The 57,139-nt window shown below is 63.6% G+C and carries 56 protein-coding genes and 1 riboswitch (2 of these 57 cut by a window edge); of the genes, 46 read left to right on the top strand and 10 right to left on the bottom strand.

Going from position 1 to position 57,139, the window contains the following annotated elements; all coding sequences use genetic code 11:
• Both BUS12_RS32965 and BUS12_RS32970 read right to left on the bottom strand, forming a co-directional pair.
• Positions 1-595, bottom strand: partial view of an ATP-binding protein gene (locus tag BUS12_RS32965; protein ID WP_074301449.1) — the 5' end (the start) only. It extends 719 nt beyond the left edge of the window; the window shows 595 of its 1,314 coding nt (coding positions 1-595); its start codon is at positions 593-595; its stop codon lies off the left edge, out of view.
• Entirely contained in the window at positions 592-1,332 is a 741-nt protein-coding gene (locus BUS12_RS32970; protein ID WP_074301450.1) for a response regulator, read from the bottom strand. The genes BUS12_RS32965 and BUS12_RS32970 overlap by 4 nt, the downstream gene beginning before the upstream one ends.
• Positions 1,333-1,759: 427 nt before the next feature.
• Here BUS12_RS32970 and BUS12_RS39030 point away from each other — a divergent pair, with 427 nt between their 5' ends.
• From BUS12_RS39030 to BUS12_RS32985, 4 genes are all read left to right on the top strand, one after another.
• Positions 1,760-1,927 carry a hypothetical protein gene (locus BUS12_RS39030; protein ID WP_171991745.1) on the top strand — a complete coding sequence of 56 codons (168 nt, stop codon included), beginning with the start codon at positions 1,760-1,762 and terminating at the stop codon, positions 1,925-1,927.
• 70 nt (positions 1,928-1,997) lie between these two features.
• Positions 1,998-2,141, top strand: coding sequence for a DUF6726 family protein (locus tag BUS12_RS38530; RefSeq protein WP_367117691.1), 144 nt, complete (start codon positions 1,998-2,000; stop codon positions 2,139-2,141).
• 3 nt (positions 2,142-2,144) lie between these two features.
• Positions 2,145-2,876 carry a hypothetical protein gene (locus tag BUS12_RS32980; protein ID WP_143788520.1) on the top strand — a complete coding sequence of 244 codons (732 nt, stop codon included), beginning with the start codon at positions 2,145-2,147 and terminating at the stop codon, positions 2,874-2,876.
• A 59-nt stretch (positions 2,877-2,935) separates the two neighbouring features.
• Entirely contained in the window at positions 2,936-3,604 is a 669-nt protein-coding gene (locus BUS12_RS32985) for a flagellar basal body L-ring protein FlgH (protein WP_074301452.1), read from the top strand.
• A gap of 17 nt (positions 3,605-3,621) precedes the next feature.
• Here BUS12_RS32985 and BUS12_RS32990 read toward each other — a convergent pair whose 3' ends face one another.
• The 4 genes from BUS12_RS32990 to BUS12_RS33005 all read right to left on the bottom strand — a co-directional run bounded on the left by BUS12_RS32990 (position 3,622) and on the right by BUS12_RS33005 (position 7,876).
• Entirely contained in the window at positions 3,622-4,368 is a 747-nt protein-coding gene (locus BUS12_RS32990) for a response regulator (RefSeq protein ID WP_074301453.1), read from the bottom strand.
• Positions 4,369-4,565: 197 nt separating this feature from the next.
• The gene (locus tag BUS12_RS32995; protein ID WP_253190243.1) at positions 4,566-5,198 is read right to left on the bottom strand and encodes a hypothetical protein; all 633 of its coding nucleotides are present in this window, start codon (positions 5,196-5,198) and stop codon (positions 4,566-4,568) included.
• Positions 5,199-5,250: 52 nt separating this feature from the next.
• Complete coding sequence (locus BUS12_RS33000; RefSeq protein WP_074301454.1) at positions 5,251-5,748, bottom strand: hypothetical protein; 498 nt, start codon at positions 5,746-5,748, stop codon at positions 5,251-5,253.
• 376 nt (positions 5,749-6,124) lie between these two features.
• Positions 6,125-7,876: an ABC transporter ATP-binding protein/permease gene (locus BUS12_RS33005; RefSeq protein WP_074301831.1), complete on the bottom strand. Its 1,752-nt coding sequence runs from the start codon at positions 7,874-7,876 to the stop codon at positions 6,125-6,127.
• A gap of 329 nt (positions 7,877-8,205) precedes the next feature.
• Positions 8,206-8,317: riboswitch (TPP riboswitch) on the top strand.
• 209 nt (positions 8,318-8,526) lie between these two features.
• Here BUS12_RS33005 and BUS12_RS33010 point away from each other — a divergent pair.
• From BUS12_RS33010 to tatC, 29 genes are all read left to right on the top strand, one after another.
• Entirely contained in the window at positions 8,527-9,675 is a 1,149-nt protein-coding gene (locus BUS12_RS33010; protein ID WP_074301455.1) for an FAD-dependent oxidoreductase, read from the top strand.
• Between the two features lie 72 nt (positions 9,676-9,747).
• The gene (gene thiS, locus BUS12_RS33015) at positions 9,748-9,945 is read left to right on the top strand and encodes a sulfur carrier protein ThiS (protein ID WP_074301456.1); all 198 of its coding nucleotides are present in this window, start codon (positions 9,748-9,750) and stop codon (positions 9,943-9,945) included.
• Between the two features lie 75 nt (positions 9,946-10,020).
• Positions 10,021-10,836, top strand: coding sequence for a thiazole synthase (locus BUS12_RS33020; protein WP_074301457.1), 816 nt, complete (start codon positions 10,021-10,023; stop codon positions 10,834-10,836).
• Positions 10,833-11,945: a thiamine phosphate synthase gene (gene thiE / locus BUS12_RS33025; RefSeq protein ID WP_074301458.1), complete on the top strand. Its 1,113-nt coding sequence runs from the start codon at positions 10,833-10,835 to the stop codon at positions 11,943-11,945. The genes BUS12_RS33020 and thiE overlap by 4 nt, the downstream gene beginning before the upstream one ends.
• A gap of 97 nt (positions 11,946-12,042) precedes the next feature.
• The gene (locus BUS12_RS33030; RefSeq protein ID WP_074301459.1) at positions 12,043-12,864 is read left to right on the top strand and encodes an ABC transporter ATP-binding protein; all 822 of its coding nucleotides are present in this window, start codon (positions 12,043-12,045) and stop codon (positions 12,862-12,864) included.
• Positions 12,861-13,628 (top strand): lipid asymmetry maintenance ABC transporter permease subunit MlaE, encoded by a 768-nt coding sequence (mlaE, locus tag BUS12_RS33035; RefSeq protein WP_074301460.1) that lies wholly within the window; start codon positions 12,861-12,863, stop codon positions 13,626-13,628. The genes BUS12_RS33030 and mlaE overlap by 4 nt, the downstream gene beginning before the upstream one ends.
• Positions 13,629-13,721: 93 nt before the next feature.
• Entirely contained in the window at positions 13,722-14,267 is a 546-nt protein-coding gene (gene mlaD, locus BUS12_RS33040) for an outer membrane lipid asymmetry maintenance protein MlaD (RefSeq protein ID WP_074301832.1), read from the top strand.
• Between the two features lie 11 nt (positions 14,268-14,278).
• On the top strand, positions 14,279-15,280 hold the full coding sequence (locus BUS12_RS33045) for an MlaA family lipoprotein (RefSeq protein WP_074301461.1): 1,002 nt from the start codon (positions 14,279-14,281) through the stop codon (positions 15,278-15,280).
• 120 nt (positions 15,281-15,400) lie between these two features.
• The gene (locus BUS12_RS33050; RefSeq protein ID WP_074301462.1) at positions 15,401-16,030 is read left to right on the top strand and encodes an MlaC/ttg2D family ABC transporter substrate-binding protein; all 630 of its coding nucleotides are present in this window, start codon (positions 15,401-15,403) and stop codon (positions 16,028-16,030) included.
• Entirely contained in the window at positions 16,027-16,332 is a 306-nt protein-coding gene (locus tag BUS12_RS33055) for an STAS domain-containing protein (RefSeq protein WP_253190245.1), read from the top strand. The genes BUS12_RS33050 and BUS12_RS33055 overlap by 4 nt, the downstream gene beginning before the upstream one ends.
• A 180-nt stretch (positions 16,333-16,512) precedes the next feature.
• The gene (locus tag BUS12_RS33060; RefSeq protein WP_074301463.1) at positions 16,513-17,445 is read left to right on the top strand and encodes an ABC transporter ATP-binding protein; all 933 of its coding nucleotides are present in this window, start codon (positions 16,513-16,515) and stop codon (positions 17,443-17,445) included.
• Positions 17,442-18,206, top strand: a complete 765-nt coding sequence (locus BUS12_RS33065) for an ABC transporter permease (protein ID WP_074301464.1) — start codon at positions 17,442-17,444, stop codon at positions 18,204-18,206. The genes BUS12_RS33060 and BUS12_RS33065 overlap by 4 nt, the downstream gene beginning before the upstream one ends.
• Before the next feature lie 14 nt (positions 18,207-18,220).
• A complete protein-coding gene (locus tag BUS12_RS33070; RefSeq protein ID WP_074262648.1) occupies positions 18,221-18,460 on the top strand; it encodes a BolA family protein in 240 nt (79 codons plus the stop codon).
• A gap of 111 nt (positions 18,461-18,571) precedes the next feature.
• A complete protein-coding gene (gene murA / locus BUS12_RS33075; protein WP_074301465.1) occupies positions 18,572-19,834 on the top strand; it encodes a UDP-N-acetylglucosamine 1-carboxyvinyltransferase in 1,263 nt (420 codons plus the stop codon).
• Positions 19,831-20,529, top strand: a complete 699-nt coding sequence (hisG, locus tag BUS12_RS33080; RefSeq protein WP_074301466.1) for an ATP phosphoribosyltransferase — start codon at positions 19,831-19,833, stop codon at positions 20,527-20,529. Before murA ends, hisG begins: the two co-directional genes overlap by 4 nt.
• Positions 20,530-20,625: 96 nt before the next feature.
• Complete coding sequence (gene hisD / locus BUS12_RS33085) at positions 20,626-21,948, top strand: histidinol dehydrogenase (protein ID WP_074301467.1); 1,323 nt, start codon at positions 20,626-20,628, stop codon at positions 21,946-21,948.
• 112 nt (positions 21,949-22,060) lie between these two features.
• The gene (gene hisC, locus BUS12_RS33090) at positions 22,061-23,131 is read left to right on the top strand and encodes a histidinol-phosphate transaminase (protein ID WP_074301468.1); all 1,071 of its coding nucleotides are present in this window, start codon (positions 22,061-22,063) and stop codon (positions 23,129-23,131) included.
• A 95-nt stretch (positions 23,132-23,226) separates the two neighbouring features.
• Entirely contained in the window at positions 23,227-23,814 is a 588-nt protein-coding gene (gene hisB / locus BUS12_RS33095) for an imidazoleglycerol-phosphate dehydratase HisB (RefSeq protein WP_074262644.1), read from the top strand.
• Between the two features lie 147 nt (positions 23,815-23,961).
• Positions 23,962-24,582, top strand: coding sequence for a MarC family protein (locus BUS12_RS33100; protein ID WP_074301469.1), 621 nt, complete (start codon positions 23,962-23,964; stop codon positions 24,580-24,582).
• Complete coding sequence (gene hisH / locus BUS12_RS33105; protein ID WP_074301470.1) at positions 24,579-25,220, top strand: imidazole glycerol phosphate synthase subunit HisH; 642 nt, start codon at positions 24,579-24,581, stop codon at positions 25,218-25,220. Before BUS12_RS33100 ends, hisH begins: the two co-directional genes overlap by 4 nt.
• Before the next feature lie 207 nt (positions 25,221-25,427).
• Complete coding sequence (hisA, locus tag BUS12_RS33110; RefSeq protein WP_074301471.1) at positions 25,428-26,180, top strand: 1-(5-phosphoribosyl)-5-[(5-phosphoribosylamino)methylideneamino]imidazole-4-carboxamide isomerase; 753 nt, start codon at positions 25,428-25,430, stop codon at positions 26,178-26,180.
• Positions 26,181-26,371: 191 nt separating this feature from the next.
• Complete coding sequence (gene hisF, locus BUS12_RS33115) at positions 26,372-27,145, top strand: imidazole glycerol phosphate synthase subunit HisF (RefSeq protein ID WP_074301472.1); 774 nt, start codon at positions 26,372-26,374, stop codon at positions 27,143-27,145.
• A 1-nt stretch (position 27,146) separates the two neighbouring features.
• The gene (gene hisI, locus BUS12_RS33120) at positions 27,147-27,557 is read left to right on the top strand and encodes a phosphoribosyl-AMP cyclohydrolase (RefSeq protein ID WP_171991746.1); all 411 of its coding nucleotides are present in this window, start codon (positions 27,147-27,149) and stop codon (positions 27,555-27,557) included.
• A complete protein-coding gene (locus BUS12_RS33125) occupies positions 27,554-27,928 on the top strand; it encodes a phosphoribosyl-ATP diphosphatase (RefSeq protein WP_074301473.1) in 375 nt (124 codons plus the stop codon). The genes hisI and BUS12_RS33125 overlap by 4 nt, the downstream gene beginning before the upstream one ends.
• Before the next feature lie 46 nt (positions 27,929-27,974).
• Positions 27,975-28,382, top strand: coding sequence for a DUF4870 family protein (locus BUS12_RS33130; protein ID WP_074301474.1), 408 nt, complete (start codon positions 27,975-27,977; stop codon positions 28,380-28,382).
• A gap of 42 nt (positions 28,383-28,424) precedes the next feature.
• Complete coding sequence (locus BUS12_RS33135; RefSeq protein WP_074301475.1) at positions 28,425-28,790, top strand: histidine triad nucleotide-binding protein; 366 nt, start codon at positions 28,425-28,427, stop codon at positions 28,788-28,790.
• Between the two features lie 270 nt (positions 28,791-29,060).
• Entirely contained in the window at positions 29,061-29,300 is a 240-nt protein-coding gene (tatA, locus tag BUS12_RS33140; RefSeq protein WP_074301476.1) for a Sec-independent protein translocase subunit TatA, read from the top strand.
• A gap of 38 nt (positions 29,301-29,338) precedes the next feature.
• A complete protein-coding gene (gene tatB, locus BUS12_RS33145) occupies positions 29,339-29,875 on the top strand; it encodes a Sec-independent protein translocase protein TatB (RefSeq protein ID WP_074301477.1) in 537 nt (178 codons plus the stop codon).
• A gap of 34 nt (positions 29,876-29,909) precedes the next feature.
• Positions 29,910-30,692: a twin-arginine translocase subunit TatC gene (gene tatC, locus BUS12_RS33150; protein WP_074301478.1), complete on the top strand. Its 783-nt coding sequence runs from the start codon at positions 29,910-29,912 to the stop codon at positions 30,690-30,692.
• A gap of 114 nt (positions 30,693-30,806) precedes the next feature.
• Here tatC and BUS12_RS33155 read toward each other — a convergent pair whose 3' ends face one another.
• The gene (locus BUS12_RS33155; protein ID WP_074301479.1) at positions 30,807-32,021 is read right to left on the bottom strand and encodes a Do family serine endopeptidase; all 1,215 of its coding nucleotides are present in this window, start codon (positions 32,019-32,021) and stop codon (positions 30,807-30,809) included.
• A 19-nt stretch (positions 32,022-32,040) separates the two neighbouring features.
• Here BUS12_RS33155 and BUS12_RS33160 point away from each other — a divergent pair, with 19 nt between their 5' ends.
• The 6 genes from BUS12_RS33160 (at position 32,041) to BUS12_RS33185 (ending at position 37,126) form a co-directional block, all read left to right on the top strand.
• Positions 32,041-32,787: a Nif3-like dinuclear metal center hexameric protein gene (locus tag BUS12_RS33160; RefSeq protein ID WP_074301480.1), complete on the top strand. Its 747-nt coding sequence runs from the start codon at positions 32,041-32,043 to the stop codon at positions 32,785-32,787.
• A gap of 218 nt (positions 32,788-33,005) precedes the next feature.
• Entirely contained in the window at positions 33,006-33,626 is a 621-nt protein-coding gene (gene petA, locus BUS12_RS33165; RefSeq protein WP_074301481.1) for a ubiquinol-cytochrome c reductase iron-sulfur subunit, read from the top strand.
• Complete coding sequence (locus BUS12_RS33170) at positions 33,627-35,006, top strand: cytochrome b (protein WP_074301482.1); 1,380 nt, start codon at positions 33,627-33,629, stop codon at positions 35,004-35,006. It abuts the gene before it with no gap.
• A 23-nt stretch (positions 35,007-35,029) separates the two neighbouring features.
• Positions 35,030-35,797 (top strand): cytochrome c1, encoded by a 768-nt coding sequence (locus tag BUS12_RS33175; protein ID WP_074301834.1) that lies wholly within the window; start codon positions 35,030-35,032, stop codon positions 35,795-35,797.
• A 94-nt stretch (positions 35,798-35,891) separates the two neighbouring features.
• The gene (locus BUS12_RS33180) at positions 35,892-36,503 is read left to right on the top strand and encodes a glutathione S-transferase N-terminal domain-containing protein (RefSeq protein ID WP_006052302.1); all 612 of its coding nucleotides are present in this window, start codon (positions 35,892-35,894) and stop codon (positions 36,501-36,503) included.
• A gap of 89 nt (positions 36,504-36,592) precedes the next feature.
• Positions 36,593-37,126: a ClpXP protease specificity-enhancing factor gene (locus BUS12_RS33185; protein ID WP_074301483.1), complete on the top strand. Its 534-nt coding sequence runs from the start codon at positions 36,593-36,595 to the stop codon at positions 37,124-37,126.
• A gap of 80 nt (positions 37,127-37,206) precedes the next feature.
• Here BUS12_RS33185 and BUS12_RS33190 read toward each other — a convergent pair whose 3' ends face one another.
• Together BUS12_RS33190 and BUS12_RS33195 are read right to left on the bottom strand one after the other, a co-directional pair.
• Positions 37,207-38,499, bottom strand: coding sequence for an MFS transporter (locus BUS12_RS33190; protein WP_074301484.1), 1,293 nt, complete (start codon positions 38,497-38,499; stop codon positions 37,207-37,209).
• Between the two features lie 92 nt (positions 38,500-38,591).
• Positions 38,592-39,782, bottom strand: a complete 1,191-nt coding sequence (locus BUS12_RS33195) for a M20 aminoacylase family protein (protein ID WP_074301485.1) — start codon at positions 39,780-39,782, stop codon at positions 38,592-38,594.
• Positions 39,783-39,893: 111 nt separating this feature from the next.
• Between BUS12_RS33195 and BUS12_RS33200 the strand changes: the two genes are divergently transcribed.
• From BUS12_RS33200 to BUS12_RS38540, 5 genes are all read left to right on the top strand, one after another.
• The gene (locus tag BUS12_RS33200) at positions 39,894-40,850 is read left to right on the top strand and encodes a LysR family transcriptional regulator (protein ID WP_074301486.1); all 957 of its coding nucleotides are present in this window, start codon (positions 39,894-39,896) and stop codon (positions 40,848-40,850) included.
• Between the two features lie 325 nt (positions 40,851-41,175).
• The gene (locus BUS12_RS38535) at positions 41,176-41,472 is read left to right on the top strand and encodes a hypothetical protein (RefSeq protein ID WP_143788521.1); all 297 of its coding nucleotides are present in this window, start codon (positions 41,176-41,178) and stop codon (positions 41,470-41,472) included.
• On the top strand, positions 41,469-43,301 hold the full coding sequence (locus BUS12_RS33205) for a ShlB/FhaC/HecB family hemolysin secretion/activation protein (RefSeq protein WP_083640704.1): 1,833 nt from the start codon (positions 41,469-41,471) through the stop codon (positions 43,299-43,301). Before BUS12_RS38535 ends, BUS12_RS33205 begins: the two co-directional genes overlap by 4 nt.
• Entirely contained in the window at positions 43,298-54,832 is an 11,535-nt protein-coding gene (locus BUS12_RS33210) for a hemagglutinin repeat-containing protein (RefSeq protein ID WP_074301487.1), read from the top strand. Before BUS12_RS33205 ends, BUS12_RS33210 begins: the two co-directional genes overlap by 4 nt.
• Positions 54,833-54,843: 11 nt before the next feature.
• Positions 54,844-55,131: a hypothetical protein gene (locus tag BUS12_RS38540; RefSeq protein WP_143788522.1), complete on the top strand. Its 288-nt coding sequence runs from the start codon at positions 54,844-54,846 to the stop codon at positions 55,129-55,131.
• Positions 55,132-55,149: 18 nt separating this feature from the next.
• Here BUS12_RS38540 and BUS12_RS39035 read toward each other — a convergent pair whose 3' ends face one another.
• Complete coding sequence (locus tag BUS12_RS39035; protein ID WP_171991747.1) at positions 55,150-55,326, bottom strand: hypothetical protein; 177 nt, start codon at positions 55,324-55,326, stop codon at positions 55,150-55,152.
• Here BUS12_RS39035 and BUS12_RS38545 point away from each other — a divergent pair.
• Positions 55,325-55,639 (top strand): hypothetical protein, encoded by a 315-nt coding sequence (locus tag BUS12_RS38545; RefSeq protein ID WP_143788523.1) that lies wholly within the window; start codon positions 55,325-55,327, stop codon positions 55,637-55,639. The two genes, BUS12_RS39035 and BUS12_RS38545, sit on opposite strands and share 2 nt — an antisense overlap.
• A gap of 1,006 nt (positions 55,640-56,645) precedes the next feature.
• Positions 56,646-57,139 carry the 5' portion of a hypothetical protein gene (locus BUS12_RS33220; protein ID WP_143788524.1) on the top strand. 478 nt of this gene lie beyond the right edge of the window, so the window shows 494 of its 972 coding nt (coding positions 1-494); it begins with the start codon at positions 56,646-56,648; its stop codon lies off the right edge, out of view.

Genomic DNA, 57,139 nt, shown 5'->3' on the forward strand with positions numbered 1-57,139 from the left:
TCAGGTCGCGCAGCTCGCGCGGCCCCTGCACGTTCACCGGCTCGGGTCGCCCGCCGGCGCCGAACGAGCGCGCAGCGTGCGCCACGCGCGAGAGCGGCCGCTGCATCTGCCAGACCGCCAGCAGCGAGAGGATCAGTGCGGCCACCAGCATCGACACGGTTTCGACGATAAAGCGTGGACGCGGCGGTATATCGACCGGCACCACCACCCACATCGACTTGCCCGGATAGCGGATCCATAGGCGCGGCGGCCGCGCATCGTCGACTTCGATCTGGGTGCCCGGCGGCATGCGGCCACGCAAATGCTGGCTCAGTTCGACGAACTGCCGTTCGGTCGGCGGATGCAAATGGATCGTGGAGGGCATGTTCCAGGTCGGCACCAGATGCACGCGCATCGCGGGCGCGAGGTCGGCGCCTTGCACCGGTTCGCCGTTGGCCGCCTGCAGCATCAGCAGAATGCCGCGCGCGAAACCGTCCACCTCGTGGTGAGGCGGTTGCATCACGATCAGTACGAACCAGCCGGCCTGAATTGCCAACAATACCGCCGTCGAGAGCAACGCCATTCTGCCGAATAGCGTGTTCAACGGGTTTTTCATGAGTCTGCCGCGCCCTCGATCGAGAACGGCGTGCCGTCGGCGTCCGGCACGAAGACGTAACCCTTGCCGCGCACGGTCTGCACATAGCACGGGCTCGACGGATCGTCCTCGATGACGCGGCGCAGCCGCCAGATCGGCACATCGAGGCTGCGGTCGCGAAAGGCGAGGTTGTCGCGGTGGACCAGATCGTGGATCAACACGCGCGAAAGCACCTTGTACGGATTGTTGACGAAGATCTTCAGCAGCGCGAATTCACTGTCGCGCAGGGCCAGTCGCGTGTTGTCGCGCGACAGCGTGCGCGTCGCGAAGTCGAGTTCGAACGGCCCGAAATGATACGGCTTGCGTGCTTCGGGCGCACTGGTGGTCGACGGCCCGCGCCGGCGCAGCACCGTCTGGATGCGGGCGAGCAACTCGCGCGGATCGAACGGTTTCGTCAGATAGTCGTCGGCGCCGAGCGACAGACCGACAATGCGGTCCGCCACCGTGCCGCGCGCTGTGACGAAGATCACCGGAATGTCGTCGCCGGCGGCCCGCAGCGCGGTGAGCGCGCGCAGGCCGTCGGTGTTCGGCATCATGATGTCGAGCACAACGACCGACGGCCGCTCTCTTTCGAGGCGGCGTTGCAAATGCGTGCCGTCGTGGAGCACGGAAGCGTCGAACCCGTTCGATTGCAGAAAGCGGCAAAGCAGATCGCGTACGACCGGGTCGTCGTCGACGATAAGGACCTGTGGATTCATCTTGAAATTTTAGACTGGCGCGCATGGCGAGCGGCCGATTGTTTTCTTACCAACACTTACCTGTTGCCGTCCAGCCGGGCGGCAGTCCCTCCACCTCGCGCTGGAAGCCTTGCTGCATAAGGCTAACCGGCCAATTTTCGACGCTAAAGTTGGCAATATAAATTGCACATTGGGGGACGTATCGCACTGCAATCGCTTACCGGAATTGCTGCGAGGAAAGAAATGGCGCCCAATCGAAACCCCTCGTAAGAACCGTGGAAAAGCGCGCGTTCCTTCGTGCATTGTGACGGAGCGCGCGGCGGGATGATTCGACCTGTAGTCCATCGCCGCCGCATTTCGTTGACCTGAAGGGTGCGTTTCTGTCCTCCCAGTGTCGGCGCAGATGCGGCAATCGAATCCGCACCCCAAGCGTCACGCGAGGCAGACCATGACCGTCACCAACAATCTCCGTCCCACTACTTTCCCGCCCGTGCAGCGCGAGCGGCCGTCGCCCACGCCGGACAACACGGCGAAGCCGGACGCGCTGCCGAGCGAACCCGCCACGCCGGTGTCGCCCGGCGGCCTCGTCGGCAATCACGTCAACACGACAGCCTGACCTGACGAGAGCGCCTGTGTCCACTCTGACTGTTTTCAAGCGCTGTGTGCGGGCCGCGAGCTGGCTGGCGATGGGCGCGATGCTGCTACCCCTCGACGGCTGCGGGGTCGCCGCATTGCCCTGCCGCCTGACGGCGGCGACGCTCGACATCCTGCCGGTTGTCGGGCACGCCGCCGCTACGCCCTTCAACGCGTGTGCATCAGCGATCGACTGAGCCATGATCTCCCGACCGTCCGCCCGTCAGTGTCTCGGCGCGTTGGCGTCGCTGCTGCTCTCCGTCTGTCTGGGCATGGCGGCGCCCGCCGTGCACGCGGACTCTGCTGCAGGTGCGGCGTCCTCGCCAAAGCGTAGTACTGCAGACGAGCGCAAGCGTCCCTCGGATGCGCCGTTCGAGTTTCGCGGCATTCCGCTTGGCATCACGCTCGACGAATTCCGCGCCGGCTCGACCGTGCGGGCGACGCCGGTGGGCAGCGTGCCGGTCTGCGAGACGGACATGCTGGCGGGCGCGCTTGGCATGAGCCTGAAGACGAGCGAGAGCCTGACGGTGGCGTGCCGCTGGGCGCACCGGGCGGCCGACCGCTGGCAGCTCTCGCAGGCGGTAGTGGACGGTGCGCTGGCGCAGGACCATGTGCTGCGCTTTGCGCGGGTTGCCGGCGAGACGGCGTTGCGGCTCTACGAGATTTCCTTCGTGATCGACGAGGTCACCGCCGCGGACCTGCGAAACGCGCTGGCGGGCCGCTATGGCGTGCCGCGGCTCGTCACGCAGAGCACTTCGGCGGCGGGCAGCGCGGTTCCCATGTACGTCTGGGAAAACGCCGTCAGCTCGATCACCTTGTGCCTGTTGCCGTCCACCCACAACGGCACGCTGACCTATCTGCTGAAGGACCCGGACGCGTGGGTGAAGTCGCTGGTGCGCCAATGGCAGGCGAGTAGTCCCGAGGCGGGTTGAGGCAACGAATGCGCGCCGCCACCCATTTGTCCCATCTTCACTCCGGCAGAGGAATTTCCATGACCACGCTACGCCTCACGGCCGCGCTGACCGCGGCGCTGGGTCTCGCTGCCTGCGCGAGCCACCCGGATTCGATCGTCGACACGCCGATGTTGCCGCCGCTCGTGAGCCAGCCGCTCAATATCAACACGCAGGGCGCGATCTATCAGGCCGGCGCGTCGGTGCTGCTTTATGAAACGCCGCGTGCGCAGCATGTGGGCGACGTGCTGACCATTCGCTTGTCCGAGTCATACAGCGGCAACAGCAGCGCGAATACGACGGCGAGCCGCGCGAGCGACATTAGCGCCACCGCCGCGGATCAATCGACCGGCGCCGCCGCGCGGCTGGCACGACTGTTCAACATCGGTTCCGCGAACACGGACTTCAAGGGCGCGGGCGCGATGACCGACACCAACGGGATGAGCGGCACGCTGGCTGTTACCGTGATCGGTACGATGCCGACCGGCAATCTGATGGTGGCGGGCGAGAAGCTGATTGCGATGAACGGCAATCACGATCGTTTAAGACTGTCCGGAATCGTCAATCCTAAGGATATCGAAGCAGGCAACTATGTGTCGTCGAGCAAGGTGGCGAATGCGCGGATCGAGCAGGCCGGACAGGGCATCGTGAGCGATGCGACCACGGTGGGCTGGCTGCAGCACCTGTTCCTGAGCGTGCTGACGTTCTGAGCGTTCGCGAGCGGGGGCTAGGCGTCGGCGAAAGGCGGTGCGACCCGCTCTGCCGCGCCGATTTCTCCATCGGGCACGAACACGTAGCCGCGGCCCCAGACCGTTTGCACATAGCGCGGTTCGGACGGGTCGACTTCGATCAGACGCCGCAGGCGCCAGATCGAAACGTCGAGGCTGCGGTTGCGGTGCGCCTCGGTATTGCCGTGCAGTTTCTCGAGCAGTTGCGCGCGGGTGAGGACGGTCATCGCGTGCGTGACGAACACCTTGAGCATGGCGAATTCGCTCGAGCGCAGCGGAATGCGTTCACCGTCGCGGCGCAATTCGCGCGCCGGAAAATTCACCTCGAAACGGCCGAAGCGATAAGGCGCGCGATTCTCCGGCGCTCCAGGCGCGATCGCGCCGCGCCGGCGCAACACGGTGCGGATGCGCGCAACCAGTTCGCTCGGCTCGAACGGCTTGCCGAGGTAGTCGTCGGCACCGAGTTCGAGACCGATCACGCGATCGATCACATCAGCACGCGCCGTCAGCAGGATCACCGGAATGTCGTCGCCGGCCAGACGCAGCGCCCGTAACGCACTGATGCCGTCCAGCTCCGGCATCATGATGTCGAGCACCACCAGTGCGGGGCGCTCGTGTTGCAGCGCGCGCTGCAACGCCATGCCGTGCTCGAGCACGGATACCGAGAAGCCGCGTCCGTGCAGGTATTCGCGTACGAGGTCGCGCACGACGGGATCGTCGTCGACGACGAGAATGGATTGGTTCATTCCGGCAATCTTAGGAGATACGCCGGAGCGCTGATAGCGCGCAATGCTTTCTAAACCTTTCCGGGGTAACTGGAAGCAAGCGGCTGCGAACGGTTTGCCGGCATGTTGGCGGGCAGCGCGTCCGCACGTTGAAGCCCTCTTGAACGCAGGTAAGTTTAGATAATCTGCTTCAGCTAATCTGCGTCAGATGAGCTGCGTCAGTTGACCTGCGAAGTCTGAATGGTCTGTGGGCGCAACTCGAGGCGGTTGACCACCATCTTGTCGATCATGCCGTTGAGTTTGACGGACGCATTCGAGAAACGATCGAGGCCGAGGTCGCCCGTCTGATAGCGCGCGGTGACGAGAATATGGCCCTGCTGGAGGAGCGTCAGATCGATCACCGACAGGTACTGGACCGGATTGTCGTTGAACTCGCGCCGGCCGTAATCGACCGCCGCGTTGTAGATCAGACGCGACTCGCAACTCGCAGGGGCGGTGCCCGGGTTGTAGACGTCCGAACGGATGCCGCGCCGGTTGAGCGCGAGTTGCAACGAGGGGACGAAATCGCCAACGGACACCGTCTGGTTCACTTCGATGCACACCGCGCTGATGGACGCGGGCCGGCCGTTGACGAAGGTCGGCGACGAGTAGTTCGACGCGATGGCATAGCCTGCCTGAATCACCGAGCCGGTAGCGTCGGCCGCTGTGATCAGCGTCCACGCGCAACCGTTCAGTCCGACGCAGAGGATGGCAGCGGTCGCGGCCCATACGCAGGTCCGCCGCCCCGTGGACCACGGAAAGCGCAGGGTGCACAGAACGGCCGGAAAGAGCGGTGAGCGCAAGGCGGTCATGATGCAGTACCTCGGCGTGTCGGATCGGGAGTGAATCGCAGGGCCGGCACGCTTAGCGTGCGACGCGCAGATGCAGTTCGCTGGATCCCTGCACGCTTGCCGTGACGCTGATGCGACGCTCGCCCGAAGTCACGATGAAATGCTGGCGCGTCGGCGTGTTGAGGTCGTGCACGACGTTCGGGAAACAGGCGGCGATGTCTGCGCCGAGCTCTTCGAGCGGGTCCGTGACCACGCCGTCGGCTTGCCAGTGAGCGCGCCAATGGCAGTCGTAGGCGTTCGATCCGGCGTGGCAATCGTCGGCGCTGGCGAGGCCCGGCAACTGCGCGGCCGGTTCATTGCGCAGTTGCTTGAAGTCGTGGGCGGCGACGATGTGCGTCAGCGCGGGGCAGACGTCGGCGGGCTCGGCAGCCTGCGTCATCTGCGCGGCGTGCGCGCCGACCGACAGCAGCAACGCGGTCATGCCGACGGTGGCGCCGGCGGCGGTGAACAGGGAACGGCTCATCCGCGTGAGTCGTTGGGTCAAAGGATGGAAGCTGCGATCGAATGACATGAGCGGGAAGTCCGGTAGCGGTGGATGGCGTACGGGCCGCAAGATAGTGTTTGGCCCGCACGTCAATCGTCGCCGCAGCACGGTACTTTCAAAGCACGGAACAACCTGAACGGTCCGCAAATGCTTTCGAACTGTTCTCGCGTATTTCAGGATGTTGCAAGGGGCTCGCCGGCGCCTGTCTGGCGGCCGATTGGAAGGTGCCTGGAGATTGGCTGAAGTTTGTCCGGCGTTTGCCTGGGACTGCAGTAGATTTGTGCCGTGCCGTGCCGTGCCGTGCCGTGCCGTGCCGTGCCGTGCTGCGCCAGCGCCGGAGCCGGCATCGGCACCAGCACCGGCTCCGGTGATCAGCCCCCCGCGCTATCTACACGCTCGCTGCTCATGCGGCGACCGGTTCGCCCGAGCGTTCGACGTCGAGCGTTTCCTCATGGAACGCCGCGAGCGATTCGCGGTGCGCGACACTGACGATCGCGGCCTTGGGCAGGCGCTCGGTGAAGAGGTGATAGAGCAGCGCCTCGTTAGTCGCATCGAGCGCGCTGGTGGCTTCGTCGAGGAACAGGTAGTCGGGCTTGTGCAGCAGCACGCGGGCGGCGGCGAGGCGCTGCTGTTCGCCGGGCGACAGCGTCCGCGCCCAGTGTCCCGATTCCGCCAGACGCTCGGCATAGGCGTCAAGGTGACAGACGCGCAGCGCTTCGCGGCATTCGTCGTCGGTGTAGGTGTCGGCGGAGGACGGGTAGGTGAGCGCCGCTTTCAACGTGCCGATCGGCATGTAGCTCTGCTGCGGAATGAACATCATGCGGGCATTGACCGGCGCGTCGATCGAGCCATCGCCGAACGGCCACAGTCCGGCGAGCGCGCGCATCAAGGTGCTCTTGCCCGATCCGGACGGGCCGCGTACCAGCCAGCGCGAACCCGGCTGGATCGTGATGTCGCGGATCTGCGACAGGGCGGTGCCGTTCGGCAGGGCGAGCGACAGGCCTTCCGTGGTGAGCCTGTCCTCGTCGACGTAGTGCAGGTTGATGCCGCCATGCACGGTGGCGGGCGAGGTGGCCTCTTTCATGTGCGACGAACGCATGACGCGTTTGAATTCGCGCAGACGATTCACGGTAGCGCGCCAGTCGACCAGGCTGCCGTAACTGTTGATGAACCAGGAGAACGAATCGCTCACCGTGCCGAACGAGTTCTGGATCTGCATCAACACGCCCATGGTGAAGGCGCCGGTGAAGTACTTGGGCGCCGCGACAATGAGCGGAAAAATTAACGCGATGTTGCCGTAGAAGCTCAGCACGAAGCTCAGCCGCTTGGTGTACTTCATCACGCGCCACCAGTTGTCGCGAATGCGCTGGAAGAAGTTTTGCGCGTTGGCCCGTTCGGTCTGCTCACCATCGTAAAACGCGATCTGTTCCGAGTTCTCGCGAATGCGGATCAGGCCGAAGCGAAAGTCCGCCTCGACCTTCTGTTGCTGGTACGTAATCGAAACGAGCGGACGGCCGAGTTTGTACATCATGTACGAGCCGCCCAGCGCATAGAGCGCGGCGACCCACACCATGTACCCCGGAATGACGATCGGCATGCCGCCGAGCGTGACGGTCAAGGCGCCGGCGAGCGACCAGAGAATGGTGACGAACGTAACGAGCGTGACCACCGTCGAGAGCAGGTCGAGCGTCAGCGAGAGGGTGCTGGTCGCAAAGGACTGCAGGTCGTCGGTGATCCGCTGGTCGGGGTTGTCCGTGAGGCGGTCGCGCTCGATCCGGTAGAAGGCGCTGTCGCCGAGCCATTCCTCGAGGTAGCGGGTGGTGAGCCACTGGCGCCAGCGGAAGCCGAGCATCTGGCGCAGATAGCGGCCGTAGACGAAAAGGACGATCAGCGCCGCCACGAGGACGGCCCAAACCGTCATCAGGTGGGGGAAGTCCTTCACGCTCTTGTTCTGCAGCATGTTGAAGAAATCGCCGTTCCAGCTATTGAACTTGACGCTGATCCAGACGTTGGTGAGGTTGATCGCAATGATTGCAATCAGGAGTCCCCAGGCGATCTTCCATTCTTCAGAGACCCAGTAGGGCTTGATCAGACTCCACGCGGAGACTTTATCGTCCGGTTCTAGCGTGCCGGCAGGGGAAGTATTGGGTGTCATGACCATCCTGAAGAAATGCTGGCTCATCTTGGGCCGCTTCGCCATGGCTGGGCTCGGATGGCTCAGCCTATGACGAGTCGGCGCTACGGCGGTATTGCGATTGCGGCTTGCGTCTCGACCCCGTCGCCGGATTCTGGCCCGAGCGCCTTAAGCGAAAATTAATCGCGGCAGACGCAGCGAGGCGCTTGTCTTGTCGCGCGTGAAGCGGGAAGCTGTGCGCTCGTTGCATTGTGCCAGAGGGCCGCGCGCGGCTGCACCAATCGACGGTGGCGGCTGCCGCACAGCCGCGCCGGTTTGCGGCCCGCGCGCCTTTTATGGTCTAATGACTCTCGACGAAACAGGGGTGCTTTGCGCGCGGGCCACACGCCGCGGCGAGGCTGAGAGAGACCCTTTGCACCCGATCCGGGTAATACCGGCGCGGGAAGTTTCCGGAAGTCAGCGTTTCTTCCAGCTTTTCTTCCATTCCCCGCCGGGCGGCGTCCGTCACTGGATGCGCCTTTTGCCCGGCCGGCCTCGCAAGCCGGTTTCGTCCTTGGGTACGTGCGCCTGTTGCCGTACGGAAAGGATACGATGACCGCTCAATCTTCAGTTTATTGCCTCGTTTGTCCCCTCATGGCGCAAACCGCTCTGCGCATGCCGGCGGGACGGCGATGAGCACGCACGCCCAGGCGGATTTCGCCGTCATCGGCGGTGGTCTGTGCGGCCGGCTGGTTGCATGGCGGCTCGCCGGCGCGGGGCACCGCGTCGCCCTGTACGAGCGCGGCGATGCCGCCGGCTCGCGGGCTGCAGCGTGGGTGGCGGCGGCGATGCTCGCCCCGCTCGCCGAAGCGGCCAGCGCCGAATTGCTGATCACGCGCCTCGGCGCCGCCTCGCTCGACACCTGGCCGAGCGTGCTGGCCGAATTGCCCGAACCGGTATTCTTTCAACGCAATGGCACGCTGGTCGTCTGGCATCACGCCGATCGCACCGAAGCGCCGTTGTTCGAGCGCCGCGTGCGCTCAAATGCGCCGGCGGATCTGCTCGAGGGCGGCTTTGTCGCGCTGGCGGGCGCCCAGCTCGGGGCGACCGAGCCCGCGCTCGCCGGCCGTTTCACGCAAGGCTGGCTGTTGCCGCACGAAGGGCAGCTCGACAATCGCCAGGTGCTCAGCGCGCTTGCCGCGGGTCTGGCCGAACGCGGTGTCGAGACGCACTGGAATACGCCGGTCGCCGATCACGCCCTGCCGCCGGCCCGCGTGACGATCGATTGCCGCGGACTCGGCGCCAAGGCGGTGTTGCCCACCTTGCGCGGCATCCGCGGTGAAGTTGCCCGCGTGCATGCGCCCGGTATCGGCCTCACGCGTCCGGTGCGCCTGCTGCATCCGCGCTACCCGCTGTATATCGCGCCGAAGCAGGACGATCTCTACGTGATCGGCGCCACCGAAGTGGAAGGCGAAGACATGTCGCCGGTCAGCGTGCGCTCCGCGCTGGAATTGCTGAGCGCGGCGTTCTCGGTGCATCCGGGCTTCGGCGAGGCGCGCATTCTCGAATTGAACTCGCAGTGCCGCCCGACCTTGCCGGACCACCGTCCGGCGCTGGTGTGGGATGGCGCGCAGACCTTGCGCGTGAACGGCCTGTACCGGCATGGCTACATGATCGTGCCGGAAGTCGCGGACGAAGCCGCCCGCTTTGCCGCCGCGCTGCTCGAAGGACGCATCGGCGACGCCGACGCCTTCGCCGGCTGGCGGCGCGATGCCCGCTGGAGCGAGCTGTTTCAGCTCGCCCGGCTCGACCCACAGAATTGCGCGCAGGTGCCGGCATGAGCGTTGCGAAGATGGCTGCATCGGCCGTCGTGCCCATCACCTGCGTGATCGATTGAACCGTATCTGAACACCATGGACATTCATATCAATCAGAAGCCGTTGTCGCTCCCCGACGGGGCGACCGTCGCCGATGCGCTGGTTGCCTTCGGCGCGCGTCCGCCGTTCGCCGTCGCGCTGAACGGCGATTTTGTTGCCCGCACCCAGCACACCGCGCGCGCGCTGCAGGCGGGCGACAAGCTCGACGTCGTGCAACCCGTCGCCGGCGGCTAAACGGCGCTCGCCTGCGGGCCAAACGTGGTCGCCTGCGGCCAGGGCCCGCGCATTGCCAGAGACAAGGATTTTCAGATGACTGCTCCCACTCCCGCCGACGCCCTCACGCTGTACGGCCAAACCTTTGCGAGCCGGGTGCTGCTCGGCACCTCGCGCTATCCGTCGCTGCAGTCGCTGTCCGACTCGATCGATGCCGCGAAGCCCGGCATGATCACGGTCGCGCTGCGCCGCCAGATGAACGACGGCGGCGCCGAAGCCGGCTTTTTCGACCTGCTCAAACGCCACGGCGTGCCGGTGCTGCCGAACACGGCTGGCTGCCAGAGCGTCGGTGAGGCGGTCACGACCGCCCATATGGCGCGCGAAGTCTTCGAGACCGACTGGATCAAGCTCGAACTGATCGGCGACGACTACACGCTGCAACCCGACCCGGTCGGCCTGATCGAAGCGGCCGCTCGGCTGGTGAAGGACGGCTTCAAGGTGCTGCCGTACTGTACTGAAGATCTGGTGATCGGCCGGCGCCTGCTCGACGCCGGCTGCGAGGCGCTGATGCCGTGGGGTGCGCCGATCGGCACCGGCAAGGGCGTGATCAATCCGTACGGCCTGCGGGTGCTGCGCGAGCGGCTGCCGGACGTGCCGCTGATCGTCGACGCGGGACTGGGCGTGCCGTCGCATGCGGCGCAGGTGATGGAATGGGGCTTCGACGGCGTGCTGCTGAACACCGCGGTGTCGCAGGCGACTCACCCCGAGGCGATGGCCCGTGCCTTCGCGCTGGGCGTCGAAGCGGGCCGCGAGGCCTATCTCGCGGGGCCGATGGCCGAACGTGAAACCGCCCACGCGAGCACGCCGGTGGTCGGCATGCCGTTCTGGCATCAGGACGGGAGCGCAGCATGAACGCGACCTCGACGCAGACTTCGCCGCTCGGCGGCCGCGACCTGTTCTGGCCGCCCGCCGACGAGCTGACCGAAGCCGCCGAGCGCATCCGCGCGCGGCTGGGCGACTGGCCGCCGACCCACGCGCCGTGGCGCATCTGCCTGACCGCGCCGGACGACGCCAACGGCGGCGATCTGATCATCGTCGCCGACGCCCAGCAGCACGGCGAACCGGTGGCGCGCTGGCAGGTGCAGGGCGCGGGCGTGATCGTCGCGGCTGCAGGCCGTGCGACGCTGCATCTGGGCGGCGAGCGCTATTCGCTGGAAGGCCATCTGGCCGAAGACTGGATCCCCGCGCTTGCCGCGTTTCTCGATTGTGGCTTTGCGCCGCACGACGCGCTGGTGCTGGCGCTCGCCTGGCGCGACGGCGACGAAACACGCGGCGCTGATGCCTGGCCCTCGGACCTGGCACGTTTTCCGCAGGTGACGGGCTTGCCGGCAGCGCCGCAGCAGGCGTTCGCGCGCTGCCCCGAACGCCTCGGGCTGTACCCGGTGCTGCCGACCGCCGAATGGGTCGAGCGGGTGGTTGGGTTGGGCGTGAAGACGGTTCAACTGCGTCGCAAGACGGCCGCCCCGGGCGAACTGGCGCGGGAGATCGCCCGCTGCGTCGCCGCAGGCCGCGCGCACGACGCCCAGGTGTTCATCAACGACCATTGGCAACTGGCGCTCGAAGCCGGCGCATACGGCGTCCACCTCGGCCAGGAAGACCTGCACAAGGCCGACCTCGCGAAGCTCGCCGCGGCCGGTGTGCGGCTCGGTCTGTCCACGCACGGCTACTATGAGATCCTCACCGCGCTGCACTTCCGGCCCAGCTACGTCGCGCTCGGCGCGGTGTTCCCGACCACCACCAAGGTGATGCCCACGGCGCCGCAAGGACTCGCGCGTCTCGCCCGCTACGTGCGCCTGCTCGACGGCGTCGTGCCGCTGGTGGCGATCGGCGGCATCGACCAGCAGGTGCTGCCGCAGGTGCTGGCGACGGGCGTCGGCTGTGCCGCCGTCGTGCGTGCCGTCACCGAGGCCGCCGATCCGGCCGACGCCATTTCTGCGATGCAGCGAGGGTTTACGCCATAATCGCGGCGTCCCTGTCTACGGGGACGGGGCGCGTCACGGCATCATTCGCATGATGGCCCTATAATTCGGCCTTCTGTGTAAAAGGATCGTCAGCTTCGTGCCCTCCTCCTCCGAGACCCTTCTCGAGCTTCGCGACGTCGACTTCGGTTACGGCGACCGGCTCGTCCTGTCGAACCTGAATCTGCGCTTCCAGCGCGGCCAGGTCGTCGCGGTCATGGGCGGCTCGGGGTGCGGCAAGACCACCGTGCTGCGGCTGATCGGCGGCCTCGTGCGCGCCCAGCGCGGCCAGATCCTGTTCCAGGGGCAGGACATCGGCGCGCAGACGCGCGACGGCCTGTACGCCCTGCGCCGCAAGATGGGCATGCTGTTCCAGTTCGGCGCCCTGTTTACCGACATGTCGGTGTTCGAAAATGTGGCTTTTACGCTACGCGAGCACACCGATCTGCCCGAAGAACTGATCCGCGACCTGGTGTTGATGAAGCTCAACGCGGTCGGCCTGCGTGGCGCGCGCGACCTGTCCCCGGCGGAGATTTCCGGCGGCATGGCGCGCCGGGTGGCGCTCGCCCGGGCCATCGCGCTCGACCCCGAACTGATGATGTACGACGAACCGTTCGCCGGTCTCGATCCCATTTCGCTCGGCATCACCGCCAACCTGATCCGCGCGCTGAATCAGGCGCTCGGCGCCACCTCGATTCTGGTGACGCACGACGTGCCGGAGTCGTTCGCGATCGCCGACTACGTCTATTTCCTCGCCAACGGCGGTGTGCACGCCGAAGGCACACCTGCCCAGTTGCGGGCCTCGACCGATCCCACCGTGCGCCAGTTCATCGACGGCGCGCCGGACGGTCCGTTCAAGTTCCACTATCCCAGCAACACGCCGCTTGCGGCAGACTTCGGCATCGGCGGGGGACAGGCATGATCAGTTCGATCGGACGTTCGGTCATCGGCGGCCTTGAAACCGCCGGCTATGCCACGCGGCTCTTCTTCCGCCTGGTGCTCGAATTCTTCCCGTTGCTGCGCCGTCCGCGTCTTGTCACGAAGCAGATCCACTTCGTGGGTAATTATTCGCTCGTGATCATCGCGGTGTCGGGGCTGTTCGTCGGCTTCGTGCTCGGGCTGCAGGGCTACAACACGCTGAACCGCTACGGTTCCGAGCAGGCGCTCGGGCTGCTGGTGGCGCTGTCGCTCGTGCGCGAGCTCGGGCCGGTCGTCACCGCGCTGCTGTTCGCGGGCCGCGCCGGCACCTCGCTTACCGCTGAAATCGGTCTGATGAAGGCCGGCGAGCAACTGACAGCCATGGAAATGATGGCGGTCGACCCGATCAAGATCGTGGTCGCGCCGCGCCTGTGGGCGGGCATCATCTCCATGCCGATCCTCGCGGCGATTTTCAGCGCGGTCGGGATCGGCGGCGGCTATGTCGTGGGCGTTCTGATGATCGGCGTGGATGCCGGCTCGTTCTGGTCGCAGATGCAGGGCGGCGTCGACGTGTGGGCTGACGTCGGCAACGGGGTGATCAAGAGTATCGTGTTCGGCTTTGCGGTGACGTTCATCGCGCTCTTCCAGGGCTACGAAGCCAAACCGACCCCGGAAGGTGTTTCACGGGCGACGACCAAGACGGTGGTGTACGGCTCGCTGGCCGTGCTCGGCCTCGATTTCCTGCTGACCGCATTGATGTTCAGCTAAAAAACCGCGCGACGCGCCTTCCGCCGCGGGCATTGACTTGCCTGCGCCGCGCGGAAGGGGTGGCCGGCGCGACGGATTCTCTTTGGGATGACGATGAAAAAGACTGCTCTCGACTTCTGGGTCGGCCTGTTTGTGGTGCTGGGTTTCGTGGCGCTGCTGTTCCTGGCGCTGAAGGCCGGCAACATGAGCTCCTTGTCGTTTCAGGCAACCTATCCGGTCAAACTGAAGTTCGACAATATCGGAGGCCTGAAGGCGCGCGCGCCGGTGAAGAGCGCGGGCGTGACGGTCGGCCGGGTCGATTCGATCGGTTTCGACAGCAATTCGTACCAGGCCGTGGTGACGATCGATCTGGACAAGCAATACCCGTTTCCGAAGGACACCTCCGCCAAGATCCTGACCTCGGGCCTGCTCGGTGAGCAGTACATCGGTCTGGAACCGGGCGGCGATAGCGAAATGCTGAAAGCAGGCGACACGATCTCGATGACGCAGTCGGCCATCGTGCTCGAAAACCTGATCGGCCAATTCCTCTATAGCAAGGCGGCAGATTCGGGTGCCGCCAAGTCGGGCGCGTCCGCTGCGGCCCCCGCGCCGGCGGCACCGGCACCGGCCGTGCCCGCCTCGGGCGCGTCGGGTCAATAAGGAGAACAAGAATGCAGACCATGCGCGTCCGTTTCACGGCGCTCGCGTTCGGCGCGGCGATGCTGGCCGGCTGTGCGACCGTCCAGACCCCCACCAAAGGTGACCCCTTGGAAGGGTTGAACCGCACCGTCTTCAAGTTCAACGACAAGGTCGACCAGTACGCGTTGAAGCCGGTCGCCAAAGGCTACGTGTACATCACGCCGCAGCCGATACGCGACAGCGTGACGAACTTCTTCTCGAATATCGGCGACGTCTACGTTGCGGCGAACAACCTGCTGCAATTGAAGATTACCGATGGCGTCGAAGACATCATGCGGATCGTCATCAACACCACCTTCGGCGTGGGCGGCCTGTTCGACGTGGCCACGCTCGCGAAGCTGCCCAAGCACGACAACGACCTCGGCCTCACTCTCGGCCACTATGGCGTGCCGGCGGGTCCGTACCTCGTGCTGCCGCTGTTCGGGCCGAGCACGGTGCGCGACGCGGTGGGCTCGATTGGCGCTTACTATGTCAATCCGCTGTCGTACATTCATCCGGATGGCCTGAGCTGGGCGCTGTACGGCGTGAACATCGTCAACACGCGGGCCAACCTGCTGGGCGCGAGCGACGTGCTGGAAGGCGCGGCGCTCGACAAATACTCGTTCGTGCGTAACGCCTATCTGCAGCGCCGCAACTATCTGCTGTCGCAAGGCAAGGGCGGCGGCAACGCGTCGTTGCCGGATTACGGCGACAATGCACCGCTGCCCAAGTACGACGATGTGGATGGCAGCGCTGCGGCGCCGGCTGCCGCAGCGCCTGCAACGGCGGCCTCTGCTCCGGGTGCGGCTTCTGCGCCGGCGAGCGCAGCGGCTCCGCAAAGCGCGTCGGGCGCCACCGCCGCCGCTGCGGCGCCTGCCTCCGGTGTGTCGACGTCGCCGCCGCTGGATATGAACGGCGGTCCGGAGAACGATCAGGTGCCGGCCGACCAGATCGTCCCGCCGCGGCTTGATTTCCCATCGTTCAAATTGCGTTGAGGGGGCAGTCGTAACACCTGGAAACGACTCTCGCAGTTTGCGCGTGGATCGCGGATGAACTCGCGTGCTATTGTCGGTTCCAAGGTTTGCGCTGCACTATTTCATTCTGTCAGGCTCAATATGAAAAAATTCTTCCTCATTTCGGTTTTTGCTGCGTTCTTTTCGTTCGGTGGCACGGCGTTCGCGCAAGCGGTGGATAGCAGCGCGCCCGACGCCCTGATCAAGACGGTCACCCAGCAGGTGGTCGACGCGGTCCGTAACGACAAGTCGATCCAGCAGGGCGATATTTCCCACATCACCCAGCTCGTCAACGAGAAAATCCTGCCGTACACGGACTTCCGCCGCACGACGCAACTGGCGATGGGCCGCAACTGGCGCGCCGCGACGCCCGACCAGCAAAACGCGGTGGTCGAGCAGTTCAAGATGCTGCTGATCCGCACGTATTCGGGCGCGCTGGCGCAGGTCAAGGACCAGCAGATCCAGTACAAGCCGTTCCGCATGAACCCGGACGACACCGACACGGTGGTGCGCTCGGTGGTCATGAACAACGGTTCGCCGGTGGAACTGGACTACCGTCTGTACAAGACGGCGCAAGGCTGGCGCGTGTATGACATCAACGTGCTCGGCGCATGGCTGATCCAGGCGTATCAGCAACAGTTCAACGAGCAGATCCAGCAGCACGGCGTGGATGGGCTGATCCAGTTCCTCACGCAGCGTAACCAGCAACTCGCCGCAGGCAAGCAGTCGTGAGCACAGCGGTGAACGCCGAGGTCCGCTCCGTAGCGGGCCGTTTCGAAACCGGTACGACGCTGACCCACGCGAGCGCCAAAACCGCGCTCGCGGCGGGGCTACAGCGTATCGCGGCGGGCGCGACCGGTGTCGATTGCGCGCCGCTCGCGCAGTTCGATTCGTCGGCGCTCGCCGTGCTGATTGCGTGGCAGCGTGCCGCCCAGGCACGCGGCGCCGCGCTCGACATCGTCAATCTGCCGGCTGGCCTCGCCAGCCTGGCGCACGCCTACGGCGTCGACGTCCTCCTCTCCTCGCGACATTGACGCTCTACTGACGCTTCCGGCGTCGCCTCCCAATCCCCCGGGCCAGGTCGGGACTCCCGACTTTGCCCTATAATCAAACGTTTTTTGCGGCTCGGGTTGTACTTGAAACGAGCCCCAATTTCGTCCCCTCCAGCACTTTGCGCACCTATCAGGCGCCGTGATCCAAAGCGGCGCACAGTCATGCCAGCCATAGAAATTCGTAACGTCAAGAAGCGCTACAAAGATCTTCAGGCGCTCAAGGGCGTCAGCCTCACGGTGGAAGAAGGCGAGTTTTTCGGACTGCTCGGTCCGAACGGCGCGGGCAAAACGACGCTTATCAGCATACTCGCCGGTCTCGCGCGCGCCGATGAAGGCAGCATCGCGGTGCGCGGCCACGACGTCGTCACTGATTTCCGCGACGCGCGCCGGGCGCTGGGCGTCGTGCCGCAGGAACTCGTGTTCGACCCGTTCTTCACGGTGCGCGAGACCTTGCGCATCCAGTCCGGCTACTACGGCCTGCGCAACAACGACGCGTGGATCGACGAGGTGATGGCCAACCTCGATCTCACCGAAAAGGCCGACGCCAACATGCGCGCGCTGTCGGGCGGGATGAAGCGCCGCGTGCTGGTCGCGCAGGCGCTGGTGCACCGGCCGCCGGTGATCGTGCTCGACGAGCCCACCGCTGGCGTCGACGTGGAGCTGCGTCAAACCTTGTGGAAGTTCATCTCGCGCCTGAATCGCGAAGGCCACACGATCGTGCTGACCACGCACTATCTGGAAGAAGCGGAATCGCTGTGCGACCGGATTGCGATGTTGCGGCGCGGCGAAGTGGTCGCGCTCGAGCGCACCAGCACGCTGCTGCAACGCTTTGCCGGCATGCAACTGTTCCTGCGCTTTACCGAGGGCGTGCTGCCGGCCGAATTGCGGCCGCTCGAAGTCGAGTCCGGCGCGGGCAACGGCCATAGCCGGCAGCATCTGCTGCGTCTCGCGAGCTACGACGAGGTCGAGCGGATTCTCGCGCAGTGCCGCAGCGCCGGTTGCAAGCTGGAAGAAGTCGAGGTGCGCAAGGCCGACCTCGAAGACGTTTTCGTTCAGGTGATGAACGGTCCGGAAGTGATCGAGGGGCTTGCATGAGCGGTTTTAGTGGATTTCGCACGCTGTTTTACAAGGAAATTCTGCGTTTCTGGAAGGTTGCGTTCCAGACGGTCCTCGCGCCGGTGATCACGGCGCTGCTGTATCTGACGATTTTCGGCCACGCGCTGCGCGGTCACGTGCAGGTCTATCCGGGCGTCGAGTACACGAGCTTCCTGATTCCGGGGCTGGTAATGATGAGCGTGTTGCAGAACGCGTTCGCCAATAGCTCGTCGTCGCTAATCCAGTCGAAAATCACCGGCAACCTGGTGTTCGTGCTACTGCCGCCGCTGTCCCACTATGAGATGTACTGCGCGTATGTGCTGGCTTCGGTGGTGCGGGGTCTGGCGGTCGGCTTCGGCGTGTTTATCGTGACAATCTGGTTCGTGCCGCTCAGTTTCAGCGCGCCCTTGATCATCATTGCCTTTGCCGTGCTGGGCGCGGGGATTCTCGGCACGCTCGGTCTGATCGCCGGCATCTGGGCCGAGAAGTTCGATCAGCTCGCCGCGTTCCAGAATTTTCTGATCATGCCGCTCACGTTCCTGTCGGGCGTGTTCTACTCGACGCATACGCTGCCGCCGGTGTGGCGCGAAGTGTCGCGGCTGAATCCCTTTTTCTACATGATCGACGGCTTTCGCTACGGTTTCTTCGGGGTCTCGGATATCGATCCGCTCGTGAGCCTGGCCATCGTCGCCGGTTTCTTCGTGGTGCTGGCCGTGGCGGCGATGCGCATGCTCGCCTCCGGCTACAAACTGCGCCACTGACGAGGAGCTTTCCCATGTTGCCGACTCCTGAACAGGTCAAGCAATACATCGCGGTTGGACTCGCCTGCGAGCATCTGGAAGTCGAAGGCGACGGTCAGCATTTCTTTGCGACCATCGTGTCTCCGAGCTTCGAAGGCAAGCGGCTGATTCAGCGTCATCAACTCGTGTATGCGGCGCTCGGCGACCGCATGCGCGAAGAAATCCACGCGCTCAGCATGAAGACGCTGACGCCCGCCGAATGGCAAAACGCGTAATCTGGAACGTTAGTGCGAATTACACAAGACAGGCGCGAGGCCGGTAGTGGCGCCGCCGCAGAAAGCAATGCAGCTCCGGTGCAGAGCCGGATCGATCAGGAACTGACAGGTATGGACAAACTCGTCATTGAAGGCGGCCAGCGGCTGGCCGGTGAGATCGTCGTGTCGGGGGCGAAGAACGCCGCCTTGCCGATCCTGTGCGCCGGCTTGCTGAGCGCGGAGCCGGTTCATCTCGAGAACGTGCCTGACCTGCAGGACGTGCGCACCACGCTCAAGCTGCTCAACCAGATGGGTGTGCGCACCGAATCCAGCGCGGGTCGCGTGTTGCTCGATGCGTCGAAGGTCGACAACCTCGTTGCACCGTATGAGCTGGTGAAGACCATGCGTGCCTCGATCCTCGTGCTCGGGCCGCTGCTCGCACGCTTCGGCGAGGCGAAGGTGTCGCTGCCGGGCGGCTGCGCCATCGGCGCACGGCCGGTCGACCAGCACATCAAGGGCCTGCAGGCGATGGGCGCGGAGATCACCATCGAGCACGGCTTTATTGAAGCCCGCGCGAAGCGCCTGAAGGGTGCGCGCATCGTGACCGACATGATCACCGTCACCGGCACCGAGAATCTGCTGATGGCAGCCGTGCTGGCCGAAGGCGAGACCGTGATCGAAAACGCCGCGCGCGAGCCGGAAGTGGGCGATCTCGCGCACCTGCTCGTCGAAATGGGTGCGCAGATCGACGGCATCGGCACCGACCGTCTCGTGATCCAGGGCGTCGACAAGCTGCACGGCGCGAAGCACACGGTAATTCCCGACCGTATCGAAGCGGGCACGTTCCTGTGCGCGGTCGCGGCCGCCGGTGGCGATGTGATCTTGCGCAAGGTGCGTCCGCTGATCCTGGAAGCCGTGACGGAAAAGCTGCGCGAAGCCGGCGTGACGATCGAGGAAGGCGACGACTGGATGCGCGTGCGCATGGACCGGCGTCCGCAGGCGGTGAGCGTGCGCACCTCCGAGTACCCGGCGTTCCCGACCGACATGCAGGCGCAGTTCATGGCGCTCAACACGATCGCCAACGGTACGGCCCAGGTGGTCGAGACGATCTTCGAAAACCGTTTCATGCACGTCCAGGAACTGAACCGCCTCGGCGCCAACATTACGATCGACGGCAACACGGCGCTCGTGAACGGCGTCGACAAGCTGTCGGGCGCCAAGGTCATGGCCACCGACCTGCGCGCCTCGGCAAGCCTCGTGATCGCCGGTCTGTGTGCCGACGGCGAGACGCTGATCGACCGCATCTATCACCTGGACCGTGGCTACGACCGCATGGAGTCGAAGCTGACGGCGGTCGGCGCGAAGGTGCGCCGCATTGCGGGGAGCCAGGCATGAGCGCGCTGCCGCAAACCTCGTCCTCGACGGCGGTGAGCGCACCGCTCACGTTGGCGCTGTCGAAAGGACGTATCTTCGAAGAGACCTTGCCGCTGCTCGAGGCGGCCGGCGTGCAGGTGGCCGAAGACCCGGAAACCTCGCGCAAGCTGATCTTGCCGACCACCGACGCGAACCTGCGCGTGATCATCGTGCGCGCCACCGATGTGCCGACCTACGTCGAATACGGCGCGGCCGACTTCGGCGTGGCGGGCAAGGACGTCTTGCTCGAGCATGGCGGCAGCGGCCTGTATCAGCCGGTCGACCTCGACATCGCGCGGTGCCGGATGTCGGTCGCCGTGGCGGCGGGCTTCGATTACGAGAACGCGGTGCGCCAGGGGGCGCGGCTGCGCGTCGCCACCAAATATGTGGAAACCGCGCGCCAGCATTTTGCCGCGAAGGGTGTGCACGTCGACCTGATCAAGCTGTACGGTTCGATGGAACTCGCGCCTCTGGTGGGCCTTGCCGATGCGATCGTCGACCTGGTCAGCTCGGGCGGCACGTTGCGCGCCAATAATCTTGTCGAGGTGGAAGAGATCATGCAGATCTCGTCGCGCCTCGTCGTGAACCAGGCCGCACTCAAGCTCAAGCGTGCCGCGCTGCGGCCGTTCCTCGACGCGTTCGAACGCGCGTCGCGGCGCGCCGATGCGGTGGCCTAAGCGCCTGACGATGCCTGATGCGGCCCGATGCCGCCTGATGTTGCCTGATGCAAGTTGAAGGAGCATCGGGCGCGCCTTACCGAAACGGATACCAGCATGTCTATCAAGATTCGCAAACTCGACTCCAGCGCTCCCGAATTCCAGAAGGCGTTGCACGCGGTGCTCGCGTTCGAGGCGAGCGAGGATGAAGCGATCGAGCAGTCGGTCGCGCAGATTCTGGCCGACGTGAAGGCGCGCGGCGATGCCGCCGTGCTCGAGTACACCAACCGCTTCGACCGTCTTACGGCGCCGAGCGTCGCCTCGCTCGAATTGCCGATGTCGGAACTCGAAGCGGCTCTCGAAGGGCTCGATCCGCGCCGCCGGGCCGCGCTCGAAGCCGCCGCCGGCCGTGTGCGCGGGTATCACGAGAAGCAGAAGATCGAATGCGGCAGCCATAGCTGGCAGTACACCGAATCCGACGGCACCGTGCTGGGCCAGAAGGTCACGCCGTTGGACCGCGCCGGCATCTACGTGCCGGGCGGCAAGGCCGCGTATCCGTCGTCGGTGTTGATGAACGCGATCCCGGCGCGGGTGGCCGGCGTGCGCGAAATCGTCATGGTCGTGCCCACGCCGGACGGCGTGAAGAATCCGCTGGTGCTGGCGGCGGCGCTGCTGGGCGGCGTGGACCGCGTGTTCACCATTGGCGGTGCGCAGGCCGTCGGCGCGCTGGCTTACGGCACCGCTACCGTGCCCGCGGTCGACAAGATCTGCGGCCCGGGCAATGCGTATGTCGCGTCGGCCAAGCGCCGCGTGTTCGGCACGGTGGGCATCGACATGATCGCCGGTCCTTCAGAAATCCTGGTGCTGTGCGACGGCACCACCGATCCGCGCTGGGTCGCCATGGACCTGTTCTCGCAGGCCGAGCACGACGAGCTCGCGCAATCCATCCTGCTGTGCCCGGACGACGCCTTCATTGCCCGCGTGCATGACGCGATCAACGAGCTGCTGCCCACCATGCCGCGCCAGGACGTGATCCGCGCCTCGCTGGAAGGGCGCGGCGCGCTGATCAAGGTGCGCGACATGGCCGAAGCCTGCGCGATCGCCAACGACATCGCCCCGGAACACCTCGAGATTTCCGCGCTCGAGCCGCATCAATGGGGCAAGCTGATCCGCCATGCGGGCGCGATCTTCCTTGGCCGCTACACCAGCGAAAGCCTCGGCGACTACTGCGCGGGCCCGAATCACGTGCTGCCTACGTCGCGTACCGCACGGTTTTCCTCGCCGCTTGGCGTCTATGATTTCTTCAAGCGCTCGAGCGTGATCGAAGTCAGCGCGGAAGGTGCGCAGACGCTCGGTGAGATCGCCGCGGAACTCGCGTATGGCGAAGGACTGCCGGCGCATGCCCGCAGCGCCGAATACCGGATGAAGCAGAACGGCTGAGCGCGCCAGGCTGGTGTCATCCAGCCGGCGCCTCACCGACCTTGACCAACCGGGGCGGCTCTCGCGCCGCCCCTGCATGACTGGTCCGTTGTACGGAACAGTCCGCCCATCCATGACGACACCTCAAGACATCATTCGCCGCGACGTGCTCGCGATGACGAGTTATCCCGTTCCGGACGCGACAGGCTTCGTGAAGCTCGACGCGATGGAAAACCCGTTCCCCTTGCCGGCGCCGCTCGCGGCGCAACTCGGCGAGCGTCTCGCCGGCGTCGCGCTGAACCGCTATCCGGCGCCGCGCCCGGAAGCGCTGCTCGAGAAAATCAAACGCGCGATGGGCGTGCCGGCCAACTGCGAAGTGCTGCTGGGCAACGGCTCGGACGAGATCATCAGCATGGTGTCGATGGCCTGTGCCCAGCCGGGCGCCAAGGTGCTCGCGCCGGTGCCGGGCTTCGTGATGTATCAGCTGTCGGCCAAACTGGCGAATCTGGAATTCGTCGGCGTGCCGCTCAAGGCCGATTTCACGCTCGACGTCGAAGCCATGCTCGCCGCCATCGCCGAGCATCAGCCGGCCATCGTCTACCTGGCGTATCCGAACAATCCGACCGGCACGCTGTACGACGCCGCCGACATGGAGCGCATCATCGCAGCCGCGGACAAGAGCCTGGTGGTGATCGACGAGGCGTACCAGCCGTTCGCGCAGCAAAGCTGGCTGCCGCGCGCCGACGCGTTCGACAACGTGGTCGTCATGCGCACGGTCTCGAAGCTCGGCCTCGCCGGCATTCGCCTCGGCTATCTGGCCGGACGCGCGGCCTGGCTGACCGAGTTCGACAAGGTGCGCCCGCCCTACAACATCAATGTGCTGACGCAGGCCACGGCCGATTTCCTGCTCGATCACCTCGACGTGCTCGACGCGCAGGCCGCGCAATTGCGTGAGGAACGTACAAAGCTGGCTCAGGCCGTCGGCCAGTTGCCGGGCGCGCAGGTGTTCCCGAGCGCCGGCAACTTCCTGCTGGTGCGGGTGCCTGACGCATCCGTTATGTTCGAAACGCTGCTTACCGCGCGGGTTTTGATCAAAAACGTGAGTAAAATGCACCCATTGCTGGCGAATTGCGTGCGTCTGACGGTGGGTTCCCCTGAAGAAAACGCGCAACTGCTGGCCGCACTGAAACTCGTGCTGCATTAAACGGCGTGCCGTTGCACCGCGCACCGCGTAGCGGGCGCGGCATCCGGCGTTCCCCCCAAACCCCCATCTTTCATAGTCAGATTCGAGGAATTACCATGCGCCAGGCGGAAGTCGTTCGCGACACTAGCGAAACGCAGATCCGTATCAAGATCAATCTGGACGGCACCGGCAAGCAAAAGCTCGCCACCGGTGTGCCGTTCCTCGACCACATGCTCGACCAGATCGCGCGGCATGGGTTGATCGATCTCGACATCGAGGCGCATGGCGACACGCATATCGACGACCACCATACGGTCGAAGACGTCGGCATCACGCTGGGGCAGGCGGTCGCGAAGGCCGTCGGCGACAAGAAGGGCATCCGTCGCTACGGTCATTCTTACGTGCCGCTGGATGAAGCGCTGTCGCGCGTGGTGATCGATTTTTCCGGCCGCCCGGGCCTCGAATTTCACGTGCCGTTCACGCGCGCGCGCATCGGTACGTTCGACGTCGATCTCTCCATCGAATTTTTCCGCGGCTTTGTGAACCACGCCGGCGTGACGCTCCATATCGACAACCTGCGCGGCCTGAATGCCCATCACCAGATGGAAACGGTGTTCAAGGCGTTCGGACGGGCGCTGCGCATGGCCGTCGAACTGGACGATCGTGCGGCAGGGCAGATTCCGTCGACCAAAGGTAGCTTATAAGGGCCCCCAAACCTGTCGCTTCGCGCCAGGCCCCCCGAGGGGGCGGGCAAGAAAACCTGGGGCTGCCCGGCGTTTTCTTGCAATCAGGCGAGTGAGCAAGCAGGACTAACCGGACCGGGCGCGCGCCTTGCGTGGGCTTGGCTTGCGATGGATATCCTCAAGTCGTTTATCTCGCTGCTGGCGTTGATCAACCCGGTGGGCGCGATTCCGTTCTTCATGAGCCTCACGGCCCAGCAGTCGGACGGCGAGCGGCGCCGGACCATCCGGATTGCTGCGATCTCAGTGTTCTTCGTGATTGCGGTGACGACGCTGCTCGGGCAGCAGATCATCGGCTTTTTCGGCATCTCGGTGGGCTCGCTGCAGGTGGGCGGCGGCATCATCATGTTGCTGATGGCGATCAATATGCTGAATGCGCAGATCGGCAACAGCCGTTCGACGCCGGAAGAGCGTCACGAGGCCGAGCAGAAGGATAACGTCGCCGTGGTGCCGCTCGCGATCCCGCTGCTGACGGGGCCGGGCGCCATCAGCACGGTGATCATCTATGCGGCCCACTCGCCGCATTGGTACGACCGGATTAGTCTTATCGTTATCGGCGCGGTGCTGGCGGCGATCTGCTTTTTTTCGCTGCGGCTTGCTGAACCGATCGCCCGCTGGGTGGGGCAAACGGGCATCAATATCGGCACGCGGCTCATGGGTTTGATGTTGTCGGCGCTGGCGGTGGAATTCATCGTCGACGGTCTGAAGGCGTTACTGCCTAACTTGAAATGAAAACTTCGATTGCGATTGTGGATTACGGAATGGGCAACCTGCGTTCGGTCGCCCAGGCATTGAGAAAGGCCGCGCCGGAAGCGGAGGTGGCGATCGTCGACCGGCCGGAAGCGATTCGCGCGGCCGATCGCGTCGTGCTGCCCGGCCAGGGCGCGATGCCCGACTGCATGCGCAGCCTCGCCGAATCGGGCCTGCAGGAGGCGGTCGTCGAAGCGTCGCGCAGCAAGCCGCTGATGGGCGTGTGCGTGGGCGAGCAGATGCTGTTCGACTGGAGCGCCGAGGGCGGCACGCCAGGGCTCGGCCTGTTGCCCGGCAAGGTGCTGCGCTTCGACCTGGAAGGCCAGCTGCAGGACGACGGTTCGCGCTTCAAGGTGCCGCAGATGGGCTGGAACCGCGTCCGCCAGACCCTGCCGCACCCGCTGTGGGACGGCGTCGCGGACGGCAGCTTCTTCTACTTCGTGCATAGCTACTACGTGCAGCCGGACAATGCGGCGCACACCTCGGGCGAGACTGTGTACGGCGTGCCCTTTACCTCGGCGGTGGCGCGGGATAACATCTTCGCAACCCAATTCCACCCGGAAAAGAGCGCTGAAGCGGGTCTGCGCGTGTATCGAAACTTCGTGCACTGGAACCCGTGAGCGCCTGCCGTCCCATCTTTCGTTGTACCGTGAGCCGCCTGATTCGTACCGTGGCGGCGTGCGGCGCTGCGTCTTTGTGCCCGATGCACGTGCGCCGGGCTCCTGAAAGAGTTGTACTAAACTAGCGAAACGGCGCGCGAGCAGCCTCATCCGGCTTTTCGGCGCCGCCCGACTTTAAACCTTCTTCCCTGACTAGACCCGATTGCTATGCTGCTGATTCCCGCCATCGACCTGAAAGATGGTCAGTGTGTACGCCTCAAACAGGGCGACATGGACCAGGCGACGATTTTTTCCGAGGAACCGGCGGCGATGGCCCGACACTGGGTCGACCGCGGTGCCCGGCGCCTGCACCTCGTCGACCTCAATGGAGCATTTGCCGGTAAGCCGAAGAACGAAGACGCGATCCGCGCGATCATCGAGGAAGTCGGTGGCGAGATTCCCGTCCAGCTGGGCGGCGGCATCCGCGACCTGAACACCATCGAGCGGTATCTGGACGACGGTCTGTCGTACGTGATCATCGGCACGGCGGCGGTGAAGAACCCGGGCTTTCTGCAGGACGCCTGCACGGCGTTCGGCGGCCATATCATCGTCGGGCTGGACGCGAAAGACGGCAAGGTGGCCACGGACGGCTGGAGCAAGCTGACCGGCCACGAAGTCGCCGACCTCGCGCGCAAGTTCGAGGACTACGGCTGCGAGTCGATCATCTACACCGACATCGGCCGCGACGGCATGCTGCAGGGGATCAACATCGAAGCGACGGTGCGCCTCGCGCGCGCGGTGAAGATTCCGGTGATCGCGAGCGGCGGCCTGTCGAACCTCGCCGACATCGAAGCGCTGTGCGAAGTCGAAGTCGAAGGCATCGAAGGCGTGATCTGCGGTCGCGCCATCTATTCGGGCGACCTCGACTTTGCGGCGGCCCAGACGCTCGCCGACAAGCTGCGCGAGTCGGACGACGCCTGACGCGTTTCGGCGCCGCGGGTGCGGATGCCTGGTCGCTCTGGACTGCGGCGACCCTACGCTGCAAGGCAGCGCCGGCCGTCGAGGCAAGCGAAGGCCAACCCAGGCCAGCCCGGCACGGCAACGCGCGCCGGCATTGCGCCGCTCCGGTATGAGCGGCCTCATCAGCGGTATTGGCAAGAATTTGCACGATCATGGCTCTAGCTAAACGCATCATCCCCTGTCTCGACGTCACGGCTGGCCGTGTGGTCAAAGGCGTCAACTTCGTCGAACTGCGCGATGCCGGCGACCCGGTCGAAATTGCCCGTCGCTACGACGAGCAGGGCGCCGACGAACTCACCTTCCTCGACATCACCGCCACCTCCGACCAGCGCGACCTGATCCTGCCGATCATCGAAGCGGTGGCGTCGCAGGTATTCATTCCGCTGACGGTCGGCGGCGGCGTGCGCGCGGTCGAAGACGTGCGGCGCCTGTTGAACGCGGGCGCGGACAAGATCAGCATGAACTCGTCGGCGGTCGCGAACCCACAACTGGTGCGCGACGCCACGGATAAATACGGCTCGCAGTGCATCGTGGTCGCGATCGACGCCAAGCGCGTCTCCGCCGACGGCGAAACGCCGCGCTGGGAAGTCTTCACGCATGGCGGGCGCAAGGCGACCGGGCTGGAAGCGGTCGAATGGGCGTGCAAGATGGCCGAACTCGGCGCCGGCGAAATCCTGCTCACCAGCATGGACCGCGACGGCACCAAGAGCGGCTTCGACCTGGCGCTTACGCGCGCCGTGTCGGACGCCGTGTCGATTCCGGTGATCGCCTCGGGCGGCGTCGGCTCGCTGCAGCATCTGGCAGACGGCATCAAGGACGGTCACGCGGACGCCGTGCTGGCCGCCAGCATTTTCCACTACGGCGAACACACGGTCGGCGAGGCCAAGCGCTTCATGGCCGAACAAGGCATTTCGGTGAGGTTGTGACGTGGTGAACCCTACGGCAGTAGATTGGCTCGACAAGGTGAAGTGGGACGCGAACGGCCTCGTGCCGGTGATCGCGCAGGAAGCCTCGAGCAACGACGTGCTGATGTTCGCGTGGATGAACCGCGAGGCGCTCGCCAAGACGGTCGAGACCGGCCGCGCGGTGTATTTCTCGCGCTCGCGTCAGCGTCTGTGGTTCAAGGGCGAAGAGTCCGGCCACGTGCAGCACGTGCATGAAGTGCGGCTCGATTGCGACGAAGACGTCGTGCTGCTGAAGGTCGAGCAGGTATCGGGCATTGCCTGCCATACCGGCCGCCATTCGTGCTTTTTCCAGAAATTCGAAGGGACGGTCGACGACGGCGACTGGGTCGCTGTCGAGCCCGTCCTGAAAGACCCCGAACACATCTACAAATGACGCAAAACTCGCAATCGACGAACGACACCCTGCTGCGCCTCGCCGCAGTGATCGACGGCCGCAAGGGCGGCGATCCGGACGTGTCGTATGTATCGCGCCTGTTCCACAAGGGCGACGACGCGGTCTTGAAGAAGATCGGCGAAGAAGCGACTGAGGTCGTGCTCGCCGCCAAGGACGTGCGCCAGGGCGGCGCGCCCACCGCGCTGGTCGGCGAAGTGGCCGATCTCTGGTTCCATTGCCTCGTGATGCTGTCGCACTTCGATCTGAGCCCGGCCGATGTGCTCGCCGAGCTCGAACGCCGCGAAGGCATGTCGGGGATCGAAGAGAAAGCGCTGCGCAAGAGCCGCGAGCGCGAGCAGCAAGGCGACTGACGTCAACTGAGTTCAACCGAACGCCAACAGGAAGGAGGACGCAAACATGGAACAGTCGCAAGGTGCTTATCCGCCACCCCCGCCGCCGCCGTCCTACCGCAATGCCGTCGAATCCGACCGCGAGCGTAGCGCGCGCACCCTGACGCATGTGCTGTACGCCCTCTACGCGGTCTATTGGCTGACGGGCGGCATCTCGGTGCTGGTCGCCATCATCGTCAATTATGTGAAGCGGCCCGACGTGGTGGGCACGCCCTACGAGGCGCATTTCCAGTGGCAGATGCGCACGTTCTGGTGGTGCATGCTCGGCTATCTGATCGGCGGCCTGCTGTTTTTCGTCGTGATCGGAATTCCGATCCTGTGGGCTGTCGGGATCTGGATGTTGTACCGTATCATCAAGGGCTGGCTGTATCTGTACGACAACAAGCCGCTGCTGAATCCGCGGGCGTGGTTCTGACGTCTGGTTCCGCCGCCCGCCCGTTTGCGCTTCAGGACACACATGAGCCACGACTCAAATTGCCTTTTCTGCAAGATCGCCTCGGGCGAGATTCCGTCTACCAAGGTCCATGAGGACGACGAGTTCGTCGCCTTTCGCGACATCCGTCCGGCAGCCGAGACGCATGTGCTGGTGATTCCGCGCAAGCACATCGAAACGCTGTCGAACTGCAGCGAAGGCGATGCACCGCTGCTTGGTAGAATGCTCGTATTGGTGGCGCGTCTGGCCGAGCAGCTCGGCGTGGCCTACACCGGCGGCGAGACCGGCTTTCGCACGGTGATTAACACCGGGCCGGGCGGCGGTCAGGAGGTGTACCACCTGCATGCGCATATTCTGGCGGGACCGCGTCCGTGGCAACGGATGGGGTAAGCGCCGGGGCGCCGCGAACGCAGACGGTTCGATCGCGTTCTACAGGCGTATTGAACTGCGTATGATGGCGGACGGCGGAGCGAAGGCGTTTTTCTCTTGAGATGTAATGACGCCGTCGCGATTGCCTGACCACAATCGTGCGCAGAGCCGCTGGGGGAATCCGAAGCAGCGGCGGCAACGTATAGATGAGGCGTACGCGCTTCGATTCGGGCCGTAAGGCGCAGATGTTCGACGCGTGCAAACGCGATGTCGGGGTTAAGGAGAGTAGTCATGGGTTCGTTGAGTATTTGGCACTGGCTGATCGTTTTGCTGATCGTGGCACTCGTGTTCGGCACGAAGAAGCTGCGCAATATCGGTACTGACCTGGGCGGCGCAGTGAAGGGCTTCAAGGAAGGCATGAAAGAAGCGGAGACACCGGCCGGCGACGCGCAACAGCGCGAGCTGCCCCGCACCGACACGGTGGACGTCGACGCCAAAGAAAAGACGCCGCGCTCGAGCGACTACCGCTAAGCCGCGGTCCATCCGCGTACTGACGGGAACCCCACCTCATGCTGGACCTCGGTCTAACCAAGATGGCGCTGATCGGCGTCGTCGCGCTGGTCGTACTCGGGCCGGAGCGGCTGCCGCGCGTCGCCCGCACGGCGGGGGCGCTGTTCGGTCGCGCGCAGCGCTATATCAACGACGTGAAGGCCGAAGTCACGCGTGAAATCGAACTCGACGAATTGCGTCGCATGAAGACCGAGTTCGAAACGGCGGCGAGCAACGTCGAAAACACCGTCCACGACAATCTGCGCAAGCACGAAACCGAGCTGAACGAGGCGTGGGGTTCGGGTTCGTCCGTGAGCCCCAGCATTGCCGGCGGGGCGCTGGAAGGCGCCGCGGATAGCGGCCTCATGTCCAGTTCGACGTCCTGGCGCAGCACGGCTGCCGCCGCGCCCAGGCGCAAGAACTGGCGCGTCAAGCAGACCGCCATGCCAACGTGGTACAAGCGTGCCACTGCCCGCCGGACGCGCGTGCAGTCGGGCGCAGCGCGCGTGGCGCGTCATACGCCGGTGAGCCTGCGCCGGCCGACGCGCTTCTTCTGATGACCCTAGCGACAATCTCCTACCGAGGGCCGGTGTGAGCGACCCCCAGCAAACCCAGACTGAAGGTAACGAAGAGACCTTCATCTCGCATCTCGTCGAACTGCGCGACCGTATCATGCGCGCCGGCATTGCCGTCATCGTGGTGTTTCTCGGGCTCGTCTACTGGGCGCCGGACATCTTCAAGCTGCTCGCGCGGCCCTTGATGATGAATCTGCCGAAGGACGGCAAGCTGATCGTCACCGACGTCACCGGCTCCTTCTTCGTGCCGATGAAGGTGACCATGATGGTGGCCTTCGTCATCGCGCTGCCTATCGTGCTGTACCAGATCTGGGCGTTTGTCGCGCCGGGCCTGTACCAGCATGAAAAGAAGCTGGTCGTGCCGCTAGTGGGCAGCAGCTACATCCTGTTCCTGTGCGGCATGGCGTTCGCGTACTTCGTGGTGTTTCCCACCATCTTCCGCGTGATGGCGCACTACAACGCGCCGCTTGGCGCGGCGATGAACACGGATATCGACAACTATCTCAGTTTCGTCCTGACCATGTTCATTGCGTTCGGGGTGACCTTCGAAGTCCCGATAGTCGTCGTGCTACTGGTCCGGATGGGCATTCTGACGGTCAAGAAGCTGCGTCAGATCCGGCCGTATGTGGTCGTCGGGGCGTTCGTCGTGTCCGCGGTCGTGACCCCGCCTGACGTGTTTTCCCAGTTGATTCTCGCGGTGCCGCTGATCGTGTTGTACGAGGCGGGGATCATCGCGGCGCGGCTGATTGTCGGCAAGCAGAAGGAAGTGGCCGACGAAGAGGAGCATGCGCCGAGTTGAGGGGGATGACGCAAAGGCCGGGACAAGGGTGATGCAAAAAGGGCAGTCCGTGATTGGACTGCCCTTTTTATTTGGGTGGGATCTGGGCGCGGCCTGAGCTCGGCTCAACCGGGCTTAACCGCCGTCGTCGTTCTGGTCGTCGCTGTCGTCGGTGGGCTGTTTCGGCGGCGGTGGACGCTTGCCGATCATCACATCCAGATCCATCTCGTGGTTCTTGCGCACCAGATGGATCTTCGCGTTGGAACCCGGCTTGATCTGCGCGATGAGGTTCAGCAGACGCGTGGTATCCGTGATGTCCTGGCCGTCCACGCTGACCAGAATATCGCCTGGCTTGATGCCGGCGCGGTCGGCCGGGCCGTTCTTCAGCACCCCGGCGACGATCGCCCCCGACTTCTGCTCGAGCCCGAACGACTCAGCAATCTCCGGCGTCACGTCCTGCGGCTCCACGCCGATCCAGCCGCGCGTCACCGAGCCGGTGGTGATGATGCTCTCCAGTACGCTGCGCGCCGTCGACACCGGAATCGCAAAGCCGATGCCGAGCGAGCCGCCCGAGCGCGAATAGATCGCGGTGTTGATGCCGAGCAGGTTGCCGTTCACGTCCACCAGCGCGCCGCCCGAGTTCCCCGGGTTGATGGCCGCGTCGGTCTGAATGAAGTTTTCGAAGGTATTTATGCCAAGGTGATTGCGGCCGAGCGCGCTGACAATCCCCATGGTGACCGTCTGGCCGACGCCGAACGGGTTGCCGATCGCCAGCACCACGTCGCCGACGCGCGTCTGGTCCATGCGGCCGAGCGTGATCGTAGGCAGGTTGGTGAGGTTGACCTTGAGTACCGCCAGATCCGTCTCCGGATCGACGCCGATCACCTTGGCGGTGGTCGTGCGGCCGTCGGCGAGCGCGATTTCGATCTGATCCGCGCCGTCGACGACGTGCTGGTTCGTTAGAATGTAACCTTCCGAACTCACTATGACACCCGAGCCGAGATTCGCGGCCGGCTGTTCCTGCTGTTTGCTGTTGTTCTTGTTGCCGAAGAAGTAACGAAACAGCGGGTCTTTCGCCCGAGGGTCGGGCGGCAACGACCCGTCTTTGCTCGAGAACACGTTGACGACCGCGGGTGATGCCTTCTGCGCGGCATCGGCATAGGAAGCCTGTGCGGGACCGCTACCGATGCCAGGCGCTACCTCCCGCAGTGCGACGATCGGTTCGGCGAGCTGCTTGCCGAATTGCCCCTGGCGCTGCAGCCATTGCGGTTTAAGGGTCGCAATGATGAACATCAGCGCCAACAGCACGGTCACCGCTTGGGCAAAGAACAGCCAAAAGCGTCTAAGCATCTGAAGATTAGAGGTTTATATGGATCGGATCGAACTTGAATTGTACTTGAACAAAGTCCTTGAAACCGCGCGCTTCAAGGACTACTGCCCGAACGGCCTGCAGGTCGAGGGGCGCCGCCGGGTCAATAAGCTCGCGACCGGCGTGACCGCCTCCGTGGCGTTCCTGGAGGCGGCGCTCGACTGGGGCGCGGACGCCGTGCTGGTCCATCACGGCTACTTCTGGCGCAACGAGGCGCCGCAAATCACCGGCCGCAAATACGCGCGCCTGAAGCTGCTGCTCGCCAACGACCTGAACCTGTTCGCCTACCATCTGCCGCTCGACGATCACCCCGAGTTCGGCAACAACGCGCAGATCGGCGCGAAGATGGGCTGGATCGCCGATACGCGCTTCGGCGAGAACGACATTGGCTGGATGGCCACGCTGCCCATGCCGGTCACGCTGGCGCATTTCACCGCCGAAGTCGAGGAGACGCTCGGCCGCACGCCGCTCGTATTCGGCGACCCGGACGCGGAACTGCGGCGCGTCGCATGGTGCACGGGCGCGGCGCAAGGCTATTTCGACGCGGCGATCGAAGCCGGCGCCGACGTCTATCTCACCGGCGAGGTTTCCGAATCCACCATGCATACCTCGGCGGAGAGCGGCGTCGCGTTTCTCGCCGCCGGCCACCATGCCACCGAGCGTTTCGGGGTGCAGGCGCTCGGTGCGCATCTGGCGGAATCCTTCGATATCGAACACCTCTTTATCGATATCCACAATCCGGTCTGAGTCGCGAACCAAACCGTAACTAAAACGCACGAAATACACAGGGCCCACTTAAAAGGAACGACTAAAAAGTTTCTGATTGGTGCGGGGAAACCCTTGGATATCAAAGACTTCGCATGGTTTTTGGCATTCGGGCCTTGTAAATGACGACTCCATTCGAGCAAACTAGCGTCGGTAGAAGCGACGTGAAGGAAAAATCCAACTCAGAAGTGGGGCGTGTGATGCGAGACAAAGAAGATGAGCTCGTCGACGGCGGCCGCCGTACATGGCTGATAGCGACGACCGTAGCAGGTGGCATAGGAGGCGTTGCCACTGTCGTACCCTTTGTTAGTTCGTTTGCACCATCTGAAAAAGCCAAGGCGGCTGGCGCGCCGGTCGAGGCCGATATCAGCAATCTCAAGCCCGGCGACATGATGACCGTCGCCTGGCGCGGCAAGCCCGTCTGGATCCTGAACCGCACCGACCGGATGCTCGCCGACGTCCAGAAAGCCGATAACGAAGTCGCCGATCCCCATACCGAACATCCCTTCTCGATGCCGTTGCCGGAGTACTGCAATAACGAATTCCGCTCGCGTCCGGATCACAAGAACCTGCTGGTGACTGTCGCCGTGTGCACCCATCTGGGCTGTACCCCGACGCCGCGCTTCCAGGAAGGCGCGCAGCCCAATCTTCCGGACGACTGGCCCGGCGGCTTCCTGTGCCCGTGCCACGGCTCGACCTACGACCTGGCCGGCCGCGTCTTCAAGAACAAACCTGCGCCGCAGAACCTGGACATCCCGCCCTACATGTTCACGTCGGCTACCCAGCTCGTGATCGGCAAGGACGAGAAAGGAGAAGCGTAAATGGCGATCGAACACGAAGTGGAGACAACCGGGCTGGCCGGCTGGATCGACCGCCGTTTTCCGATGACCTCGACGTGGAAGAAGCACGTCTCCGAGTACTACGCGCCGAAAAACTTCAACTTCTGGTATTTCTTCGGCTCGCTGGCGTTGCTGGTGCTGGTCAACCAGATCGTCACCGGCATCTTCCTCACCATGAACTACAAGCCCGATGCGACGCTCGCGTTCGCCTCGGTCGAGTACATCATGCGCGAGGTGCCGTGGGGCTGGCTGATCCGCTACATGCACTCGACGGGCGCGTCGATGTTCTTCGTGGTGGTCTATCTGCACATGTTCCGCGGGCTGATGTACGGCTCGTACCGCAAGCCGCGCGAACTGGTGTGGATCTTCGGCTGCGCGATCTTCCTGTGCCTGATGGCCGAGGCCTTCTTCGGCTACCTGCTGCCGTGGGGCCAGATGTCGTTCTGGGGCGCCCAGGTGATCGTGAACCTGTTCTCGGCGATTCCCTTCATCGGGCCGGACCTGTCGCTGTGGATTCGCGGCGACTACGTGGTCTCGGACGTCACGCTGAACCGCTTTTTCGCGTTTCACGTGATCGCGATTCCGCTGGTGCTGATCGGGCTGGTGGTCGCGCACCTGGTGGCGTTGCACGAAGTGGGCTCGAACAACCCGGACGGCATCGAGATCAAGGCGAAGAAGGACGCGAACGGCATTCCGCTCGACGGCATCCCGTTCCACCCGTACTACTCCGTGCACGACTTCATGGGCGTCACGGTGTTCCTGCTGATCTTCGCGGCGATCATTTTCTTCGCGCCGGAGATGGGCGGGTACTTCCTCGAGTCGAATAACTTCGTCCCGGCCAACCCGCTGCAGACGCCGCCGGAAATCGCGCCGGTGTGGTACTTCACCGCGTTCTATGCGATGCTGCGCGCCACCACGGATCCGTTCAAGATCGTCCTGATGATCGTGATCGCGCTGCTCGGGCTGTTCGCGCTGGTGCGGGCCCGCGGCAAGTGGAAGCTGGGCTTGCCGGTGCTCGCCGTGCTGGTGATCCTGGCGATGTACTTCACCCAGTCGAAGTTCTGGGGCGTGGTGGTGATGGGCGGCGCGGTGATTTCGCTGTTTTTCCTGCCGTGGCTGGACCGCTCGCCGGTGAAGTCGATCCGCTACCGGCCGTTCTTCCACAAGGTGTTCTACGGGATCTTCGTGCTGGTCTTTCTGACGTTGGCGTTCCTCGGAACCAAGCCGCCGTCGCCCGCCGCGACTCTGATCGCGCAGATCTGTGCGCTGGTCTACTTCGCGTTTTTCCTTGGCATGCCGTTCTGGACGCCGCTTGGCACCTTCAAGCAGCCACCCGAACGGGTGCGGTTCAAGCCTCACTAATCGCGGGCCAAGGAGACATGAAGATGAGAAAAATGCTTGCGAGGCTTGCGGTGATCGGGACCGCATCGCTGACTTTGGCGCTCGCGCTGCTGGCTGCGCCGGCTTACGCGGACGAGAATTTCCCGCTCGACCGCGCGCCCGATAACGCGGACAATTTTGCTTCTTTGCAGCATGGCGCCAAATTGTTTGTAAACTACTGCCTGAATTGCCACAGTGCGAACCTGATGCGCTACAGCGCATTGACCAGTTTGGGCATTTCACCGCAGGAAATTCAGACAAACCTGCTTTTTACCACCGATAAAATCGGCAACACCATGTCGGTGGCCATGAAGCCGGACGACGCGAAGGCGTGGTTCGGCACGGCGCCGCCGGATTTGTCGGTGGAAGCGCGGGCGCGCGGTCGCGATTGGCTTTACACGTATCTGCGCAGCTTTTATCGCGACGATACGCGGCCAACCGGCTGGAACAATCTGGTGTATGAAAACGTGAGCATGCCTCACGTGTTGTGGCAGCTTCAGGGGCAACGTACGGCGAAGTTCGACGACGTCATCGACGAAAGGAGCGGGGAAACAGTCCATAAATTCGTCGGCTACCAGCAGATCACGCCGGGGACGTTATCGCCGGTGGATTATGATTCGGATGTGGCCGACCTCGTGTCGTACCTGTCCTGGATGTCCGAACCGACGCAGCAAACCCGCCACCGGCTTGGTGTGTGGGTGCTGTTGTTCCTCGGCGTCCTGAGCTTTTTCGCCTGGCGATTGAACGCCGCGTACTGGAAAGATATCAAATAATCACGCCATGACTGGCGTGGGGCCGGCGCTAGGAGAGACCTGCTGGACGGTTTTTCCGCGTGCTGGCCCTTCAGCTTTTTGAGGAAACGTAAACATGATGGTTCTGTATTCCGGCACAACTTGCCCATTCTCCCAGCGCTGCCGGCTGGTGTTGTTTGAGAAAGGCATGGACTTCGAGATCCGCGACGTCGACCTGTTCAACAAACCGGAAGACATCGCTGTGATGAATCCGTACGGTCAGGTGCCGATTCTCGTCGAACGGGACCTGATTCTGTATGAATCGAACATCATCAACGAGTATATCGACGAACGCTTCCCGCATCCGCAACTGATGCCGGCCGACCCGGTGCAACGCGCCCGCGCCCGCCTGTTCCTGCTCAACTTCGAGAAGGAACTGTTCGTGCACGTCGGCACGCTCGAAAACGAGAAGGGCAAGGCCGCCGAGAAGAATCACGAGAAGGCCCGCCTCGCGATCCGCGATCGCCTGACGCAACTCGCGCCGATCTTCCTGAAGAACAAGTACATGCTCGGCGAAGAGTTCTCGATGCTCGACGTGGCGATCGCGCCGCTGCTGTGGCGTCTGGATCACTACGGCATCGAACTGTCGAAGAACGCCGCGCCGCTGATGAAGTACGCCGAACGGATTTTCAGCCGCCCGGCCTATATCGAAGCGCTGACGCCGTCGGAAAAGGTGATGCGTCGTTGAGTTTGGCTTAAGGGCGGAGGCGTCGCACGTTGCTTGTGAGCGTGATTCGCGCGTGAGCGGCGGCGCCTTGCCCAGTAAGAGGACTGTTGATGCAAGAGATTTCCACGAAACCTTACCTGCTGCGCGCGCTCTACGAGTGGTGCACGGATAACGGCTATACGCCGCACATCGCGGTACGGGTCGACAATCAGACGCGGGTGCCTCGCCAGTTCGTGCGGGACAACGAAATCGTGTTGAACATCAGTTTCGAGGCGACCAGCCAGTTACAGATGGGCAACGAGTGGGTCGAGTTCAGCGCGCGCTTTTCGGGCAAGTCGCACAAGATCGAAGTGCCGGTCGCCAATGTGCTGGCCATCTATGCGCGTGAGAATGGCCAGGGGATGGCCTTCCCGGTCGAGTCGGCGGGTGGCGAGGCGACGGATTCCGGCGCGGACGCGGTGGAAGCCGATGAGGTGGCGCCGCCGGTGAAGTCAGCGGGCAGCGGGCCTCGGGCGGTCGAGTCCGAACCGGCCTCTGTGCCGCGGGCGAAGGCCGATGAGGCTGACGCTGACGGCACGCCCTCTCCGGATGACGATGGATCAAAGGGTGGCGGCGGTCGCGGCCACCTGAAAGTCGTCAAGTGAAGTGAGACGATGCTGCGGGCGGATCCAGCAAGCTGATTACGCTGGAACCGCCGCGCAGCCGCTTTCTTCGGTCAGTTTTCTCAGGCCAGTTCGCGGCCGCCGGTTTCTTCGAGCATCGAAACGGCAATCAGCGAAACAATCACACAGCCAATCATGTACCAGGCCGGGGCCATCGTATTGCCCGTCGCCTTGATGAGCCACGCAACGACCAGTTGCGAGGTGCCGCCGAACACCGACACGGCGACCGCATACGCGCTCGCCAGATAACCGGCGCGCACATGCTTCGGGAAATTCTCGGGCATCAACGCATAGGCCGGCGCCGATCCCATCGTGTAGAAAATCATCAGCAGTACGATCAGGCCGAACACCACCGGCAGCGTCGGAAAGTGGTTCATCAGCCAGAAAGCCGGATACAGCAAAGCGATCAGCGCGACGCGGCCAATCAGGGTGAGCGGCTTGCGGCGCTGCAGCTTGTCCGAGAGCGCGCCCCAGACCGGGCAGAGGACCAGCGAGACGCACGCCGCGCCGATCGACACCAGCATGGACAGCTTCGCCGGCAGCTTTAGATACTGGATCGAGTAGGTCGGGATGTAGTACATCAGCACGTAGGTCGCGACGGTCATGCCCATGATCGCGAATACGGTGAGAAACCACTTCCGCACGAGGGCCGGCTCGACGCCCGCGGCTTTCGTCCTGGCCGCAGCGGGCGGCTCTTCGACGATATGCCGGCGCAGATACACGCCGACCGGCATGATCAGCACGCCCGCCAGAAACGGCACGCGCCAGCCCCAGTCGAGCAACTGTGTGCTGGTGAGCTGGTAGTTGAGCAGCGTGGCCATGCCGGAGCCGAGCAGCGCGGCGGCACCCTGGCTCGCCAGTTGCCAGCTCGCCCGAAAGCCGCGGCCGCGCGCCGAACCCGTCTCCAGCAAGGTCGCCGTTGCCGCGCCGAACTCGCCGCCTTGCGCGAAGCCCTGCAGCAGGCGGGCGAACACGATCCACGCCGGGGCGGCGAGGCCGATCGTCGCGTAGCCGGGCGCAAGGCCGATCATCGCGGAACCCACTGCCATCAGGAAGATCGTCAGCGTGAGCGCCGCGCGCCGGCCGTGCTTGTCCGCGTAGTGTCCGAGCACGAAGCCGCCCACCGGCCGCGCGACGAAGCCGATCGCGAAGGCCGACAGCGCGAGCAGGGTCGAGACCACCGGATCGTGCGCGGGGAAGAACAGCTTCGCGATTGTCAGCGCAAAGAAGCTGTAGACCGTGAAGTCGAAGAACTCGAGCAGGTTGCCGAAGACCGCCGCCACGACGATCCTGGTTTGGGATGCCTGCGTGGCAGCGGACGGTGCGACGGACTGCTCAATGGGCTTGGCGGACATGGTGGTTCCAGTGTGCTCAGGTTTCGCGCGCCGGTCAGGGTCGCGCGAGGCTCGTGCTAGCTCGGTGGGGAGGGCGCGGGCGCCGGCAATGCTTAAGCCTGCGCGGCGAGGAAGCGCTCCACGAGACGCGTCCAGTACGCCGCGCCGACCGTGAGGTTGTCGTCGTTGAAGTCGTAGGAGGCGTTGTGCAGCATCGGCGCGCCTTCACCGTTACCCAGGCGCAGGAAACAGCCCGGCTTTTCCTGAAGGTAATAGGCGAAATCCTCGCTGCCGGCAATCGGGCCGAAGCCGTCGATCACCCGTTCGTCGCCCACCAGTTCGCGCGCCACCTGCAGCGCCAGTTCGGTCTCCGGCGCGCTGTTCACGACGACCGGGTAGCCCGGCACATAGTTGACCTCGATCCGCGCGCCGTACGCGTCCGCATGCGCCTGGGCAAGCGTGCGGATGCGCGTCTCGAGCAGCGTGCGAACCGCGGCGTCGAACGAACGCACGCTGATCTGCAGACGCGCCGTTTCGGGGATCACGTTCGCCACGTGCCCGGCATTGAAGGCGCCGACCGTCACGACGGCGGCTTGCATCGGATCGACGCTGCGCGACACGACCGTCTGCAGCGCGGTCACCAGCGCGGCTCCAATTACGACTGGATCGACGGCCAACTGGGGCCGCGCCGCATGGCCGCCGCGGCCGTGAATCACCACTTCGACCGTATCGCAGGCCGCCATGAACGGCCCGCTGCGGAACATGAAGGTGCCGGTGGGGTAGCCCGGGTGGTTGTGCAGACCGAAGATCGCCTCACACGGAAAACGCTCGAACAGGCCGTCTTCGATCATGCGTTTGGCGCCGCTGTCCGCGCCGATTTCCTCGGCGGGTTGAAATACGAGGTGCACCGTGCCGTCGAAGCGGCGCGTGCGGGCCAGATGGCGCGCCGCGCCGAGCACCATGGTCGTGTGGCCGTCGTGGCCGCACGCGTGCATCTTGCCTGGTTCGGTGCTGGCGTAGGGCAGGCCGGTTTCTTCGTTGATCGGCAAGGCGTCCATGTCGGCGCGCACGGCCACCGCGCGCGATCCTGTGCCCGCCTTGAGCGTGGCCACCATGCCGGTGCCGCCCAGACCGCGCGTCACGGCATAACCCCAGCTTTCCAGGCTCTGCGCGACGAAATCGGAGGTCTTGAACTCCTGATAGGCCAGTTCCGGGTGGCGATGGAGATGATGGCGAATGCCACTCAGTTCGTCGCGCAGATCCTGGGTGTCGTCGAGGGAGCAGAAGTCCTGGGTGTCTGACATGGTTTGGCTTGCAGGGAAGTAAGGGTAGCGTGGAGTATTTCGCCGCCATAAAGGCCAATCAATGACGTTTTACGGTCGATAATGTTGACTTTAATGTCAACGGATTCCGCCATGTCGAACGATGCTGAAACCCTGCGCGAGACCGTCCTCAGCACCCGCAGCCTGCGCTATCTGCATGAAATCGAAGTGCACGGCGGCGTGCGGGCGGCGGCGGACGCGTTATCGATCAACGGTTCGGTCATCAGCCGCCAGGTGGCGCAGCTTGAACGCGTGCATGGCGTGGCATTGCTCGAACGGCGTGGCCGGCGCGTGAGCCTCACGGAAATCGGCATGAGCCTCGTCGAGCACTTCCGTGACAGTGCGCGGCGCGACGCCGAGATGCTCGCGCAACTGGAGGACTACCGGGGCTTGCGGCGCGGGCGGCTCGAGATCGGCATTGGCGAGGGTTTCGTCGAGAAGCTGCTCGCCACCGTGCTCGAGGCTTTCAGCCTGCAATTCCCGGACATTGTGGTGGAACTGCGCGGCGGGGCGACCTCCGAAATCATTGCCATGGTCCGCAACGACGAAGTCGATCTTGGCCTGTGCGCGGGCGGCAGCAGCGACCCGGCGATTCGCGCGCGGACCTTTCGCGCCGCGCCGCTCTGCGCGCTGGTGAGCCCGCAGCATGCGCTGGCGGGCGAACGGCGAATCCGCGTCGAACAATTGGCTAACCACCGGCTGATCTTCATGCCGGCGCGCTTTGGCGTGCAGCAGTATCTGGACTCGCTGATCCGGGCGGAGCGGCTGAATTTGACGCCGGCGTATCGCTGCGACCTGTTCTCGGCGGCGCAGGCGATCGCGGCTGCGGGGCTGGGCGTCGCGTTCATGTCGACCGATGCCGCGCGGCAGTATCTGGATGCCGGAAAACTGGTCCCGCTAGAAATCGATCATCCGATTGCGCGGGAATTCGGCAGCCAGGCGATACGGCGGGTGGGGCGTCGCTTGTCGCCTGCTGCGGAATTCCTTTGGACGGAATTGATCAAGGAAATGCAGAAGCGCTGGGTGGCGACGGGAGCGAAGGCGGGGTAGAGGGCGATATTGAGTGATGTGCGTGATTATGTTCGACAAGGCCAGGTCGTGCAGTTTGTCGCGCAAACGTTTTACATACCGTGAAAATGGCGGTATTGCGTCATAAATCACCGGAAAGGCTGCTGATTTAAAAGATGCATTCAAATCACCCGATTTTCGTAATTAAATCGAAAGAAAAGGTATTCCAATAAATTACTAAAGATTTCTTCCGGTCTGCCGACATTCGTATTAAGAAAGCGAAGCCTGGTCCGACCTGACGCTACGGGCTCGCATAAAACCAACGCTACGAGTGAGCCCGCGAACGCGAAAGCGGCGGGATTGTTGCATGACCGCCCAGCACCCACTCTGGCGCGCGAGTCACGGGGATTCGCGCGCCATTCAACTTTGCCTCTGCCTGATTCAGACCTTACCGCTTGCGGCACAAGCGGCCGGGATTGTCACGCATGACGGAGCCGCGATCACCGTTTCAAATGCCGCCAACCGCAGGCAAGCCGTCAATAGCACGCTTGCGATCTCCGGCGTTTTGAATAACTCATATAGCGGCTTCAGTTTTAATGCATTTGGCATAAACAAAATAACTCCGGCATTAATAGCCGATAGCAGCACCGGAACAACGCAATGAAGAAGAACAAATCAGGCGGGATTGCACGGTCGTCGGAAGCGACCCGCAAATTCCTGGGTGCAGGTGATGCGCGCCGGACCACGTGGGGTCGGGTTTGGGTCGTATGCGCCGCGTTGGTGACGCTCTCGCACGTGGGCGTTGCGCACGCGCAAGCCGCCGATTCGCTCGGCGAACAGGAGCAGCGTCGCCGGGCACAGGACCAGGCCGCGCAGCGCGAACGCGCGCTCAATGCACCGAACGTCGAGCTTCAACCTGCCGGGCGTCCCGAGGTTGACGACGGCAAGGTGCCGGTCGAATCACCGTGCTTCAGGCTCGACTCGCTCACGCTCGAGGTGCCGCCGGGCTTGAGCCCCATCGTCGAGGCTGCCGGGGCACGCGCGCTGTCGCCCAATCCTCTGTTCCCTGGCGAATTGATGTTCGCCAACGACTATCTGCAGCGCTATCGCGGCCAGTGTATCGGGCGCGAGGGACTCAACCTGATCGTGCATCGCGTGTTGGCGCGTGTCATCGAGAAAGGTTATTCGACGACACGCGTCGTCGTTGCACAGCAGGATCTGTCCACCGGCAAGCTGAAGCTCGAACTGATTCCGGGTGTCATCAGCGCGATCCGCTTCGCCGACCCGTCGACGTACGGTACATGGCGCAATGCGTTTCCGACCGGTCCTGGGGACCTGCTGAATCTGCGCAGCCTCGAGCAAGGTCTCGAGCAGATGAAGCGCGTGGCGAACCAGGACGTCGACATGCAGATCGTGCCGGGGCCCTCGGCCGGCGAAAGCGACGTCGTGATCGCAGTCAAGCGCCAGAAGCCGTGGGCGCTGGCCTTGAGCGCCGACGACAGCGGCCTGAAATCCACCGGCCGGTATCAGGGGACGGTGACCCTTGCGATCGACAACCCGCTCGGGCTGTCCGACATTTTCAACATCAGCTACAACCACGACATCGATGGGCATCCCGGGCAATACGGCACGCACGGCAGCAGTGCCGATTACTCGATTCCCTGGGGCAACTGGACCTTCACCGCGACGGCGAGCCAGTACGACTATCACGAGCAGATTGCCGGTGCCTTCAGCACGCTGGTGTCGAGCGGCAAGTCGGAGACCTTCGACGTCAAGACGGAGTACCAGTTCTATCGCAATCAGGTACAGAAAAATTCGCTCGAATTCCGTGTGGGCAAGTACTTCAGCGAAGCGTTCGTCGACGGCACGGAACTCGGTGTCCAGCATCGCGACAACAGCTTTGCGGAGATCGGCTGGGAGCACAAGCACTACTTCGGGGCCGCGCAGCTGGACAGTACGCTCACATACCGCTGGGGCGTCCCCTGGTTGGGTGCGCAGCCCGATTTTCCGGGTGTGGGTGGCGGTACGCCAACCTACTACTACCACATCGAAACGCTCAACGCGACGCTGAACGTGCCATTCGCGATCGCCGGTTTGCCGCTGCGCTACACGGCGACAGTGAGTGCGCAGAACTCGCCGAGTCTGCTCTATTCGACCGAGTATTTCTCGATCGGCGGTCGCTACACGGTACGCGGCTTTGACGGCAACACGCTGCTCGCTGCGGAGAAGGGCGCCTTCATGCGCAACGATCTGGAGTTGCCGATCCTGCGAACGGGGCAGGCCTTGTACGTGGGTCTCGACGGAGGTGAAGTCTTCGGTCCCGAAGCGCACAACCTGCTGGGCCGGCGCCTCGCCGGCGCGGTGATCGGCCTGCGCGGCAATCTCTATCAGCGCGTCAGCTACGACGCTTTTATCGGCGGCCCGTTGTACCAGCCCGCCGGCTTCCCGAACCACTGGCCAGTGGCGGGCTTCAGCGTGAGTTTCCTGCTATGAACAAGCATATCTATCGGGTTATTTTCAACGCAGCCCGTGGTCTCTGGACGGCTGTGCAGGAAACCGCAACGGGCTCCGGAAAGGGGCGTTCGGTCGGCACGCCTCGCCGCACCCGGCTGATGCGCGCGGCTGCGGCCTCGATCGACATGCTGTCGATGCGGCACATGGCATTTGCCGCGCTGTGCGCGCTCGGCATGCAACCGGTACTGGTCGAAGCCCAGGTCGTCACGGCACCTGGATCGGGTAGCCGGCCGATCGTCGGCGTAACCGCGAACGGCTTGCCGATCGTCCAGATCGCCACGCCGAACGGCGCGGGCGTCTCGAACAACCCGTACACGCAGTACAACGTCGGTTCGCAAGGCCTGATCCTGAATAACTCGCCTGGCAATGTGCAGACCCAGCTGGGCGGGTACGTGACCGGCAACCCGAACCTTGGCGCCGGAAGCGCGCGCGTCATCGTGAATCAGGTGGTGGGTGGCAATGCGAGCCAGTTGCTGGGCTACAGCGAAGTGGCGGGCCAGAAGGCCGATGTGGTGATCGCCAACCCGGCTGGCATTTACTGTAACGGTTGCGGGTTTATCAATACGAGCCGCGGCGTCCTGACGACGGGCACGCCGGTCTTCGGCGGAACGGGTAGCCTGGATGCGTTTCACGTGACGGGTGGCCAGATCCAGATCGGCCCGGCGGGGCTCAACGGAAGCAACGTTGACGAGGTGGACCTGATCGCGCGCAGCGTGGCCGTCAACGGCAAGCTCTGGGCGGGGCAGTCGCTGAACGTCGTGACGGGCAACAACGACGTGCGGTATGGCGACCTGGGCGCGCAATCGCTCGGCGCGGACGGCAACAGTCCGGCGGTGGCGATCGACGTCGCGCAGCTCGGCGGCATGTACGCCGGCAAGATCATGCTGGTGGGGACGGACGCGGGCGTCGGCGTCAACAGCGCCGGCACGATCGCGGCGCAATCCGGCGACGTGTCGATCAGCAGCCAGGGCAAGGTGACGCTGTCGGGTACGACGGGCGCGAACGGCAATGTGTCGATCGCCGCGGCGGGTGATGTGTCGAACAGCGGTTCCGTCTATGCGACGCAGAATGCGACGTTGAACAGCCAGGGGCAGGTGAGCAACAGCGGCACGGTGGCCGCGCTCGGCAACACGACCGTCACGGGCGCGAGTATCAATTCGGGCGGTTCGCTCGGTGCCGGTATTGATGCGAACGGCAACGTCACGGGAAGCGGCAGCCTCGCGGTGACTGGCGCCGGCAGCGTGAGCGCTACGGGTCAGCAGATGGCTGGCGGCAATCTCGCGCTCTCGGGCAGCAGTCTGAACATGACTGGCGCGCAAACGCTCGCAACGGGCAATGCGTCCCTGACGGCAACGGGCGCCGGCGGCGACACCGGCAACATCGTGCATACGGGCGGGTCGCTGCAGGCGGGCGGCAGTCTGAGCGTCAATGCCGCGGGGACCGTCACGAACGATCAGGGGCAGGTCGGCGCTACACAATTGAGCGTGACGGCGGGCAGCATCTCGAATCGCAGCGGCACGCTGTCGCAAACCGGTGCGGGCAACACGACGCTGGCTGCCTCGGGGGCGTTCGACAATACCGGTGGCACGGTCACGACGAACGCGCAAAACACGGCGATCCGCACGGGTAGCCTGACCAACGCGAGCGGCACGATCAGTCAGTCGGGCACGGGTGCGCTGAATGTCCAGACCGGCGCGCTCGACAACAGCAGCGGCAGCATCGCCACGAACGGCGTCGCGACGATCGCGGCGACCGGCCTCAAAAACGGCTCCGGCTCGATCACGTCGGCGCAGGCGCTCACTGTGGCGTCGAACGGCGACATCGACAACACGGCGGGCCGGCTCGAAGCGGCCGGCGCGGTGAACGTCTCGGGCGCGAACGTGCAGAACACGGCCGGGCGCATCGTATCGGATAACGGTGATGGTCTCACGCTCACGGCGAGCGGGCAGATCACGAATGCGGCGGGCACGACCGCGCAGGGTGCGACGGGTGGTGTGATCGGCGGCAACGGTAATGCGACGATCGACGCGGCAACGCTCGCCAACAGCGGGACGGTCACGGCCGCGCAGAATCTGGGCGTGACGACTTCGGGAGCGCTCAACGACAACGGCGGCTCGATGAGCGGCGCGACGCTCGAGGCGAACGCAGGGTCGCTGACGAACGCGAACGGCACGATCAGCGCGGATACCGTGTCGCTTACCGCGCCGCAGCTCGACAACAGCGGCGGCAAGATCACGGCGAACCAGATCAGTCTGAGCGCCACCAGCCTGACGAACCAGAACGGCACGCTTACCCAGCTCGGCTCGGGGGTAATGGGCGTGAATGTCAGCGGCACGCTCGACAATTCGGGCGGCGGTGTGATCCAGACCAACAGCACCGACCTGACGCTTGCGCCGTCGACGTTGAACAACAGCGGCGGCACGATCACGCATGCGGGGACCGGCACGCTGACGATCGATGCGGGCAATGGCACGGGGGCGCTGACGAACGTTGGCGGCAAGATCGTGACGAACGGTCTGGCGAACCTGTCGGCCGGCAGCATGGACGATACCGGTGGCGCGATCACCGGACAGGGCGGATTGAATGCGACGGTTGCCGGGGCGTTGAACAACACCAACGGACAGCTTGAATCGAGCGCCGATCTGAGCATCGCAAGCGGCGGCGCCATTACGAATGCCAACGGCACGATCGCTGCGTCGGGCAATAACACGGTGCAGGCCGCGTCGCTCGCGAACGGCGGAAGCATCACGGCTGGGGGGAATCTCAACGCCACTGTCACCGGCACGCTCGACAACGGCAACGGGACGCTGAGCGCACAGACGGTCACTGCGAACGCCGCGTCGCTCACGAACGCGAACGGGACCATCAGCGCCGACACGGTGTCCTTAACCGCGCCGCAGCTCGACAACAGTGGCGGGAAGATCACGACGAACCAGCTCGCGCTCACCGCCACGAACCTGACAAACGAAGGCGGATCGATCACGCAGCTCGGCAGCGGGACGATGGCGCTTGGCGTCAGCGGCACACTCGACAACTCGAACGGTGGTTCGATCCAGACCAACAGCACGGACCTGACGCTTGCGCCGTCGACGTTGAACAACGACGGCGGCACGATCACGCACGCAGGTACGGGCACGCTGACGATCGACCCGCACAACGGCGCGGGGTCGATGACGAACGTCGGTGGCAAGATCGTGACGAATGGTCTGGCGAACCTGACGGCCGGCACCGTGGACGACACCGGCGGCACGATCACCGGACAGGCCGGATTGAATGCGACGGTTGCGGGTGCGTTGAACAACACGGGTGGGCAGCTTGAGTCGAATGGAAACCTGAGCGTCGCAAGCGGCTCGGCTATCACCAACACGAACGGCACGATCGCCGCGTCGGGCAATAACACGGTGCAGGCCGCGTCGCTCACGAACGGCGGCAGCATCACCGCCGGACAGGCTCTCGACGCCACTGTCAGCGGCACGCTCGACAACGCAAGCGGGACCTTGAGCGGTCAGACGATCACCGCGGACGCGGCGTCGTTCACGAACGCGAACGGCGTGGTGAGCGGCAATGCGGTATCGATGGCGATTGCGCAGCTCAACAACAATAACGGCCGGATCACCACGAACCAGCTTGGTGTTACTGCAACGAACCTGACGAACGAAGGTGGCTCGATTACTCAGCTCGGCACCGGGGTGATGGGGCTCGGCGTGAGCGGCACGCTCGACAACTCGAACGGCGGCGTGCTCCAGAGCAATAGCACGGACCTGACGCTCGCGCCGTCGACGTTGAACAACAACGGCGGCACGATCACGCATGCCGGCACCGGCACGCTGACGATCGACCCGCACAACGGCAGCGGATCGCTGACGAACGTCGGCGGCAGCATCGTGACCAATGGTCAGGCCGTGGTGTCGGTCGGCAGTCTCGACAACACCAGGGGCAAGCTGGCTGCGCAGGGTCTCCTAACCGCCACCGTTCAGGGCATGCTGAACAACACGAACGGGCGGCTGTCATCGGGCACCGGGCTCACCGCCAGCAGCAGCGGCGAGCTGCTCAATGCCGGGGGCGTTATCGGCGCGGGCGGTGCGGCGACAGGCAGCACGCTGAGCCTCACCGCCTCGTCTATCGACAACTCGGGCGGGGCGATCACCAACCTCGGCAATGGTGCAACGACGCTCAACGGCGGTAACGGGATTACCAACAGCAATGCCGGTGGCGCGTCCGGCATGGGCTCGATCAGCGGTAACGGCAATGTGACGCTGAACGCGACGTCCCTCTCGAACACGCAGGGCGGCCAGCTGAGCGGTGCGAACCTGCAGATCAACGCCGGCAATCTGGACAACACCGGTGGTGAAATCGGCAATGTCGCGAACGTGACGGGAGACGTCGGGATCACGACGGGCACGCTGAGCGACATGAGCGGCCAGATCAACGCGTCCCGGAATCTGTCCGTCACCGCCAATACACTCGCGAACGGCGGCACGTACAGCGCGGTCAACGATCTTTCGCTGAATCTGCAAGGGGACTTCACCACCTCGCCGAGCTACAGCTTCAGTGCGGGCCACAATCTGACCTTCACGCTGCCCGGCATGTTCAGCAACGGCGGTGTGCTGTCGGCTGTGAACGGCCTCACGATCAGCGCGAGCGATATCGAAAACTCCGGGGCGTTGGGTGCCGGCGGTCTGCTGACCACACACTCGAACACGCTGACCAATACGGGCACGATCGTGGGCGGCAGCGTGTCGCTCAATGCCACACAAACCCTGTCGAATCTCGGCCCGAGCGCGCTGATCGGTGCAACGGACAGCGCGGGTACGCTCGAGCTGCTCGCACCGGACATCGAGAACCGGGACGACACGACCGCGACCGACACGCAGGCGACGACCGCGATCTACGGACTTGGCAACGTCGTCCTCGCCGGCGGCAAGGACGCGAATGGCAATTACATCGACGCTAATCTGATCCACAACCAGTCCGCGCTGATCCAGTCGCAAGGCAACATGGAGCTCGACGCGAACCAGGTGACGAACACCCGGCGCGTGATGACCACGACCGGCTTCACGTCGTCGGTCGATCCGGCGCTGCTGACGAGCCTCGGCATCAGCCTGTCTGGGTGTACCGCGATCAACATTGCTGCGTGCTCCGGTCAGAACGTGGGCTGGACCACTCCGGATAACCCGGCCTTCCTGACCATGATTGGCGGTGTGTACACGGTGCCGCCCAACGGCGGCCAGTGGAACAGCGGCTATCAGTACACGACCTATACGGGTACCGCGGTCGCCAACACGATCGCGTCCATCAGTCCGGAATCGCAGATCATCGTGGGCGGCAACCTGAACGCGTCGTCGGTCGGGACGTTCCAGAACTACTGGAGCGCGGTCGCAGCAACCGGCAACATCGCCGCGCCAGCCACCCTCGACCAGAACAGCTGGCAAGGCCAGACGGCGCCGCAGGTGCAGGTCACCTACTCGGGCGAATATCACTACAACAACTACGACAACAGCGAGCACGACTGGCAACTGCCGTTCGGCGATGCTCCCTTTGTCGGCTCCAATCCCGGCGGATACACCCAGGCGGCGCCAGCCGACGTCCGTACGTACGCGTTGCCAGGTTATGAATCCAGCTTCACGGCGGGCGGCACGCTCAGCGGCACGGGCGTGACAATCGACAATACGGCGGGCAACGCGGGCGTCACGCCGCTCGGCCTTCTGCCCGGCCAGACCGTATCGGGCACGGGAGCCGGTTCCGTGAGCGGCTCGATCGGCGCGCATGACGTGGGCGTGATTGGCATGGGTGAGGTGAGCGGATCGCTCTTCACCGGCGGTGGCGTCGCTGGGGGTTTCGTGGCGGTCCGGGGCGGCGAGATACTCAACAGCGGCCTCGCGAACTTCAACAACCCGATCATTGCGGCTGCGACGGCCGTCAAGGTGCTCAACAACATCACGGTGCCCACCGGCGGACTCTTCAGTCCGGATACGGCGCCGAACGCGCCGTATCTGGTCGAGACGAACCCGGCCTTCACGAGCCAGCAGCAGTTTCTCTCGAGCAATTACTACTTCCAGCAACTGGGCATGAACCCCAGCCAGATTCAGGAGCGGCTGGGCGACGGGTTCTACGAGCAGCAGCTCGTGCAGAACCAGATCCTGTCGATGACCGGGAAATCGGTGCTCACGAACTATGCGGACACGCAGGACGAGTACGAGGCATTGATGACATCGGGCGCCCAGCTCGCGAAGTCGCTCGATCTGGCGCCCGGTACCGGCCTGTCGCCCGCGCAGGTGGCACAACTGACGAGCAACGTGGTCATCATGCAGACGCAGATCGTCGACGGGCAGTCGGTGCTCGTGCCGGTGGTCTATCTGGCGCAGGCGAGCCAGGAGAACATGGCTAACGGTCCGGTGATCGCGGCGACGAACATCGATCTGCAGAACGCACAATCGGTCACCAACAGCGGCACGATTTCGGCGACGAACAGCTTCGCCGTCAGCGCACAAAGCATCGACAGTTCGTTCGGGACGTTGCAAAGCGGTGGGCAGATGTCGCTTGTGACGACAGGCGACGTGAACCTGACGTCGGCGACCGTCAACGCCGGTAGCCTCGCGCTGCAGGCCGGGGGCAACCTGGTGCTGAACACGGCGGCGAACACGCTGAACCAGGTAAGCGCCAGCGGCGCGACGCGTGTGACGACGACGCTCGGGCCGACGGCGAGCATCAACGTAGCGGGCAACGCGGCGATCGTGACCGGTGGCAACTTCGTGCAGGACGCGGGCAACCTGAATGTGGGCGGTGCGCTCGGCATGAGTATCGGCGGCAACTGGACGCTTGGCGCCCAGCAGACCGGCGAGACAAAGGTGGTGGCGCTTGCGAACGGCGTGTCTGACACGAGCATCGTGAGCGACGTGGGCAGCGGCGTGAAGGTGGGCGGCTTGTCTTCGATCATGGTGGGCGGCGATCTCACGGCGACCGGCGCGAACATCAGCCTGGGCGGTGGCGGAGCAGTTGAGGCTGCCGGCAACGTGACGCTGCAGGCGGCGACTGCGACCTCGACCGTCGACGCCAACAGTTCCGGTAGCGACCATCACGGCAGCTACTCGTCGACGCTGCACACTTCCGACGACGCGGTAACGGGCACGACGCTCAATAGCGGCGACAGTCTTGCCATCGTGTCGGGCAAGGACATCAACGTGGTGGGCAGCACGGTCTCGCTCGACAAGGGCAACGCGCTATTGATGGCGGCAGGCAGCGTCAATGTCGGCGCCACGACGGAGACGCATGTCTCGGACAGCTACCAGACCGGTAGCCACAGCGGCGTCGCGAGCCACACGAGTGCGGTCGATCAGGTCGACCAGACCGCGACGTACGCCGATGGCAGCACGATCTCGGCCGATGGGGTGACGGTCGTGTCCGGCAAGGACATCAACGTGACAGGCAGCAGTATCGTCGGTACCAACAGCGTCGCACTCGCCGCGCAGGGCAACGTCAATATTCTTGCCGCAACGGATACCTATCAGGATTCCGAATATCACGACGTCAAGCATTCGGGGCTGTCGGGAAGCGGCGGCATTGGCTTTAGCGTCGGCTCCAGCGAGCAGAAGGATCAGTACGACACGAATTCCGTCACCCAGAGCCAGTCGCGCAGTGCGGTGGGTAGCGTGGCAGGTAATGTATCGATCGCCGCCGGCAAGGATGTCCATATCGGCGGCAGCGACATCGTCGCTGGCCAGGCGGCGAATGACACCACCGGTGCGACGGGCAACATCAGCATTCAGGCGCAGAACATCACGATTGACCCGAGTCAGGACACCTCGCAGGCGCAGGACCAGCAGAGCTCGCGCTCCAGCGGCTTCACGGTCGCGGTGACCGGCACGCCGCTCGATACCGCGCGCAATCTGCAGTCGGCTGGATCGTCGGGCAATGCTTACCAGCGCAGCACAGGCATTGCCACCGAACTGGGCGCCAGCGCACTCGATACGCCGTCGATTTCGTTATCCTATGGAAGCAGTAAAAGCTCCAGCACGACCGACGTGTCCAGCATAAGCAACGCGGGCAGCACGATCCGGGGGGCCGGCAATGTGACTCTGACGGCAACCGGTGGCGCGCTGAAGGACGCGAACGGCAATCCGCTGGACGGGGATATCACCGTCACGGGTTCGACGATCACGGCGGGAGCGGCGGCCACGTTCGAAGCCAACCGCAACGTGACCTTCCAGGCGTCCACGAATCAGACGCAACAGAGCACGCAGTCGAGCAGCTCCAGCATGGGGATTTCGTTGGCGGCGCCGAGTCTGGGGGACGCGGTGCGCTGGATTTCCGGTGGAGCGAACAGCGGCGGTGTTGGCCCGTCGCCCTACAACGCAAGCAGCAGTAGCGCGAATGGCAATTCGTCCACGACGCAGCAAACCGCGACGGTAGTCACCGGCAACAGCGTGGTGGTGAAAAGCACAACGGGCGATATCAATGTCATCGGCTCGGGTATCAGCGGCAACCAGGCCGTCAGCCTGATCGCGTCTCAAGGCGCAATCAACGTGTTGGCCGGCACCGATGCGAACACCGACTATCAGGAGTCCAGCAGTCATCAGATCGGCGACCTGGGCAGTAATGGCACGGGAACCGGCTTTAGCGTTGGTGTGGCTAGCAGTCACTCTGTACAGGACACCAACGCGCAGACACAAAGCACGATTCGCAGCCAGATCGTGAGCAAGAACGGCGACGTGACGCTCAGCGCGAACCAGGACGTCACCGTGCAGGGTTCCGACCTGTCTGCCGGTAAAGACCTGACGCTGATCGGCAAAGACCTGAACCTCGATCCGGGCAACGATGCGACGCAAAGCAGCGCCAGTCAGAGTTCGAGCCAGTTCGGCGTGACGTTGGCGCTGGGCGGCACGGTGGGCAACGCGGTAGCCACCGTCAATCAGGCGATGACGACGCAGTCGAGTGACGCGAACAATCCGCGACTCGCCGCACTCGACAAGGCTGAGGCAGGACTGGCTGCCTATGGTGCCTACCAGGCGGCGACGTCGAACACGGCAAGTTCACCGGCGCTGATCAAGGCGACCGTGAGCATCGGCGGTGGTAGCAGCCATAGTGAGTCGCAGAGTACTTCAACGACGACCGACGGCAGCACGCTCACTGCAGGTGGCGCAGCGACGCTGATTGCCACCGGCAGCGGTGCGACAGATGCGAACGGCAACGCCACCGACGGAGACATCAATTCCGTCGGCACGCAGATCACCGCGCAGAACGTGACGCTGAGCGCGGCACGCGACATCAATCTGTTGAGCGCGCAGAATACGACGCAGAATTCGAGCAGCAACGGCAGCACGAGTGCGAGCATCGGTGTGGGAGCGAGTCTGGGCGGCACGCAGAACGGCTTCACGATTGACCTGGCCGCGAGCGGCGCGAAGGGCAACGCGAACGGTCAGAGCGTCACGAACGAGAACACGCAGATTACTGCCGCGAATACGGTTTCGATCACGAGCGGTCGGGATACGAATCTGATCGGTGCCGAGGTGTCGGGCAATACGGTGGACGCGAACGTGGGCCGCAATCTCACGATTACCAGTCCGCAGGACACCAACACGTATAACAGCCAGCAGTCGAGCGCGGGGTTCCAGGCGAGTATTTGCGTGCCGCCGATCTGTTATGGCCAGACCGTGAGTGGTAGCGCGAGCGCCAGCGATCAGACGATCAAGGACAACTTCCAGTCGGTGGGCCAGCAGAGTGGGATCTATGCGGGCACGGGCGGGTTTGATGTCAACGTGGGTAACCATACGCAATTGAACGGTGGTGTTGTTGCGAGTACGGCGACGGCTGACAAGAACTCGCTGTCGACGCAGACGTTTGGTTATACCAACCTGCAGAACACCGCGCAGTCGTCGGGATCGACGATTGGTTTCAGCGCAAGCGGTGGGGCCGGGCAGAGCACGGCGAATGGCGTGGCCTTCACGTCGCCCGTCCAGACCGGCAGCAGCACGCCTGGTGCACAGAACTCGCAGGGCCAGGGACCGCTCGGTTTTGGCGTGGCGGGAACGAGCAGCAGCGCATCCGGGACGACCTACGCGGCGGTGAGTCCGGGCACGATCACTGTGCGCGGCGACGCCGGGACGGGGCAGGACAGCACGGCGGGTCTGAGCCGCGACACGGCGAACGCGAATGGCTCCGTGCAGAACACGTTCAATGCGCAGACTGTGGCCAACGACATGGCGATCCAGCAGGTCACGGGTCAGGTTGGGATGCAGGTGGTGGGGGATGTTGCGACTGCGCTGGAGAACAAGGCCAATGCAGCGGTTGCCAAAGACCAGTCGGCTCTTGACGCAGCCGAAGCTTCGGGCGATCCGGCCAGCATCGCGCAGGCGCAGGCCAATCTCACTTCTGACCAGCAGCAGGCGGCGTTGTGGGGTAACGATGGTGCGGCACGTATTGGCGCGCATGCCGCAGTCGCTGCGCTCGGTGCAGGGTTGGGCGGCGGGAGCATCGCGGGTGCTGTTGGTGGGACTGTTGCGGGCGATCTCGCCGGCAACGCGGTTGACAGCGCGATGGGTGGCAATCCGACGCTGGCTGGCACACTCCTGTCCAACATCGCCTCGGGCGCGGCAGGTGCGATTGCCGGCGGCGTCCTTGGCGGCTCGGCGGGCGCGCTGAGTGGCGCGAACGGCGCGTTGAGCGCGGACCTCTACAACCGGCAACTGCACCCGCAGGAAAAAACGCTCGCGCAGAAGATAGCGTCGCAGACCGGCGGACAGTACAGCGCACAGGACGTGGCGAACCAGCTTGCGCAAATGGGATACAGCCAGAGCGGCGTGACAGAAAGCGGAGCAGCGGCGACGGTGGAAGGGGCGACGCCGCCGAACGACGGCACGACGTGGGCGAAGGCCGGTGTTGACCAGAACACGGGGCAAACGATCTGGACCCAGACGCTGGGGGCACCCAATCCGGCGTTGCAGGCGTTCATCCTGCAGAACACCAACGGGGCGGACGTGCCGCTGCTGCAGCAATACACAGCGTCGCCTGCAGGAGCACAATCGCAGTATGGTCCGCAGGGCACTCCAATGGGATCGTCCGCAGGTTCGATCTGCCCGAGTGGAAACTGCAATGCGAACGGATTGCTGCCCTCTCAAGGAACGGTAAATATTGGACTTGTAGGTAGTGCTACGATTCCTTACACAGGATTTAGCTTCACTGTTGGGGCTGGAGTCATAGCGGATGCCCAGGGTAATGCTGGGATTTACTGGTCCGCTGGGCCCGGCAAAGGAGTCGGCGCTGACGTTTCGGTCGGTGTGACTGTTGGTTCATATCCGGGCGCCACAACGATCCAGGACTATGCTGGGTGGTTCAACAACGCAAGTGTGGGGGCTGGTCTTGGCGAGCATGCCAGTATCGATATCTTCCAAGATCCAACGAAGAGCATTACGAATCCACTAGCCTATGGTTCCAGTACTACCTACGGTCTCGGGATTGGCGGGGGTGCGTCAGTTTCCCGGACATATACGGGCATCCCGATTCATACGCCATGAGTACATATGCCATGAATAAATACGCAAGATTGTTGGCTTATGCCGCTAAAGTTGTCTTGGGGGGAGTAGGGATGCTTCTAGTCGCCGCCTGGTTCTGGGTATCGTCTGCGACTAGTGGTGCGCCAACAGTTCCGCGTCCTGAAACAGGCAACGTTGTGCCATTTAATAACCACGGGAAGACCGTCTATGTGACGCAGTTTGAAGATAGGTTCGTTGTTTGGTGCCCTGCTGCAATCGCACTTGTCATCCTGGCCGGGGCTCTATCGAAGAAGTGGATTGCGTCGGTTGAAAAGCGTTAGAAGATGCTATCGATCATGTCATGCCCAACTAGATGGAACCTCTACAACAATCAGCGGCACGGCGAACAGCGGCGGCGCGAGCCCTTCGCCGTACAACGCGAGCCGTAGCAGCTCCGACGGGACGCAGGCGCAGACCACGCAGACCGCGACGGTGGTGACTGGCAACAGCGTCATATCGGCGAATGGTTCCGGCATGACCATTGCCTACGGAACGTCCTTAAATTTGCATGATGGCCAAGCATATTTGGGCGGCGGCAAAGCCAATCCCTTGTCGCCGTCTGGAAATATCATGTTTGGGTATCTACTGTTTCCGGGCGATAACCCTACGCTCGAAACCAATAATTTCCTCAATGGGGGTTCAGTCCCGATGGGAGGCTGCATGTTTGGTGTCTGCATGGGACTAAATCATTCGATCGGAGGACAGACCTCGGTCGAGTTTGGGCTGGGCACGCCCGGGATCTCGACTGGTGTTACGGTATCGAAGCCTGTCGGAGGTGCGCATTGGTGAAATATCGGACGTGGATGCAGCTAGTGGTAATCGCGCTGCTCATATTTGCCCTCGTAAATCTCGTGCGCTCGTGTCAGAGCGATCCCACGCAGATGCAGCTATTCAATCAGTTGGCGACAATGCGAAATGACATGCAAGCAGTTATCCATGATGGCGGCCATGTCGTTAAATATGACAACAACGGGAAGACTACATTCGCAAGAGTCTATCTTTTGTTAAGTATCGATCGACAAACATGGACCATTGATTTGGAGCGAGCCTATAGAAATACGTTACTTGCACGTGGATGGACGCAAGTGAAGGAAGCAACCAGCGAACTTTCATTTTGCAAGAACGGGGCTTTCGCATCCGTAACTGCTCCTGCGAATACGCGCAACGGCTCAGTCGGGATGACTTTCGATGCTGCGAGCATTTCTCAGTGCCAGAAGGCCATACGTACTACAGGGGCAAGTTGACCTCTACAACCGGCAACTGCATCCCGAGGAGCGCATCTTGATTGCGAATGCAGCGAATGCTATTGCAAAATCGACACGCCCTTTATCCCTTTGGAATGGCTCCCCGTTTTGCCGTTGCCGGCTTATAACGACCCGTATGATTTTATGAAAAAATTTGATATCAATGCGCCGATCGAATAATTGATCCGCTTTGCAATGAAACGCTGTGGTTTTATGTAAACTGTCGCGTTGACCTGAAAAGTGGAAGCTGCGGCACCTTGCCTCATTAATCTTAGTTCTTGTATCGTGCGACGGGATACCGGTAAAGAGTAAAGGAGCAAACATCCCTTGACAGGCTCGCAGCGGACTGACCATCGTGCAGGCATTGGGACGAATGTGACGTTCGGATTCCCGTTGACCTTACAGTTTCGAGGTCGTCAATATCACGGCCTCCGAATCATTGCATTGCTGAAGTGGGAGCGGCCTCCAGGGCTGAAACGCAAGGGGATTCAGGTGCAAGTGGGACTGCCCGCACCTGGGACAACTGGTGCCACGCAGATATCGATCCAACCTTGGTTGCCAAAATCATCATGACCGATCTTCGTAGCAGTGATCCTTCAATTTTAGGCGTGTCTCCTCGCTGGCCGAGCCGCAAGATAGTTGTCAAATGGCTCGAGAAATCCAATCCTCGACCGATCGACGATCTGCTTGAATACAACAGCCGTTCCGACGCGGAAAACACGCTGAACATTCCGCCTAACTCGACATACGGCCCAGTGGGTTCCCTGCTGCGTACCAATGCTGAGTTGCTGGCGCTAACCGGGCGCCCTTGGGAACCGGCAATGTTGAACGCAACGGGGTTTCAGATGTTTGGAACGAAGTTGTATTTCTTTTGGCACGTCAAATTCCGCAGCCTGTATCCAGAGCATCCACGTCCTCTGCGGATGATGAGTTGGGAATCGATGACGGAAGTCATGGCGATGACGTTCATTCTCGGCCGCGTTCAGGAGGGTACGTATCAGGGGTATCTGACACACGCCGCTCTTAACCGGAAGTACCAATTGCA

It is taken from the genome of Paraburkholderia phenazinium (assembly GCF_900142845.1).
In the GTDB taxonomy this organism is placed as follows: Bacteria; Pseudomonadota; Gammaproteobacteria; order Burkholderiales; family Burkholderiaceae; genus Paraburkholderia; species Paraburkholderia phenazinium_A.

Coding starts and splice junctions, on each gene's coding strand:
- BUS12_RS32970 (WP_074301450.1), bottom strand. CDS start 1,332: ATGAATCCACAGGTCCTTATCGTCGACGACGACCCGGTCGTACGCGAT.
- BUS12_RS39030 (WP_171991745.1), top strand. CDS start 1,760: ATGACCGTCACCAACAATCTCCGTCCCACTACTTTCCCGCCCGTGCAG.
- BUS12_RS38530 (WP_367117691.1), top strand. CDS start 1,998: ATGGGCGCGATGCTGCTACCCCTCGACGGCTGCGGGGTCGCCGCATTG.
- BUS12_RS32980 (WP_143788520.1), top strand. CDS start 2,145: ATGATCTCCCGACCGTCCGCCCGTCAGTGTCTCGGCGCGTTGGCGTCG.
- BUS12_RS32985 (WP_074301452.1), top strand. CDS start 2,936: ATGACCACGCTACGCCTCACGGCCGCGCTGACCGCGGCGCTGGGTCTC.
- BUS12_RS32990 (WP_074301453.1), bottom strand. CDS start 4,368: ATGAACCAATCCATTCTCGTCGTCGACGACGATCCCGTCGTGCGCGAC.
- BUS12_RS32995 (WP_253190243.1), bottom strand. CDS start 5,198: ATGACCGCCTTGCGCTCACCGCTCTTTCCGGCCGTTCTGTGCACCCTG.
- BUS12_RS33000 (WP_074301454.1), bottom strand. CDS start 5,748: ATGTCATTCGATCGCAGCTTCCATCCTTTGACCCAACGACTCACGCGG.
- BUS12_RS33005 (WP_074301831.1), bottom strand. CDS start 7,876: ATGACACCCAATACTTCCCCTGCCGGCACGCTAGAACCGGACGATAAA.
- BUS12_RS33010 (WP_074301455.1), top strand. CDS start 8,527: ATGAGCACGCACGCCCAGGCGGATTTCGCCGTCATCGGCGGTGGTCTG.
- thiS (WP_074301456.1), top strand. CDS start 9,748: ATGGACATTCATATCAATCAGAAGCCGTTGTCGCTCCCCGACGGGGCG.
- BUS12_RS33020 (WP_074301457.1), top strand. CDS start 10,021: ATGACTGCTCCCACTCCCGCCGACGCCCTCACGCTGTACGGCCAAACC.
- thiE (WP_074301458.1), top strand. CDS start 10,833: ATGAACGCGACCTCGACGCAGACTTCGCCGCTCGGCGGCCGCGACCTG.
- mlaE (WP_074301460.1), top strand. CDS start 12,861: ATGATCAGTTCGATCGGACGTTCGGTCATCGGCGGCCTTGAAACCGCC.
- mlaD (WP_074301832.1), top strand. CDS start 13,722: ATGAAAAAGACTGCTCTCGACTTCTGGGTCGGCCTGTTTGTGGTGCTG.
- BUS12_RS33045 (WP_074301461.1), top strand. CDS start 14,279: ATGCAGACCATGCGCGTCCGTTTCACGGCGCTCGCGTTCGGCGCGGCG.
- BUS12_RS33050 (WP_074301462.1), top strand. CDS start 15,401: ATGAAAAAATTCTTCCTCATTTCGGTTTTTGCTGCGTTCTTTTCGTTC.
- BUS12_RS33060 (WP_074301463.1), top strand. CDS start 16,513: ATGCCAGCCATAGAAATTCGTAACGTCAAGAAGCGCTACAAAGATCTT.
- BUS12_RS33065 (WP_074301464.1), top strand. CDS start 17,442: ATGAGCGGTTTTAGTGGATTTCGCACGCTGTTTTACAAGGAAATTCTG.
- BUS12_RS33070 (WP_074262648.1), top strand. CDS start 18,221: ATGTTGCCGACTCCTGAACAGGTCAAGCAATACATCGCGGTTGGACTC.
- murA (WP_074301465.1), top strand. CDS start 18,572: ATGGACAAACTCGTCATTGAAGGCGGCCAGCGGCTGGCCGGTGAGATC.
- hisG (WP_074301466.1), top strand. CDS start 19,831: ATGAGCGCGCTGCCGCAAACCTCGTCCTCGACGGCGGTGAGCGCACCG.
- hisD (WP_074301467.1), top strand. CDS start 20,626: ATGTCTATCAAGATTCGCAAACTCGACTCCAGCGCTCCCGAATTCCAG.
- hisC (WP_074301468.1), top strand. CDS start 22,061: ATGACGACACCTCAAGACATCATTCGCCGCGACGTGCTCGCGATGACG.
- hisB (WP_074262644.1), top strand. CDS start 23,227: ATGCGCCAGGCGGAAGTCGTTCGCGACACTAGCGAAACGCAGATCCGT.
- BUS12_RS33100 (WP_074301469.1), top strand. CDS start 23,962: ATGGATATCCTCAAGTCGTTTATCTCGCTGCTGGCGTTGATCAACCCG.
- hisH (WP_074301470.1), top strand. CDS start 24,579: ATGAAAACTTCGATTGCGATTGTGGATTACGGAATGGGCAACCTGCGT.
- hisA (WP_074301471.1), top strand. CDS start 25,428: ATGCTGCTGATTCCCGCCATCGACCTGAAAGATGGTCAGTGTGTACGC.
- hisF (WP_074301472.1), top strand. CDS start 26,372: ATGGCTCTAGCTAAACGCATCATCCCCTGTCTCGACGTCACGGCTGGC.
- BUS12_RS33125 (WP_074301473.1), top strand. CDS start 27,554: ATGACGCAAAACTCGCAATCGACGAACGACACCCTGCTGCGCCTCGCC.
- BUS12_RS33130 (WP_074301474.1), top strand. CDS start 27,975: ATGGAACAGTCGCAAGGTGCTTATCCGCCACCCCCGCCGCCGCCGTCC.
- BUS12_RS33135 (WP_074301475.1), top strand. CDS start 28,425: ATGAGCCACGACTCAAATTGCCTTTTCTGCAAGATCGCCTCGGGCGAG.
- tatA (WP_074301476.1), top strand. CDS start 29,061: ATGGGTTCGTTGAGTATTTGGCACTGGCTGATCGTTTTGCTGATCGTG.
- tatB (WP_074301477.1), top strand. CDS start 29,339: ATGCTGGACCTCGGTCTAACCAAGATGGCGCTGATCGGCGTCGTCGCG.
- BUS12_RS33155 (WP_074301479.1), bottom strand. CDS start 32,021: ATGCTTAGACGCTTTTGGCTGTTCTTTGCCCAAGCGGTGACCGTGCTG.
- BUS12_RS33160 (WP_074301480.1), top strand. CDS start 32,041: ATGGATCGGATCGAACTTGAATTGTACTTGAACAAAGTCCTTGAAACC.
- petA (WP_074301481.1), top strand. CDS start 33,006: ATGCGAGACAAAGAAGATGAGCTCGTCGACGGCGGCCGCCGTACATGG.
- BUS12_RS33170 (WP_074301482.1), top strand. CDS start 33,627: ATGGCGATCGAACACGAAGTGGAGACAACCGGGCTGGCCGGCTGGATC.
- BUS12_RS33175 (WP_074301834.1), top strand. CDS start 35,030: ATGAGAAAAATGCTTGCGAGGCTTGCGGTGATCGGGACCGCATCGCTG.
- BUS12_RS33180 (WP_006052302.1), top strand. CDS start 35,892: ATGATGGTTCTGTATTCCGGCACAACTTGCCCATTCTCCCAGCGCTGC.
- BUS12_RS33185 (WP_074301483.1), top strand. CDS start 36,593: ATGCAAGAGATTTCCACGAAACCTTACCTGCTGCGCGCGCTCTACGAG.
- BUS12_RS33190 (WP_074301484.1), bottom strand. CDS start 38,499: ATGTCCGCCAAGCCCATTGAGCAGTCCGTCGCACCGTCCGCTGCCACG.
- BUS12_RS33195 (WP_074301485.1), bottom strand. CDS start 39,782: ATGTCAGACACCCAGGACTTCTGCTCCCTCGACGACACCCAGGATCTG.
- BUS12_RS33200 (WP_074301486.1), top strand. CDS start 39,894: ATGTCGAACGATGCTGAAACCCTGCGCGAGACCGTCCTCAGCACCCGC.
- BUS12_RS38535 (WP_143788521.1), top strand. CDS start 41,176: ATGACCGCCCAGCACCCACTCTGGCGCGCGAGTCACGGGGATTCGCGC.
- BUS12_RS33205 (WP_083640704.1), top strand. CDS start 41,469: ATGAAGAAGAACAAATCAGGCGGGATTGCACGGTCGTCGGAAGCGACC.
- BUS12_RS33210 (WP_074301487.1), top strand. CDS start 43,298: ATGAACAAGCATATCTATCGGGTTATTTTCAACGCAGCCCGTGGTCTC.
- BUS12_RS38540 (WP_143788522.1), top strand. CDS start 54,844: ATGAATAAATACGCAAGATTGTTGGCTTATGCCGCTAAAGTTGTCTTG.
- BUS12_RS38545 (WP_143788523.1), top strand. CDS start 55,325: ATGACCATTGCCTACGGAACGTCCTTAAATTTGCATGATGGCCAAGCA.
- BUS12_RS39035 (WP_171991747.1), bottom strand. CDS start 55,326: ATGCCGGAACCATTCGCCGATATGACGCTGTTGCCAGTCACCACCGTC.